Raw genomic sequence first — 56,574 nt, forward strand, 5'->3', positions numbered from 1 at the left:
AAAGTATAGTGGATTAACTTTAAACCAGTACGGCGTTGCCTCGCCTTAGCTCAAAGAGAACGATTCTCTAAGGTGCTGAAGCACCAAGTGAATCGGTTCCGTACTATCTGTACTGTCTGCGGCTTCGTCGCCTTGTCCTGATTTAAAGTTAATCCACTATAACGAATCCGACTTTTCATCAAAGCATAAAAAGGTCGTCTGAAAACGGACTTAGCGGGTTTTGCTAACGTTTTCAGACGACCTTTGTTCAAACGCTCTGGCGTTTATTCAGTCCTTTTAGTCGGAAACGGCCATCAGGCTGGCGTTGCCGCCGGCGGCTGTGGTGTTGACGCTGCAAGAGATTTCTTCAAACACTTGCAGGATGTCCAAGCCTTGTTCGGACGGGAGGATGCGGATGAGTGCGCCGTCGCGGTTTGCCAGCTCTTGCTTGCGGCTGCTGTCCAGCGGACTTAGGGCGGCGACGTGATGCACGCCTGTGCTTTCAGGTTTGCTGTTGACTTGCAGCAGGCCTTCGAGGTCGGCGGTGTAGGAGGCAAGCGGGCTGTCGGGTTCGACGACGGTTACGATGCCTGCGGCGGCAAGTTCGGTCAGGGCGCAGAAGGCTTGCAGGAGGCTGCCGCCGTGTACCCAGACGCGTTTGGGCGCGCGCCAGCTCATGGCGTTGCGTTCGCCGGTCGGGCCGACCAAGACGGATTCTGCTTGGCGCAGGGTGCGGATGCGGGCGTGTCCCAATGCTGATGCCGCTGCTTTTTTCTCTTCCGCATTAAACGGCAGCTTGTGAATCAAGGCTTCGAGGCGTTTGAGCGCGGCTTCGTCCGCTTGTCCGATGCGGCTCAGCGGCGGGGCAACCCATTCGGGGATACGGGTCAGTTTTTGCAGGTAGAACGAGCCGCCCGCTTTCGGACCAGTACCGGACATACCGTGTCCGCCGAACGGTTGTACGCCGACGACGGCGCCGACGATGTTGCGGTTGACGTAAACGTTACCCGCTTCGATGCGTTCGCGGATGCGTTTGACCGTGCCTTCGATACGGCTGTGTACGCCGCTGGTGAGCGCGTAGCCTTTGCTGTTGATTTGGTCGATGATTTGGTCAAGTTCGTCGGCACGGTAGCGGACAACGTGCAGGACGGGACCGAAGACTTCGCGGGTGAGTTCGTTCAAATTGTTGAGTTCGAACAAAATCGGCAGCACGAAAGTGGATTTCGCAGGATCAACGTCGGAGGCGGCTTTGACTTCGTGGTAAGACTTGGCAACGCCTTTCATTTTGTTGATGTGCGATTGCAGGTTTTGCTGCGCTTCAGAATCGATGACGGGGCCTACGTCGGTGGTAAGTTGAACGGGTTTGCCGACGACCAATTCGTCCATCGCGCCTTTGATGATGGCGAGCATCTTGTCGGCAACGTCCTCTTGGACGCAAAGGATACGCAAGGCGGAGCAGCGTTGTCCCGCGCTGTCAAAGGCGGAGTTGAGCACGTCCAAACAAACCTGCTCGGGCAGCGCGGTGGAATCGACAATCATGGCATTCTGACCGCCGGTTTCGGCAATCAATACGGGGCTGTCGTCGCGTTTGGCAAGGGCTTTGTTAATCAGTTGCGCCACTTCGGTCGAGCCGGTGAAAATCACGCCGCCGATACGCGGATCGCCCGTCAGCGCTGCGCCGACATCGCCTGCGCCGAGGACAAGTTGCAAGGCGGAAGTCGGGATGCCTGCTTCGTGCATCAGGGAAACGGCGTAGCTGGCAATCAGGCTGGTTTGTTCGGCAGGTTTGGCGATGACGGTGTTGCCCGCCGCTAATGCGGAAACGACTTCGCCGGTAAAGATGGCGAGCGGGAAGTTCCACGGGCTGATGGCGACGATGGCGCCGACGGCTTTGGCATCTTTGGGCAGGGTGTTTTCGGCTTCACCTGCGTAGTAGCGGCAGAAGTCGACGGCTTCGCGTACTTCGGCGACGGCGTTGTTCAGCGTTTTACCCGCTTCGCGCACGGCAAGCATCATCAGCGCGGGGGTGTGCTGCTCCAGCAAATCGGCGAAACGGCGCAGGCATTCGGCGCGCTCGGCGGCTGGCGTCGCGCTCCATTCAGGAAACGCGGCAACGGCTGCACCGACGGCTTCTTGGGCAAGCGCGGCATCGGCAAAGCTGACTGTGCCGACGATGTCGTCGTGGTCGGCGGGGTTTTTAATCGGTTGCGCTTCACCGACATCGCGGGCTTTGCCGTTGACAATGGACGCGGCGTGGAAGTCTTGCGCGGCGGCGCGGTTGAGTTTTTCTTGAAGCTGTTGCAACACGGTTTCGTTGCTGAAATCGACGCCTTGGGAATTCAGACGACCCCTGCCGTACAAATCGCGCGGCAGCGGCAAGGCGTTGTGCAGGTGGATGCCTTGTTCGGCGATGGTGTCGAACGGGCTTCGGATCAGCGTATCGATGCTGATGTTTTCATCGACGATTTGGTTGACGAACGACGAGTTCGCGCCGTTTTCCAACAGGCGGCGCACCAAGTAGGCGAGCAGGGTTTCGTGCGTACCGACCGGAGCGTACACGCGCACGCGGCGGCCTAAGTTTTGCGGGCCGACCACTTGGTCGTACAAGGTTTCGCCCATGCCGTGCAGGCATTGGTGTTCAAAGTCTTTGCCTTTGCCCATTTGGTAAATCGCGCCCAAGGTGTAGGCGTTGTGGGTGGCGAATTGCGGGAACACGGCGTCTTGCGCGTCCAGCAGTTTGCGCGCGCAGGCGAGGTAGGAGATGTCGGTATGGACTTTGCGGGTGTAGGTCGGATAGCCGTCCAGGCCGTCCACTTGCGCCCATTTGATTTCGCTGTCCCAGTACGCGCCTTTAACGAGGCGGATCATCAGTTTTTGATTGTTGCGGCGGGCAAGGTCAATCAGATAGTCGATGACGAAGGGGCAGCGTTTTTGATATGCCTGAACGACAAAGCCGATGCCTTTGTAACCGGCTAAATCGGGGTCGGAAACGAGTGCCTCCATCAAATCCAAAGACAGCTCCAAACGGTTGGCTTCTTCGGCGTCGATGTTGATACCGATATCGTATTTTTTACCCAAAAGGAACAGCTCTTTCAGACGAGGTAGGAGTTCGCTCATCACGCGTTCGTGTTGGGCGCGGGAATAGCGCGGATGGATGGCGGAAAGTTTGACGGAAATGCCGTTGCCTTCGTAAACGCCTTGTCCGGCGGCATCTTTGCCGATGGCGTGAATGGCTTGAACGTAGTCGTTGTAATAGCGGTCGGCATCTTCTTGGGTGTAGGCGGCTTCGCCCAACATATCGAAGGAGAAGCGGTAGCCCATTTTTTCGCGCTCTTTGCCGTTTTGCAGCGCTTCTTCAATGGTTTGTCCGGTAACAAACTGCTTGCCCAATAAACGCATGGCGTAGTTCACGCCTTGGCGGATCAGGGGTGCGCCGCCTTTGCTGACGAGGCGGTTCAGAGCCGAACCCATCTGCTTGTCGCTCGGCGCGGTCAGTTTGCCGGTAATCAGCAAGCCCCATGCGGCGGCGTTGACGAACAGGGACGGGCTGTTGTTCAAATGGCTTTTCCAGTTGCCTTCGGAAATTTTGTCGGCAATCAGGCGGTCGCGCGTCGCATTGTCGGGAATGCGCAGCAAAGCTTCCGCCAGACACATCAGCGCAATGCCTTCTTCGCTGGAGAGCGAAAACTCGTGCATCAGCGCATCCACTCCGCTGGCTTTGGTGCGGCTGGCACGAACCTGCGTAACCAAACGGCGCGCGAGTTCGGACGCCGCCCGACGCTCCTCATCGCTCATCTGGGCGCGTTGCAGCATATCCTGAACGGCTTCGATTTCGTCGCGGCGGTAAGCATCGGTAATCGCTTGGCGCAGTGGCGTTTGTGTCGGAAAAGCAAAGTCAAACATTTTAAGGTTCTCCAAAGTTTTTATGATGATTTTCAGACGACCCCATCCCTTTTCGAGGTCGTCTGAAAAGATTTAAAGCATATAGATAATATCTTAATAAATTTATAAGGGCCGGACAAGCAATTTATCTCAAAAACAGGATTTTTTGCTTTGATAAAAAGCAGATAAATCCCAAAGAGTGCATTATCCGCATGAGCATCAATATAAAAATAAAACCTGCCTTCCCGTATAAAAATTCAGACGACCTGCGGTCAACGGCAGGTCGTCTGAAAACACTTATTTCGCCTCGCGGTATTCTGTGTCCGCTTTTTCAAAACGTTCTTGGATTTCACGAGACGGCTCTTTGTCGGTCAGTGAAACCAGAACAGCGATAATCAAGCAGGCGATGAAGCCGGGGACGATTTCGTACATGGTCAAAAGACCGGTTTCATGTGCCGCCAAAGCCGGTTTTTTGACCCACTCCGCCCACGCCACCACAGTCAGCGCACCGGCAATCATGCCCGACAAAGCACCGTATGCCGTGATGCGTTTCCACAATACCGACAGAATCACAATCGGACCAAACGCCGCGCCGAAGCCTGCCCACGCATAAGACACCAAGCCCAAAACTTTGCTTTCGGGGTCGGACGCAATCAGGATGGAGATCACAGCAATCGCCAACACCATCAGACGACCCACCCACACCAGCTCTTTTTGCGGCGCATTTTTACGCAAAAAGCCTTTGTAGAAGTCTTCGGTAATCGCGCTGGAGCAAACCAAAAGCTGGCAAGACAAAGTGGACATGACCGCCGCCAAAATCGCGCTCAAAATAATGCCTGCAATCCAAGGGTTGAACAATAAAGTAGAAAGCGCGATGAAGATACGTTCGTGGTTGCCGTGCATGGAAGCGGTTTGGTCGGGGTTTGCACCAAAATACGCAATGCCGAAATAGCCGACCGCCACTGCGCCTGCCAGACACAACACCATCCAAGTCATACCGATGCGGCGTGCAGACACCAGTGATTTCGCGCTTTCAGCCGCCATAAAGCGCGCCAAAATGTGCGGCTGACCGAAATAGCCCAAGCCCCATGCGGCGGTGGAAATAATGCCGATGACGGTCGTACCGGCAAACAGACTGCCGTATTCCTTGCCTGTACTTGCGGCAACATTTTGAATTGCGGCAGACATTTGGTCTGCCCCCCCCAGACCCAAATAGACCATTACCGGCGTCAAAATCAGCGCAAAAATCATCAAAGAAGCTTGCAGCGTATCTGTCCAGCTTACCGCCAAAAAGCCGCCCAAGAAGGTATAGGCAATGGTTGCACCCGCACCCAGCCACATCGCCTGATTGTAAGTCATGCCTTCAAACAGGCTTTGGAACAAAGTTGCGCCCGCCACAATGCCTGAAGCACAATAAATCGTGAAGAAAAACAAGATAATCAGCGCGGAAACCACTTTCATCAAATGTCCGCCCGCGCCGAATCGGTGGAAGAAATAATCCGGCAGCGTCAGCGCGTTATTGGCATATTCGGTATGCACGCGCAGACGACCCGCCACTAAAAGCCAGTTGAAATACGCGCCGATCACCAAACCGATGGCAATCCAAGCCTCATTCAAACCGCTCAAATAAATCGCGCCGGGCAGGCCCATCAAAAGCCAGCCCGACATATCGGACGCACCCGCCGACATCGCCGTAACAAACGGGCCCAAGCTGCGGCCGCCCAAAATATAATCATCGAAATTGCGCGTGGAGAAATACGCGGCCAGACCAATCAAGAGAACGGCAATCAGATAGATTGCAAAAGTGATATACATGGGATTCATGTACTATTCCTCATCTAAAACTTCAAAATCACGGGCTGATGAAATTGCAGGCAATCCACGCCCAAACATTTTTCTAATTAAAATACAGCGGAAATTTCTATTTTTTGTAGCTTGTTAGAAATAAATCATTTATTAATTCAATTAGATATGTAATTAAAACATATTAAATTGTAAATAATCCGTTTGAGGATACCTGAAAACAGTAGGCTTGCAAAGCTCATGATGACCGTTGCTTGCCAGTTTTACTGAAATATTTTTCAAACCATATTAAAAACATTAGTTTACAAATTATCTTGAAAAATATTGCATTTAAATAGGCTTGAAACTATCTTTCTGAAGCATTTGGAAACGGATGCGGATTGAATGTAATCAGACAACAAGTTAATCCACTATAAATCGGATAGGGTTTAGGAAGTCGATGAGAAAAGGCAAGGGGTCGTCTGAAATTTTCAGACGACCCCTTACTGGTCTGTCGGGCGTGAATAAAGAGCGGAATCGGTTTTGTGCCTGTTGTCGAAAATATAGTGGATTAAATTTAAATCAGGACAAGGCGACGAAGCCGCAGACGGTACAGATAGTACGGAACCGATTCACTTGGTGCTTCAGCACCTTAGAGAATCGTTCTCTTTGAGCTAAGGCGAGGTAACGCCGCCCTGGTTTAAAGTTAATCCACTATATTACATTATCTTTATTGGATTTCTCTATATTATTCCGCGTTGTTTCACTATACTTACGCTTTATTTTGATAACAAAGGCTTTTTATGAACCATTTGGGTTTCCCCATTGAAACCGTCGCCGTTTTCGTGATTTTGTCTGTGGGCGCGATTGCCATCGATTTATTCGCCCATAGGGACAACAAACCGATGTCGCTGAAAAGTGCCGCGATATGGTCGTTGTTTTGGGTATTGATATCGATTTTGTTCGGCGCATTTTTATGGGTTCATCACGGCAGTGAAGCTGCCAGCCTGTTCTTTACCGGCTATGCTTTGGAAAAAGTATTGTCCGTAGATAATCTGTTTTTAATGATGGCGGTTTTTGCTTGGTTTAAAGTGCCTGAAGGCCTGCGCCACCGCGTTTTGTACTGGGGGATTATCGGCGCGATTATTTTCCGCATGATTTTTGTCGCCATCGGTGCCGGACTGTTGGCATTGGGGCCGATTGTGGAAGTGGTTTTTGCCGTCATTGTCGGCTATACCGCCGTTATGATGCTGCGTCGGGATGAAGAGGAGGGCGAAGAAGATGCCGATTATTCCGAACATTTGGCATATCGTGCGGTCCATCGCTTTTTCCCTGTGTTTCCCCGTCTTTACGGCAGCCATTTTTTCTTAAAAGGCGAGGAGTTGAAAAAAGCGCATGAGCAATATCCCGAGGTGCGGCTTGAGCCGGCGGGTGAAGACCTCAAGCATCCTGAAAATAACCATCCTCAGAAAATGCGTAAAGGGCAGTTGGTCGCGACGCCGCTGTTTTTATGTTTGGCAGTGATTGAGTTGTCGGATGTGATGTTCGCGTTTGACAGCGTACCTGCGGTGATTGCCGTATCTAAAGAACCGTTGATTGTTTACAGTGCCATGATGTTCGCCATTTTGGGCTTGCGTACGCTTTATTTCGTATTGGAAGCGTTGAAGGGCTATTTGGTTCATTTGGAAAAGGCAGTGGTCGTGTTGCTGTTTTTCATCGCTGCCAAGCTGGGATTGTCGGCGAGCAATCATATGTTCCATCACGGCTGGGACATTTCGCCCAATACGTCTTTGCTGGTTGTATTGGTTGTGCTGACCTGCGGGATTGCAGCTTCCTTCATTTTCCCGGACAAGAAAAATAAAGGTAAAGCCGATTCGTGACCCGCTTCGTTCAGTAAAACGGAACAGTAGGATTTGCGACCTCTGAAAAACACTTCAGGCAGCCGGAAAGTCATTTCTCCGGCTGCCTGAAGTGTTTTGATGCTTTTTAAGCTTCCATTCGTTCTGCGCACTTCATTTTCGCATCAATCCAAGCGTCACCGCCGGGCTGTACGATTTTTGAAACCAGTTTATCCAAATCATTCAGATAGTTGGTGGCATTCGGACTGTTAATCACCACCACCACGATCATGGGTTTGTCTCCCAGCCAATATCCGGCGAGGGCGCGTACATCTTTGAGCGTGCCTGTTTTCAGGCGCAGGGCAGGGCCTGCCTGTTTGAGGCGGTATTTCAGCGTGCCGTCTTTGCCGGCAATGGGTAAGGTATCGATGAAGTCTTGTTTGAACGGGCTGAAATAGGCTTTTTCCAGCATTTGCGCCAACATATTGGCGCTGACGCGTTCACGGCGGGATAGGCCCGAACCGTTTTCCAAGACCAAGTTTTCCGTATCCACGCCCGCGGTAGCCAATTCACGCTTTACGGCTGAAGAGGCTTGCTGCAAGGCGGAGTTGCCGGAATGCTCGCCTCCCAATTTCAGGAATACGGAGCGCGCAATCAGATTATTCGAATATTTGTTCATGTCCGTCAAAATGGCAGACATGGGTTTGGATTGGTGTACCGCCAGCGTTTTGGCATGAGGCGGCACGGATGCGGTCCTGATACCGTCGGTAATTTCTCCGCCTGAATAACGCCATTGGTTGATAAAGCTCTTTTGTACAAATTCACGCATGTTCAACATGTTGACGTACATTTCATTGCCCAAACACGATTCCGGAACTTTGCCGGAAACATGCAATACGCCGCCTTTGTAGTTTGCGCGCATATGGTTTTGCAAGGCTTTGCAGGATGCGTTTGATGGCGTGACGTTGATTTTGTTGTCGATTTTAATATCGGGAAGGGGCGGGTTGGTCACAAGATCCACTCCGCCCATGTCATTGCGTTCCGGTTTGACCGATACGACTTTGTAAGCCAGCATATGCGGGTCGGGCGGCGTCATAAATAGAGAGCCGACATCGGATTCGAAATCGCTCGGATTTTGAATATCTCCCCATAAATGGCGGTCGAGTACCAAGCCGCCGGTGATTTTGCGTATGCCTTTATCGCGCAATTGCTGCTGCATCCCGACCAAGCCTTCTTGGTCGAAAACAGGATCTCCGCTGCCGACCCAATAAATATCGCCTTGCAAGGTGTCGCCTTGAATCGTGCCGTCGCTTTTGAATTGGGTTGTCCAGCGGTAATCGCCGCCCAAAGCTTTAAATGCGGCAAACGCTGTAACCAGCTTCATGGTTGATGCGGGGTTGACCGGCACATTCGAACGGTGATCGACCAAGACGTTTCCGCTGTCCAATTCTTGAACATACACGGAAATTTCGTCTTGAGGGATGCGGCCGAAATCGATGGCAAATGCCGGCAAAGAGAGGATGGACAGCCATAAAAGAGCGGCTGTTTGTCTTAACTTCATGATAGTTCTGAAAAACACATAAAGCATAATTATAAAGCAAGGTCGTCTGAAAAACGAGGATGGCTGCCTGACGGATGAAAAAGTTGTTTCTTATGGATAAAATGTGTCGCTATTTCGTTCCGTGCAGACAATCGGCGCTTAGGGCGAACTATGATAAAATCTGTTTTTAAAACAATATAAAAGGAATACATTATGCGACTGCTCCATACGATGTTGCGCGTTGGCAACCTCGAAAAATCTTTGGACTTCTATCAAAATGTTTTAGGTATGTCTTTGCTGCGCCGCCACGATTATCCCGAAGGACGGTTTACTTTGGCGTTTGTCGGTTACGGTAATGAGACCGAAAATACCGTACTGGAATTGACGCACAACTGGGATACGGAAAGCTACGATATCGGCAACGCTTACGGTCATATCGCAGTGGAAGTGGATGATGCGTATGAGGCTTGCGAACGGGTCAGACAAAAAGGCGGCAAAGTCGTGCGCGAGGCAGGACCGATGATGCACGGTACGACCGTTATTGCTTTTGTGGAAGATCCTGACGGTTATAAAATTGAATTTATCCAAAAAAACAGCGGCAATGATTCGGTGAAATACTGATTTTCCAATCGTCTGATAAAAGGTCGTCTGAAAACCCTTCTCAATTGGGTTTTCAGACGACCTTTTTGTTTTAATAGCCTTGATTTACTCTGCAGGCGGCATTTGGGCAACGGTTTCCTGCGCCCATGCCATGGTTTCGGTAAAGGCGGGACGGGAGAGATGTTTGGCGGCGTAGCGTTGCAGTACATCAGATTCATCGGCAGGCAATACTTTAAAGTTTTGCGTTAAGAGCAGAATCAGCCCGGAATAGTACAGATCCAGCGCGGTAAAGCTGTTGCCGATAATGTAGTCGCGGTTTTTCAAGTGTTCGCGCAAGGTGTTCCATGCGGTATCAAAATCGCCATAACCGATTTGGCGGCGGCGCTCGGGCGTATCGACAGGCAGGTTGTGCAGTTTGTTGAAGGCTGCGTATTCTAGATGCAGCGACAGGCACATCCAGCGGTAGTATTCGCCGCGTTCCAATGTGTCTGCGTCAGGGATGAGGTGTTTGTCGGGGAACTGTTCCGCCAAAAAGGTAATGATGGCGAGCGATTCGGTCAATACGGTATCGCCGAATTTGAGCGCGGGAACCCGCCCTTGGGGATTGATGGCGAGATATTCGGCGGACTGAATCTGTGCGCCGAATTGGATGGGGACGACGGTGTATTCCGCGCCGCATTCTTTCAACATCCATACGACGTATGTGCCGCGTGAAAAGGGATGGGTGTAGAGCGTGATGTCTTGCATGTCTTTTCCTTTTGCGTTGTGAATGTTTTTGGCGAAACCCGTACAGTAGGTTTCAGACGCCTTTTGGTTCTAATAATCTTGATTTATGACACAGGCGGCATTTGGGCGGCGGTTTCCAGCATCCATGCCGTGGTTTCGGCGAAAGCGGGGCGGGCGAGATGTTTGGCGGCGTAGCGTTGCAATACGTCGGTTTCATCGGCGGGCAACACTTTCCAATTTTGCGTTAAGTGCAGAATCAGCGCGGAGCAGTACAAATCCATCGCGGTAAAGCTGTTGCCGACGATGTAGTCGCGGTTTTTCAAGTGTTCGCGCAAGGTGTTCCATGCGGTATCGAAATCGCCGTAACCGATTTGGCGGCGGCATTCAGGCGTGTCGACAGGCAGGTTGTGCAGTTTGTTGAAGGCTGCGTATTCGAGGTGCATCAATATACACATCCAGCGGTAGTATTCGCCGCGCTCCACCGTACCTGCGGCGGGGATGAGGTGTTTGTCGGGGAACTGTTCTGCCAAAAAGGTAATGATGGCGGTCGATTCGGTCAGTACGGCATCACCGAATTTGAGCGCGGGGACTTGACCTTGTGGATTGATGGCGAGATATTCGGCGGATTTCATTTGCGTGCCGAACTGGACGGGTACGACGGTGTATTCCGCACCGCATTCTTTGAGCATCCATACGACGTATCTGCCGCGTGAAAAGGGATGGGTATAGAGCGTGATGTTTTGCATGTTTCTTCCTTTTGCACGATGAATGGTTTTGGCGAAACCCACAACAGGGGTTTTCAGACGGCCTCATCAATAGGCGATGCTTTTTGCCGCTTCGTTCAAACCGTTTTCCAAAGATTCCAGCATGGCGGTATAGCCGTCGCCTTGTTGCGGGGTGGTAACGTCAAACGGTTTGTTGCGTCCGTCCGGCCACAGGGCGTAGCCGCTGACGGTAGTCTGACCCTGATAGCTGCCTTGGAAGGCTTCAACATAGATTTTCAGGGTTTGGCTGCTTTGGCTGCGTGAGGCGGGAACGAAAGTATGGCGAGGGTTGAGGCGGTTGAGTTTGTTGCTGAGGTTTGCCGCCAACGCGCCGTCAAGCGGCGCTGCCCAAAGGTGGTTTTTCGCCAGATTCACATGATACGCGTCGGTTTGGTAAACGAGGCCGCCGTTGGCAAGCGGTTCGGCAAGGTTGACTTTGACCGCGATTTCACTGCCTTGCGCCGCCGGCCGGATGTATTGGCTGTCGGGCAGGACGAAATATTGCGGGCTTTGCGCGGTGCCGCAGGCGGCAAGCGTCAGGGCGGCGGCAATCGGGAAGAGGCGCATTATCGGCTTCCTTTCGGGATGGGGTCTTTGCTGCTGCTGTTAAAAATCAGCGCGTTGGGTTTTTCTTTCAAAGTATTAATGACGGGCTGTACGTCTCTGAGGGTTTTGTCCAAACTTTGCAGGGTATTTTGCACGTCGCCGTAGATGGGCGATTGCGGCGATACGCCTTGCAGGGTTTGGCGCAATTCTTTCAGGGTTTGGTTCAGCTCGTTCGGAATGTTTTGCGTTTGCGGTTTGCCGACCAGTTTGTCAATGGAGCTTAGGGCGGCATTGGCGGATTTGAGGGTGGATTTGAGTTCGGCGAGCGAACCGTTCAACCCGGCAACGGTTTTATCCAACGGCAGATTGTTGAATTTCTCCAGTAAATCCGCCACTTTCGCCTGCAAATCGTCCAAACCGCCGCCTTGTGTGGCAATGACGGTATCGCCTGCGTAAACGGTGTGCGGTCGCAGCTTGGGCGAAGACGAAGGCTGGTCGGTCAGTTCGACCATTTTGCTGCCGGTAATCAAGTTGTTGCTGGAGATGGTGGCGGTCAGACCTTTACCCAAAGCGGCTTGGAATTGTTGTTTCCAATGTTCTTTGCTTTGTTCGTCGGCATTGATTTCCATACGCGACGGCTCGATGCGGATGCGCACGGGAATCCAGCCGTTTTCAAACAGATGCAGGCTGTCGTTGCGGTCGAAATAGGGAACGTCGGAAACCACGCCCACATTCAGTCCTTTATATTCCACGGGCGAGCCTGCGGTCAGACCGCGCACGGATTGTTTGAAAAACGCGGTGTAATACAACGAACGGTCATCGGGCAGGTTTGCCACTTCGCTGCGGCTGTCGTAAAGCGTAAAACTGTCTTCGCTTTTCACATTTTTGCTGTTTTTGGTTTTTGGCGAATCAAACGAAATCGCGCCGGAAAGCAACGCAGGCAGGGGAGCGGAATTGAGTTTCACGCCGCTGCCTGTGGTTTCGATATTGATGCCGCTCTCCAGCCAAAAGCGGCTTTCCGAATTAATCAGTTTGTCGTTCGGGCTTTGGATGAAGATGGTGTAATGCACGGTTTGGTCGGCAGGCTCGAAATGCGCGCTTTCTACCTGTCCGACCATAAAGTTTTCATAAAGCACGGGGCTGCTGACGTTGAGGATTTTGTCGTTTTGACCGACCAGCTTCAGGCGCAGACCGCTTTGCCCGATGGCGGCAATCGGCGGGATGTCCTGCACTTCAAATACATCCTTCGTTTCATTGCTTTTGCCCGGCGTAAACGCGATATACGAGCCGGACAGGAGCGTGCTCAAACCGGTTACGCCGCTTTGGTCGATACGCGGTTTCACCACCCAAAACTGCGTATCGCTGCGGATGAGGTCTTTCGCATCGGCGTTAAGCTGGGCGGTGACTTCCACGCCTTTTTGGTCGTCGCGCAGTTTGATGCGGGTAACGTGTCCGACATCGACGTTCAACACTTTAATTACCGTATTGTTGACTTCAATGCCTTCCGCGCTGTCCATCAAAAGCGTGACGACCGGACCTCGGTTGCGGATGTCCTTTACCAGCAGCCAGCCGCCCGCAATCAGCGCAATCAGCGGAATCAGCCACACGATAGACGTGAAGACATTGGTTTTTTTGACGCGCGCTGGTGCGCGATGCGTTTGAGAAGAATCGTGTTTTTTCATTGTTTCTGGTTATCGTCGGAATCGGGGTCGTCTGAAAGCTGCTGCTGCCTGTCCCAAATCAGACGGGGGTCGAAATAATAGGCAGACAGCATGGTCAATACCACCACCAGGCAGAAATAAACTGCCGCACCGCCGGGGACGACGCGCGCCATGTTGGTGTGGAACGAACTCATCAAAATAATAATCACAAAAATATCAATCATCGACCAGCGGCCGATGGATTCGGTAATCCGGTAAAGCACCGACATTTTCGGCGCGCTCATCGGCGGTTTGAAATAAGCAGACGCAATCAAAACCGCCATCGCAATAATCTTCAATACCGGCACCAAAATACTCGCGCTGAAAATAATCACCGCAATCAGCCTGTCGCCGTCGTTCCACATATACACAATGCCGTTGAAAATCGTATTGACCTCCAGCGCGGTAGGGTTCGACGAAATCATAATCGGCAGAATATTCGCGGGGAAATACAGGATAAACGCCGCAATCAAAAACGCCAGCGAAATGCTCAGGCTTTTCGGGCGGCGGCGGTATAAATCCGCACCGCAGACCTCGCAAGGCTGCTCGTCTTTATCGCGGAAATACAGGCAGCGGCTGCAACAGGTTTTGTCGTCGGATGCCGTTTGCACCGCATCCCCGCTCGTCAGCCTGTGGATTTTATAATAAACCCAATGCTGCGGAATCGAGACCGAAGTCCGAATCAGCATGACCGACAGCGCAAACATCAAATAAAACGCCGAGCCGAATTCAACCTCCGCCACAGACGAGAGCTTGATATACGCCACCAAAGTGGAAATAAAGAACACATCCACCATAATCGCATGACGCAGCCTGACCAAAACCCGCGTCGCAAACTGCAACGCAGGATACGCCCGCTCGCGCACCAACGCGGTATAAACGTACAAACAAAGCAACAAAAACAATACCGGTGCACCGAAAGTGAGGACGAACATCACTTCAGCCAGAAAACCGTAATCCTGATAAATCAAAAGCCGCATCATTTCAGGCAGCGACAGGACGGATGTTACGCCGAAGAGTTCCACGCGGATATAAACCATGCTGTACGCAAACGCCATCAAAATCAGCGAAGTCGTCGCGTAAGCCAGCGGCGCAACATAAGGATTGTTTTCCACCTCAACCACTTCATGATTGCACACCGGACAATGCGCTTCCTGCCCCTGCCGCAGACGCGGAATATCCATGCGGTTGCCGCAGTCCGGGCAATCCACCGTATGCGCCGGCAGCGATGCGTCGGGCAGGTAGGATTTATAACGCCACCAGCGCGTATAGCTAGGAATCGGTTTCATGGAGGAGGGAAGAGGTCAAAGAGGCAGGTATTATAAAGGAAAACATAGGGATAGCCCAAATTGCTTACATATGGGGGAGACAGTGTCTGGAAAATAAATTATGACTATGTGAATAGTATTGTTTGCAATCAATTCGGGGTCGTCTGAAACGCTTTCAGACGACCCCTTGCCATATTTGTTGCAAATATGTAGAAACAACAGATTTATGTAAATAATCGCAAGTTAAATTCTTGATGATGTAATAGAAATGATATATATTCCTAAATTGTTTTGTAATATGACAGATTTCATTTGTTCATTCGTAAACGACTCAGTACCTAAATATCTTAAAAATCATAAATTTCCATTCTCAAACACAGATTTTCCATCACTTATTTTTTATTGATTCGGGCAGCCTTCATTTGAGGTCGTCTGAAAAACCTGCTGTACGGGTTTTGTCAAAACCGTCAATTAAATTTCGTAGATCATCAAAGGATATTCACATGAGCGAAACACAAGAACTGACTTTTGCCAAACGGCTGAAAGAGCAAACCGCCACCATTCACGACAGCGTGGACAATTTGGTTATGTCTGTCGAGCCGTTTACCAACAAAGAGAACTACATCAAATTCTTGAAACTGCAATCCGTGTTCCACAAAGCGGTCGATCATATCTATAAAGACCCCGAGTTGAACAAAGCCATTCCCGAGCTGGAATACATGGCGCGTTACGACGCGGTAACGCAAGACTTGGCGGATTTGGGCGACAAGCCTTACGAATACGGCAAACCGCTGCCGCATGAAACCGGCAACAAAGCCATCGGCTGGCTGTATTGCGCCGAAGGTTCCAATTTGGGCGCGGCATTTTTGTTTAAACACGCGCAAAAGCTGGATTACAACGGCGAACACGGTGCGCGCCACCTCGCTCCCCATCCGAACGGACGCGGCAAACATTGGCGTGCCTTTGTCGAACATTTGAATGCTTTGGACTTAAGCCCCGAAGCCGAAGCCGAGGCAATTCAAGGTGCAAAAGATGCGTTTGCGTTCTACAAAGTCGTTCTGCGCGAAACCTTCGGCCTGCCTGAAGGCGCGGAAGCTCCGGAAGGCTTTGTTCCGCACCGCCACTAAATGCAGATTATTGATAGACTAGCGATATGTTTTCCGGCGCAATATTTTGCGCCGGAAAACAGTTGAAGTCTGAAATATCAACCCCTTACATATGGTATGGGCAAGGAAGGCCGCTTTTATCCGGTTTCCGTTTCCGTATTTAAAAATTTATTGGCCATCCGTTACAGGGATTTATATTCGTCATTGCTTTCAATAGAAATATAAATGATTATCAAAAATTTTCATTGTTGAATTAAGCTGAATATTGGTCAATTTTATTGTTTTTGAGGTTTTGAACCATGAAATCATCACACATACTCCCTATTGCCGCCCTTGTCGGCAGTATTTTCGGCAATCCCGTGTTTGCGGCGGATAATGCTGCGCAATCAACGGCTGCCGAGCCCATGCAAGCCGAACTGAAACAGGTAACGGTAAAAGGGCATCGCAACGCGCCCGCCGCCGTGGAACGGGTCAACCTCGGCCGTATCCAACAGGAAATGATACGCGACAACAAAGACTTGGTGCGCTATTCCACCGATGTCGGTCTGAGCGACAGCGGCCGCCATCAAAAAGGCTTTGCCATTCGTGGCGTGGAAGGCAACCGTGTCGGCGTCAGTATTGACGGCGTGAGCCTGCCTGATTCGGAAGAAAACTCACTGTATGCCCGTTACGGCAATTTCAACAGTTCGCGTTTGTCCATCGACCCTGAACTGGTGCGCAACATCGACATCGTGAAAGGGGCGGACTCTTTCAATACCGGCAGCGGCGCCTTGGGCGGCGGTGTGAATTACCAAACCCTGCAAGGACATGATTTGCTGCTGCCGGAGCGGCAGTTCGGCGTGATGATGAAAAACGGTTACAGCAGCCGCAACCGCGAATGGACGAACACAGTCGGCTTCGGCATGGATAACGGCAGCGTCGATGCAGCCTTGCTGTATTCACAACGGCGCGGCCATGAAACCGAAAGCGCGGGCAACCGCGGCTATGCGGTGGAAGGCAAGGGCAGCGGCACGAATATCCGCGGTTCGGCACGCGGCATTCCTGATCCGTCCAAACACAAATACCACAGCTTCTTGGCCAAAATCGGTTATCAGATTAATGAGAACCACCGTATCGGCGCATCGCTCAACGGCCAGCAGGGGCACAATTACACGGTTGAAGAGTCTTATAACCTGACCGATTCTTCCTGGCGCGAAGCCGACGATGTAAACAAACGGCGCAATGCCAACCTGTTTTACGAATGGACGCCTGATTCAAATTGGTTGTCGTTGTTGAAGGCAGACTTCGATTATCAGAAAACCAAAGTGGCGGCGGTTAACAACAAAGGCTCGTTCCCGATGGATTATTCCACCTGGACGCGCAACTACAATCAGAAGGATTTGGACGAAATATACAACCGCAGCATGGACACCCGCTTCAAACGCATCACCCTGCGTTTGGACAGCCAGCCGCTACAACTGGGCGGGCAGCACCGCCTGTCGTTCAAGGCCTTTGCCAGCCGCCGTGATTTTGAAAATTTAAACCGCGACGATTATTTCTTCAGCGGCCGCATCGTCCGAACCACCAGCACCATCCAGCATCCGGTGAAAACCACCAACTACGGTTTCTCGCTGTCCGACCAAATCCAATGGAACAATGTGTTTTCAAGCCGCGCGGGCATCCGTTACGACCACACCAAAATGACGCCGCAGCAACTGAATGCCGACTGTCATGCCTGCGACAAAACACCGCCCGCACCCAATACTTACAGCGGCTGGAGCGGTTTCGCCGGCTTGGCGGCGCAACTGAATCAGGCTTGGCGTGTCGGTTACGACATCACTTCCGGCTACCGTGTCCCCAATGCGTCCGAAGTGTATTTCACCTACAACCACGGTTCGGGTAATTGGCTGCCCAATCCTAACCTGAAAGCCGAGCGCAGCACCACCCACACCCTCTCCCTGCAAGGACGCGGCGAAAAAGGTACGCTGGATGCCAACCTGTATCAAAGCAACTACCGCAATTTCCTGTCTGAAGAGCAGAAACTGACCGCCAGCGGCGAACCCGGCTGCACCCAGATGGATTATTACTACGGTCTGTGCAGCGCCCCCTACACCGAAAAACTGGATTGGCAGATGCAGAATATCGACAAGGCAAGGGTTCGCGGTCTTGAGCTGACAGGTCGTCTGAATTTGGACAAAGTAGTCTCTTTTGTCCCTGAAGGCTGGAAGCTGTTTGGTTCCGTGGGTTACGCGAAAAGCAAGCTGTCGGGCGACAACAGCCTGCTGTCCACCCAGCCGCTGAAAGTGATTGCCGGTATCGACTATGAAAGTCCGAGCGAAAAATGGGGCGTGTTCTCCCGCCTGACCTATTTGGGCGCGAAAAAGGCGAAAGATGCGCAATACACCGTTTATGAAAACAACGGCTGGGGTACGCCTTTGCAGAAAAAAGTGCAGGATTACCCGTGGCTGAACAAATCGGCTTATGTGTTCGATATGTACGGCTTCTACAAACCGGTGAAAAACCTGACCCTGCGTGCGGGCGTGTACAACCTGTTCAACCGCAAAGACACCACTTGGGATTCCCTGCGCGGTTTGTACAGTTACAGCACCACCAACGGGGTCGACCGCGACGGCAAGGGCTTGGACCGCTACCGCGCGCCCGGCCGCAACTACGCCGTATCGCTGGAATGGAAGTTCTAAGCTAATTTTTGATTGAAGAAACGGAAACAAACCGCCCGAATGTCTTGTTTGGCAGAACATTCGGGCGGTTTTATTATCCGTCTGCTTTAAAGTTTGCCGTCTTGTCCCATTTTTATAGTGGATTAACTTTAAACCGGTACGGCGTTGCCTAGCCTTAGCTCAAAGAGAACGATTCTCTAAGGTGCTGAAGCACCAAGTGAATCGGTTCCGTACTATCTGTACTGTCTGCGGCTTCGTCGCCTTGTCCTGATTTAAAGTTAATCCACTATATTTTCCAACTGTTTAATTGGATTGGGTTTCGTTGCGGCTAACTGTTTCCTTCATATTAAACGCGCTAACGTAGTTTGAGGGATGTGTTTGATTACAGGGATCTTCGGAAATACCGGCCGATTTGGTGAGTACTGCAATTCACGCGCCATTTATCGCTGTTTTGCCAATAATAATCTACGATGATGCCTTGATCGTCAGTGTAGAAAATGCGGTCTTGGTCTTGTCCGTAGCAGACGTTGCTATAGTAGTTGGTAATGATGGGTCCGTATTGGCTGCTGCCTTCGTATTCACGTCCAGCGTAGGAATAGTAGGTATAGCGCCAGAGGTAGGCATAGCGGTCGTTTTCCGATTTGACTCCACCTTCTGTGGGTTTGACGCCATAGGATTTGATAACGGCATCGATAGGTTTGCCGACGAAACGTTTCATACGTTTGTCCAAGCTGGCACAGCCGACAGTGAGACAAACGAGACCGGCAAGGAGGGCTGCACGGCCTATGGAGATTTTGGAGGGCATAATGCGTTTTCCTGTCATTAAAATGAAGGGCGGAATAATAAGAAAGGAATAGGCAATTTGGCAAGAGGCTACCCGAAAAACATAAAACGTTTTTCAGGTAGCCTCTTGGTTGATACACACTTTGCCTTCCTTTAATCATGCGGTGGGATTTCAATGAAGGGTTTGTATGTATTGGGGAAAGGGGATGCAGGATGTTTTAAAAACAGGGGAGGGGTCGTCTGAAAACTGTTGTCCCCATTCTGTTGTAAAAAATTCTTTTTGCATAGTCATTTCATCCCTAATTTGCTTCACTTGTCCGAACTCAATATAAATTCCGCCCTATATCCGCTATAATCGCAAATCGATTATCCAATGTACAAGACAGGAAAATTCATGTCCCAAAGCCGTTTCAACCAAACCGGCCCCAAAATCGGTCTGAGCGTGCGCCTTGCGGAAACGCAGGCGGAAATTGAAGCAGCACAACGCTTGCGTTATCAAGTATTCGCCCAAGAACTGGGGGCGGAAATCGAAAGCGACGACGGTCGCGATGTCGATCCGTACGACGAACATTGCCACCACCTTTTGGCTTTTGACGACGCAACCGGAGAAGTCATCGGCTGCTACCGCCTGATTACCGAAGAAACCGCCAAAAAAGTCGGCGGCTGGTATAGCGAACACGAATTTGACCTATCCCCTTTGAAAGACATCTTGCCGCAAACCGTCGAACTCGGCCGCGCCTGCACCCATCCCGACTACCGCAACGGCGGTTTGGTCATGCTTTTGTGGTCGGGTTTGGTCAAATTCATGAAAGACGAAAACCTGCGCTTCATGATAGGCTGCGGCAGCATTGATATGCACGACGGCGGCAGCGATGCGGCGGGTCTGTATCATGCCCTGAAATCCAAATACCTCGCGCCTGAAAAATGGTGCGTCAAGCCGCTCAATCCGCTCAAGTGGGACGAAATTACCCCGTCGGACAAACCGGACGTCCCGCCGCTGATTAAAGGTTACCTCAATGCGGGCGCATGGTTCTGCGGCGAGCCTTGTGTCGATGAAGCATTCAACTGCGCCGACGTGCTCATCATGATGGACATCACCCGCCTGGCAGACCGTTACCTCCAACGTTTCGCCCCTAAACCATAAAGACCAAAAGGTCGTCTGAAAACCTTTTCAGACGACCTCAACTATTGTGAAATCAGCAAATAACTGATTTTTAGCGGTTTCACCCTATACCAAGATTGTACACACCACAACCTTATGATTGCCAAACTACGTTTTACCTTCCGCCTGCTCTGCATCGGCATCTGCCTGCTTTACGGTATGGCGGAAATGTTCTTCCTGTTTCCCTTTTACAGCAAACGGCGCAAACTGCGTGCCATCCAAATCTGGTCGCTGCGCGTCCTCGCTTCATGCGGCATGAAGCTGGAAACCTTCGGCGCACTGCCTCAGGAAGGGCAGGCGCAGTTGTTAATCAGCAACCATATCTCTTGGTTGGACATCATGGCGGTCAACGGTGCATTTCCGGGTCGGTTTGTGGCGAAAGACGATGTCGCCAAATGGCCGGTAGTCGGCTATCTCGCCACGCAGGCGCAGACCGTTTACGTTTCACGCAATAAAGGCACCAAAGGCAATACCGCTAAAATCGCCACGGTAACCGAAGCCCTCAAAAACGGCGATACCGTGACCATTTTCCCGGAAGGGACGAGTACGGAAGGTTATGAAATCCTCCCGTTCAAGCCCAGCTTTTTCCAAACCGCCTACGACGCAGGCGTTCCCATTATCCCCATGCTCTGCCGCTACCCCAATCCCGACGGCACCAGTCCGAACCTTCAGGCGGCTTATGTGGGCGATACCAGCCTGTGGCAATCCATCTGTATGATCATCAGCCAGCCTTCCAGCAAGGTGGAGCTGCATTTTCTGGAGCCGGTTCCCGCCAAAGAAGACCGCTATGAAACGGCGCTGGAAATACACGGCATTTTGAGCCGAGAATTAAAAAAATTGGGCTGACAGGTCCAAACAAACGCAAAAAACTTCAAACCGCTATCCGAACCGTTTCATCAAACCAAACAATAGGAGAAGCCAAATGGAAGAAACATTCGTCCAAACGCTGACCATCGCCGGCTCGGATTCCGGCGGCGGGGCGGGGATACAGGCGGATTTGAAGACGTTTCAGATGCGCGGCGTGTTCGGCACCAGCGTGCTGACCGCCGTGACCGCGCAAAATACGCTCGGCGTATCGGCGGTGCATCTAGTTCCGACCGACATCATTGCTGCGCAAATCGAAGCCGTCCGCGCCGATTTTGAAATCCGCGCCTATAAAATCGGGATGCTGGGTACGGCTCAAGTGATTGAATGCGTTGCTGAAAATCTGAAAAAATGCCGTTTCGGCAAGCGCGTCCTCGATCCGGTGATGATTGCCAAAGGCGGCGCGCCGCTGTTGCAGGATTCCGCCGTCGAAGCGATGAAACGCCTGCTTCTGCCTGATACCGACATTCTGACGCCGAACCTGCCCGAAGCGGAAGCCTTGACGGGCGTGCGTATTGAAAGCCGCCAAGATGCGGAACGCGCCGCCAAAATCCTGCAGGATTGCGGCGTGAAAAACGTGGTGATTAAAGGCGGGCATTTGGGCGACAGCCGCAGCGAATACTGCACCGACTGGCTGTTTACGCCGGATGACGTGTTTGAATTTGCCGACCGCCGCTTTCCGACGGCGCATACGCACGGTACGGGCTGTACATTCTCTGCCTGTATCGCCGCCGAGCTGGCAAAAGGTTTCGAAACACTGGAAGCCGTGCAAACCGCCAAAAAATACATTACCGAGGCGATTCGCAACCCTTTGAACATCGGTGCGGGACACGGTCCGGTCAATCATTGGGCTTATCGGGATTGAATAAGGTCGTCTGAAACGGAAATTTCAGACGACCTCTTGCTATATTTATCAGTCAAATTTGTTTACAATATTGGGCAAACCAACTTCAACTTCGCGGAAGAGACATCATGCAAGTTACATCAAAATGGATAGACGGAATGTGCTTTGTCGGCACGACCGAAAACGGACACAGCGTCGTCATGGAAGGCGCGGCGGCGGAAGGGCAGGCGAAACGCGGTCCCAGCCCGATGGAAATGCTGCTTTTGGGTGTGGCGGGCTGTTCCAGCATCGATGTCGTGATGATTGCCGAGAAGCAGCGTCAAAAGGTGGTGGACTGCCAGGCGACGGTTACCGCGAAGCGCGCCGACGATGCCCCGCGCGTGTTCACCGAAATCCACATTCATTTCAAAGTCATCGGACACAACCTGACCGAATCCGCCATCGAGCGCGCCGTGCAGATGTCTGCCGAAAAATATTGTTCCGCCTCGATTATGCTGGGCAAGGCGGCGAAAATCACCCACAGTTTTGAAACCGTCGAAGCGGAGTAATTTTTCAGACGACCCCCGTATCCTTCAGGGGTCGTCTGAAAAGCGTTTAGAGGCGGAATATTGTTAAAGCGTGAATAAAGCCCGCCCGACAAAAAAGCAGATATATTCACGCTACACTATGAATATATCTGCTTGCTTATTGTGGATTCTCTCTCTATCAGCCTTCATAACTTGGCCTTGTGAGGATATTGTGCAAGCTTCACTAGAGATTGTCAACAATTTTTAATTATATCTTAATCAGATTTTGTGCTATATCGAAATGGAATCAAGCAAAAAGCGACACGGGGCGGTTTGCCGCTGCTGAAAAATTTCTGTTATTTCAAACGATATGACACGCCAGACTATGAGGAGAGCTTAAATAATGAATACCGATAACGATACCCTCCATGCGCCTACCCCTTCTTCCATGATGCCGGCAGGCAGGCACGATTCGGAGCTGTTCCGCGTTTACGCCCTTATACTTGACGGCATTACCGACCATGTTTTACTGCCCGGCAAAAAATTGACCGAATCCGAGCTGTGCCGCCAAATGGTTTGCTCGCGCAATACCGTGCGTGGCGCGCTGTCCCTGTTGGCGCACGACAAAATCGTCGATTTGCAGCCCAATCGCGGCGCGTTCGTCCATGTTCCCGATTTGAAGGAAATGCAGGACGTGTTCAACGCGCGTATCGAAATGGAAAGCATGATTTTGAACCTCCTGTCCGATATGCCCGATTTGGAAACCCGCCTCCAGCCGCTCTACGCCATGATCGAGCGTGAAGAACAGGCATCTGACAGCGGCGACCGCGTGGGTTGGAACCGCCTGTCCAACGCCTTCCACGTCGAACTGGCGCGCCTGATCGACAACAATGTCTTGTTCGACATCATGAACACCCTGTGCGCCCGCTCTTCACTCATTGTCGCCGTCTTCGATGCGCAGCGTCATGAAAAGCGCACCATCAACACCCACACCCATTCCGAACACCGCGAAATCCTCGACCTGCTGGTCAACGGCAAACGCAACCGCGTGGTCAAAGTCATGCGCAAACACTTAAGCGCGTGCGTGGAGCGTTTGGAACGCAAATACGAAGCGGAATAACACGGACACAGCAAAAAGGTCGTCTGAAAACCGGGATTCAGGTTTTCAGACGACCTTTGGTTTTGGGTAAAGCCGAATCGGCGGCAGCCTTTTCCGATTTTGGGCAAAAGGCGTACAATCCGAATTCAAACGAACCGGAACGAATGGAAACGAATCCAGATGAAACCAAAAATACAAAGACACGAACACATCCTCGCTCTGGTGCGCGAGCAGCATTTCATGACGGTCGAGCAGCTTGCGGAAGCCTTGGACGTTACCCCGCAGACCATACGCCGCGACATACAGGAATTGAGTGAAACGCGGCAGTTGAAGCGTTATCACGGCGGAGCGTCGGTCGGCGATATTTCCGGCGGCGTGGCTCAAGGCAAGCGAAAACACTGCCAAAATGAAAAAAACGCCATCGCCCGCCTGATTGCCGCCCACATTCCTGACAATTCGTCGCTGTTTATCAGCATAGGCACGACGATGGAAGCCGTTGCCGCCGAGTTGGTCAAGCAGCGTAAAAACCTGCGGATTATCACCAACAATATTTACGTCGCCTCCATCACGTCCGCGCGCACCGACTACACCGTCATCATCACTTCCGGCGTCGTGCGCCCCTTGGACGGCGGGATTACGGGCGTGGCGACGGTCGATTTTATCAATCAGTTTAAAGTCGATTATGCCGTCATGAGTACGCACGGCGTGGAAAGCGACGGCTCGCTTTTGGACTACGACTATAAAGAAGTCAGCGTCATGCAGGCGATGATGACCAATGCGCGGGTCAGGTATTTAGGCGTGGACCACAGCAAATTCAACAGCAATGCTTTGGTCAGACTGGGCGATATCGGCTCGTTTGACAAAGTATTTACCGACCGCGTACCTGAAGCCGTCATGCAGAAGGTTTTGGGCGATGCGGGCGTAGAATGGCTGGTTGCCGAACCTGTGCCGCTTTGAGTGCGCCACTATAACGATAGAGTCAAGTCGGGTACAATAAAGCCCTTTTCAGACGACCTTTTATAGATACGTCGTCTGAAACCCAATCCCTTCCCAATAAAGAACCATTATGCTCAATAAAGACCAATTCGCGGACAACCATTTCATCCGCACCATCATCGAAGAAGACCTCAAAAGCGGCAAACACGAAGCCATCCAAACCCGCTTCCCGCCCGAACCCAACGGCTACCTGCACATCGGCCACGCCAAATCCATCTGCCTGAACTTCGGTTTGGCGTATATTTACGACGGCTTGTGCAACCTGCGTTTCGACGATACCAACCCCGAAAAAGAAAACGACGAATACGTCAACGCCATCAAAGAAGACGTCGAGTGGCTCGGTTTCCATTGGGCGGGCGAGCCGCGTTTCGCTTCCAATTATTTCGACCAGCTTTACGACTACGCCGTCGGTTTAATCAAAGACGGCAAAGCGTATGTCGATGATTTGACGCCCGAAGAAATGCGTGAATACCGAGGCACGCTGACCGAAGCGGGCAAAAACAGCCCTTACCGCGACCGCAGTATCGAAGAAAACCTCGACCTGTTCACGCGCATGAAAAACGGCGAGTTTCCCGACGGCAGCAAAACCCTGCGCCTGAAAATCGACATGGCATCAGGCAACATCAATATGCGCGATCCGGTCATCTACCGCATCCGCCGCGCCCATCACCACAACACCGGCGACAAATGGTGCATCTACCCGATGTACGACTACACGCATTGCATTTCCGATGCCATCGAAGGCATCACACATTCCTTGTGTACGCTCGAATTTGAAGCCCACCGCCCGCTGTACGACTGGGTGTTGGACAACATCCCCGCGCCGCACGCCACCCGCCCGCGCCAATACGAGTTTTCCCGTTTGGAGCTTTTGTATTCCATCACCTCCAAACGCAAGCTGAACCAACTGGTTTCAGAAGGTCATGTTTCCGGCTGGGACGATCCGCGTATGCCGACCATTTCCGGTATGCGCCGCCGCGGCTACACGCCCGAGGGCCTGCGTCTGTTTGCCAAACGTGCCGGTATTTCCAAATCTGAAAACATCGTCGATATGAGCGTATTGGAAGGCGCGATTCGCGAAGAGCTGGAAAACTCCGCCCCGCGCCTGATGGCGGTTTTGAACCCGCTCAAAGTGACTCTGACCAACTTTGAAGCCGGCAAAACCCAAAGCCGCCGCGCCGCGTTCCACCCCAATCACGAAGAAATGGGCGAGCGCGAAGTACCTATTTCACAAACTATCTATATCGAAGCGGACGACTTTGCGGAAAATCCGCCCAAAGGCTTCAAACGCCTGACACTCGGCGGAGAAGTGCGCCTGCGTCACGGCTATGTGATCAAGTGCGACGAAGTCGTGAAAGACGCAGTGGGCAACGTTGTCGAACTCAAATGCAGCATCGACCACGACACCTTGGGCAAAAATCCAGAAGGCAGAAAAGTCAAAGGCGTGATTCACTGGGTTTCCGCCGAACACGCCGCCGAAATCAAAGTCCGCCTGTATGACCGGCTCTTTACCGTCGAGCGTCCCGATGCCGTACGCGGCGAAGACGGCAACTATCTGCCGTTTACCGATTTCCTCAACCCCGAGTCCGTCAAAGAAATCACCGCCTACGCCGAACCCGCAGCCAAAAACCTACCTGCTGAGAGCCGTTGGCAGTTTGAGCGTATCGGCTATTTCGTGACCGACCGCAAAGACCACAGCAAAGACACACCGGTGTTTAACCGCACTGTGACACTGAAAGATTCTTGGCAGGCAAAATAATTGGTAAGAAGGCAGTCAGTATGCACTGGCTGCCTTTATTGTGTTTAAATTTTTGATTTTATAATAGGAATTTTATGGAAAACCAAATACCCACTTCACAGGAAGTTCGATATCACGAACCCAAACGCCTTCCTGCTTCTGCAGGCATCAAGTGGATTACCGACGCTTTCGGTATTTTCAAACTTCATCCGTGGAAATGGATAGGCGTATTATTGGCTTATATGGTCGTAGGCTTTGTGGTTTCTATTATTGACTTACTAGGAATTAATGCGCTTTCTAGTTTAAAAGGTATTGTATTCAGCTGGGTGGGTTCATGCTTAGTAGGCGGAGCTATGTATGTTGCTAACAATATCAATAATGGAAAAGCATTTGATGTGAAAGATTTTTTTATTGTTTTTTTAGATAAAAAAATGAGTTTTTTCATTTTATTGTTACTTCAGGTGCTGTTCAGTATAGCTGTTAGTTTGCTTATCATTCCGCTATATTTTGCAGGTCATTGGGCAATGATGATAGGTGTTGTATTGATTGTTATTGTCCTTTTGTCTATATTTTTATTAACCCCCGCTTTGATTGTTTTAGATGGTCTGAAGCCATGGGAGGCTATTAAAGCTAATGTTAAAGCGGCTATGTGTAATATTCCTGCAATATTAGTTTATGTTGTAGGTGTGGCTCTCTATTCTTTTATGTGGGGCGTATTAGGCAGCATGTTAGGCCAGTGGATTATCATGATCATACTTTTACTATTCCTACCTGTCAGCGCAGTTTTACTGCTGTCCCCTTATATTGCTTACCGCAGTATTTACCCTAATGGTCGTATTGTAAAATCCTAAGTGGATAAAGGCCGTCTGAAACATTTTCAGACGGCCTTTGTCGATAAAAGGAATGAGATGGAACGTTATTCTGTACATTTGAAACTGCTGGGGATGGCAGTATTGTGGGGTGCGTCTTGGCCGATGGGGCGGATGCTGGGTCAGTCGCTGCCGCCGCTGACGGGCGGGGCGGTTCGGTTTGTGCTGGCTTCGATTTTGCTGTTGGGTTGGTTGTTTGCGCGCAGCAGGTTCGCGACTTTTGCGGCTTTGTCGGCACGGCAATGGCTGGGCTTGACAGCAGCCGCTTCCGTCGGGGTGTGCGGCTATGCGGTGTTTTTTATGTTGGGTTTGCAGGCGATGCCGGCGGGTAAGGCGGCGGTGGTTGTGGCGGTGAATCCCGTGCTGACGCTTCTGCTGGCAGCTTGGCTTTTCGGCGAGCGTTTAAACGCGAAGATTTTGGCGGGTATGCTGCTGGCGGTCAGCGGTGCCATTGTGGCGGTCACGCAAGGACAGCCGTTGGCGGTATTGTCGGGCGGCATCAAGGCGGGGGAATGGCTGATTTTCGGCTGCGTGGTTTGCTGGGCGGCTTATACTTTAATCGGGCGTGCGGTTTTGCGCGGGATAGACGCGTTGACGGTAACGGCAGCAACGTCGTTCATCGGCGCGCTGATGTTGTCGGTGGTGGCGTTGTGGACGGACGGATTGCCGTTTGAGGCAATGGCGGCGATGGATGCACGCGGTTGGACGGCATTGGCGTGGCTGGTCATCGGTGCGACGGTATTGGCCTACGCGTGGTATTTCGAAGGCGTGAAGACTTTGGGCGCAGGCAGCGCGGCGGCGTATATTACGCTCGTACCGATTTTCGGTATGCTGTCTTCGGCGTGGGTTTTGGGCGAACCGCTGCACATTTCGCTGGTTGCGGGCTGCGCGGCGGCAGTCGGCGGCATGACGCTGATGCGGTATGGGCAGAAGGTCGTCTGAAAGATTCAAGAGAGGATAAGTTCCTTATCAAACGATGGATGCTCTGTCAGTGTTATAGAAACTCAATCCAGTAGTCTCGGTGTGGTTCGATAATGACCGGTTTGCACCAGAAATATTTGAGGTATCCCAAATTGGCGGGCGTTACGGGGCGGTTGTTCATATTGAATTTTTCAGCACTTTCCCTAGTCAGGAAACATTTGACGGATACATAATGTTTACCGTCTGATTCTCTTTGAATGCCTTCGAAACCGATTCTGTCTCCCACCTTAAACTCTTTGGTAAGGAGTTGTCCGAGAAAATAAACGGTTTTGTTTTTCATCAACTCGTAGGCTTTCGCATTTTCTATTTCGGCATTTGTTGCTGCAAACATAATGCAAAAGCTGTCGATAAGGTCTTTCAGGGGCTGCAAATCGTCTTTGGAAAAGATAATGTCCGATGTATCAAGTCCAGATATAACAAGGTTTACATAATAGGGTTGCCAGATAACCGCATCAAGAGACATGCCTAAAGGGATGGTTTGCGCTTTGTAGCCGGTGATTTCAAACTTTCTCCTTTCTTTTTCATATGCCTCTGTTGAAGCAAAGACATGAAGGTTCTCCACTTTCCTGAACGGCCTTTTTTTTACGAAAGCAATGACAGGCCTGTCCAGTTGTTCGAATAAATTGAGGTTGTAGTATTCAATAGGAATTTTTTGCATTGAGACCTTTCTTTTCTATGTTTCGTGGTTTTATTCTAACATATCGCTAAAGCGGCTGTTCCGTTTGCGATAACGTTGTCTGTCGGCTTGTAAACTTGTTTCAGGACAAGGCAGGGGGCGTCTGAAATTTTTGTTCGGGTATTTTTACTTTATTGAAATTGGGTTTCAGACGACCTTTTATTTATAATAGGTAAGTTGAAGCAATATGGTTTTGATAACGAGAGAAATTTCAATATAACGAACAAAGAAAGAATCAATGCTGCCGTTTTATAACTTTATTTGGCTGACGGTGGTCGCCATACTGGGCTTGATGCTTGTCGAGATGATGTTGAAGGCTGAAAGACCGTTGTTTAAAGCAATGGCTGTCAGGTTCAACGTGTTTTTGCTGTGCTGTTTGGGCGTGCAGGCGTGGAGCGTGTGGATGGGGCAGCAAAAACCGGAAGGGTATGTGCTTCGGGAAGATACGGTGGTAGATGGTTTTCCATTGCCCGCCGGAACGAAGTTGCATTTTCGGTGGAAAAAGGATATTGAATCTTACGAGTATGCAGTCTTCCCCAAGCCCGTCGAATGGAAAGGCGTGATGATTAAGGCGGTGGAACGGAAGTTTTATGACCAAAATATGGGCGAAGGCGTCTTTCTGAAGCCGACGGAAGTAGCCGATCGGAAACCGGTTTGGTCGGAAGGTTGGTTGTGCCGTGTGGACGCTGAAGATTTTGGGTGGAAGTATGTCGGTACGAAGGATAAGCGAACGCCTTCGCCTGACGATTACCGGCTGATGGGGTGTAAGCTGGATGAGTCTTTCGCGCTGCCGGTGCCGCAATTGGGCGAAAATGTGAAGCTCGGTTTGCATGAAGTGAGATACATTGAATCCGGCAAAGTTTGGCTGGCATGGTTGGCTTCTGAAAATATGCCTTTTACAGGCTTGATAACGCTGGACGATAAAAAGAATATTGTGGAAATAGAGATTGAACCCAAACAAACCGATATTTTGGGCTGTGTATTCAACAATGTTTCCCTGCTGACTTGGAAGCTTGGCCAGCCCGATATTTGGACGGTATCGGCCCGCCCGAAAGCGGAAAATGAATTGTTGGAAGAGAATAATGTGAAACAGCCGGAAACTTGTTGGGGGAGAAAACTTGTCTATCAGTATTAATCGGCAGGTCGTCTGAAAAGGCGGCAACCGGCTGCTTTGTGTTCAATATTTTTTATCAAGGAAATCATGATGTCCGCCCCGCTTGAAATCGAAACCCACCCTTTTCCCGCATTATTACCGCCGCAGGCGACGGTAATGATGATGGGGACGTTTCCGCCCAAGGAAGACAAACGCGCGATGCAGTTTCATTATCCGAATTTTCAAAACGATATGTGGCGCGTCTACGGGCTGGTGTTTTTTAATGATGCGGCGCATTTCCAGATGCCGGCTGAAAAAGCGTTTGATGCGGAGAAAATTAAGGCGTTTTTGCGCGAACGGGGGATTGCGTCCTGTCCGACTGTGTTGAAGGCGGTGCGGGAACACGGCAATGCGTCGGACAAGTTTTTGCAAGTGGTCGAAACCGTCGATTTGGCGGCGGTGTTGGCGCAGATGCCCGACTGCCGCCATATCTGCACCACCGGCGGTAAGGCGACGGAAGTCCTGCTCGATATTCAGGGCGGCGGCATCAAAATGCCGAAAACGGGCGAAACCGTGCCGTTTCCGTTTGCCGGACGGGATTTGACCCTGACCCGCCTGCCGTCCACTTCGCGCGCCTATCCTTTGAGTTTGGCGAAAAAGGCGGCGGCGTATCGGGCGTTTTTCGAAATGGCGGGTTTGTGTGAAAAACAGTTATAATTGCTGACAATTTCCCCTTTCAGACGGCCTTTAGCAGACCGAGGCCGTCTGAAAAAACAGACAAGGAAGAAATCCGATGAAAAACTACCACGCGCCCGACGAGAAGGGCTTTTTCGGCGAACACGGCGGACTTTATGTCTCCGAAACACTGATTCCCGCCTTGCAAGAGCTGGCGGATGCCTATAAAGCAGCGAAAAACGACCCGTCGTTTTGGGAAGAGTTCCACCACGATTTGAAACACTACGTCGGCCGCCCCAGCCCCGTTTACCATGCCGCGCGATTGTCCGAGCATTTGGGCGGCGCGCAAATCTGGTTGAAACGCGAAGACTTGAACCACACCGGCGCGCACAAGGTAAACAACACCATCGGTCAGGCATTGCTTGCCCGCCGCATGGGTAAAAAACGCGTCATCGCCGAAACCGGCGCGGGTCAGCACGGTGTGGCCTCCGCCACCGTCGCCGCCCGCTTCGGCATGACTTGCGACGTGTACATGGGCGCGGACGACATCCAGCGTCAAATGCCCAACGTGTTCCGCATGAAATTATTGGGCGCAAACGTGGTCAGCGTCGACAGCGGCAGCCGCACGCTGAAAGACGCGATGAACGAAGCCATGCGCGAATGGGTTGCCCGCGTGGACGACACGTTCTACATCATCGGCACCGCCGCCGGCCCCGCGCCGTATCCCGAAATGGTGCGCGATTTCCAATGCGTCATCGGCAACGAAGCCAAAGCGCAGATGCAGGAAGCCATCGGCAGACAGCCCGATGTCGCCGTTGCCTGCGTCGGCGGCGGCTCGAACGCCATCGGCCTGTTCCACCCGTATATCGGCGAAGAAAACGTGCGCCTCGTTGGCGTGGAAGCCGGCGGCTTGGGCGTGGATACCCCCGACCACGCCGCACCGATTACCAGCAAAGCCCCTATCGGCGTACTGCACGGCTTCCGCAGCTACCTGATGCAGGACGAAAACGGCCAAGTCTTGGGTACGCACTCCGTTTCCGCAGGCTTGGATTACCCCGGCATCGGCCCGGAACACAGCCACCTGAACGACATCAAGCGCGTCGAATACACCGTCGCCAAAGACGACGAAGCACTCGAAGCCTTTGATTTGTTGTGCCGCTTCGAAGGCATCATCCCCGCGCTCGAATCCAGCCACGCCCTCGCATGGGCAGTCGCCAACGCGCCGAAAATGGGCAAAGACCAAGTGATTCTGGTCAACCTGTCCGGCCGCGGCGATAAAGACATCAATACCGTGGCGAAGTTGAAAGGGATTGAGTTGTAAGGTTTCAGGTAGCCTTGGGCTACCTGAAATTTTACCTGCATCATCATGCTAGATATTCACCGCCTCCCCGCCCTTCTACTCAAAGCTTGGGACAAAGTGCAAGCCGAACACAAGCGCGAAAAATTCCGCGATAGCGTGAAACGTCAATGGCTGGAACAATTACTTAAAGCCGAACTCAAAACGCGCGGCTTTCAGACGGTCTCCGGTGGTTTTATTTATTGGGTTAAAGACGGCTACATTTTCAGCGTTGTCCAGGCTTATTTGGTGGCTGTGTTTAACGGTCAACCCATCAATGAGCGTGTATCCATCCGCATAGAAGCCAAACCGGATTGTCTGGATTCGTTGTTTTTCAAACTTTTCGGCGAAGAAGAGATGATGAAAAGCTTCAGCAGCCGACTCAATGGAGAACCATCACTGGGTTTGACAGGGATACAAGACGAGTGGCGCATACAAGAACCCGACTTCGCCCACTTTACGCTTGAGCAAATGCTGGATTGGGTGCGGCAGACTGCCGGGCAAATAGAAGCCGACATTGCCAGCTTTACACAGCAAGTGCCTGACTTAGAGGGTTTCTGCCGCTTCATGCAAAGTCGCCCGTTACAAGGTGGCATGGAAAATGAACTCTATGCGCTGGTATTGTTCCGTCTGCAGCAATACGGCGAACTGCGCCGTTTCCTAGCCGGCCGCCCCGATTTCTATCAATTTGCCAACGGCACCAACCTGTTTGCCGCTTTGCGACAAATACTGGATGAGCAACCGTAGTCCAGCACGGCTAATCCGGCATTTTCCTACTCAAATCGCTCGGTTCAGCCCATTTTCTTCCAGCCATACAAAAGGCTGCCTGATATTTTTCTGCATACTATGTCGGATATGAACCACATCACCGAAAACAGGTTTTCAGACGACCTTTTCCTTATTCAATAAAGACTTTTCAGGTTTTCATCTAATCAGAGTGGGTTAAAATAGCGGAATTTGATATAAACCCTTCTCAGAAAATATGTTGCCCGAACACACTTCCTCCCTGCTCGATTTCGACCGCGCCCATCTGCTCCATCCCTATACGTCCATGACCGATCCGTTGCCTGTTTATCCGGTGCGCCGTGCGGAGGGTGTGCATATCGAATTGGCGGACGGTACGCGGCTGATTGACGGGATGTCGTCTTGGTGGTGTGCGATACACGGCTACAATCACCCCGTTTTGAATCAGGCAGTTGAGGCGCAGATTAAGCAAATGTCGCATGTGATGTTCGGCGGTTTGACGCACGAGCCGGCGGTGGAGCTGGGCAAATTATTGGTCGGAATTTTGCCGCAGGGGCTGGACCGTATTTTTTATGCGGATTCAGGTTCGGTTTCGGTAGAAGTTGCGCTGAAGATGGCGGTGCAATACCAGCAGGCGCGGGGTTTGACGGCGAAGCAGAATATTGCGACGGTGCGGTGCGGGTATCACGGCGATACTTGGAACGCGATGTCCGTCTGCGATCCGGAAACGGGGATGCACCATATTTTCGGCAGCGCTCTGCCGCAGCGTTATTTTGTCGATAATCCGAAAAACCGTTTCGACGATGAATGGGACGGAACGGATTTGCAGCCTGTCCGCGCCTTGTTTGAAGCGCATCATGCGGATATTGCCGCCTTTATTTTGGAACCGGTCGTGCAGGGTGCGGGCGGCATGTATTTTTATCATCCGCAGTATCTTCGCGGGTTGCGCGATTTGTGCGACGAATTTGATATCGTGTTGATTTTTGACGAAATTGCCACTGGATTCGGGCGCACGGGCAAGATGTTTGCCTGCGAATACGCGCAGGTCGTGCCGGATATTATGTGTATCGGCAAGGGCTTGAGCGGCGGCTATATGACGCTGGCGGCGGCAATCACTTCGCAAAAAGTCACCGAAACGATTTCGCGAGGCGAAGCGGGTGTGTTTATGCACGGTCCGACGTTTATGGCAAATCCGCTGGCGTGTGCCGTTGCCTGCGCTTCGGTCAAGCTGCTTTTGTCCCAAGATTGGCAGGCAAATATCTGCCGCATCGAAAGCATCCTGAAAGGTCGTCTGAAAACCGCATGGGACATCCGCGGCGTGAAAGACGTGCGCGTTTTGGGTGCCATCGGCGTGATCGAGCTGGAAAAAGGCGTGGATATGGCGCGTTTTCAAGCGGACTGCGTGGCGCAGGGCATTTGGGTGCGCCCATTCGGCAGGCTGGTGTACCTCATGCCGCCTTACATCATTTCAGACGACCTCTTGACCGAACTTGCCGACAAAACCGTACAAATCTTGAAGGAACACAGCAAATGAAAGGCGTTTACTTCGTCAGCGGCATAGACACGGACATCGGCAAAACTGTCGCCACCGGCGTGTTGGCAAAACAATTGTTGCAGCAGGGCAAAAGCGTGATCACGCAAAAGCCCGTGCAAACCGGTTGCCAAAACATCGCCGACGACATCGCCGTCCACCGCAAAATTATGGGCATACCCATGCAGGAAGCCGACAAACAGCGGCTGACCATGCCCGAAATCTTCAGCTATCCCGCTTCGCCCCACCTCGCCGCCCGTCTGGACGGCAGGGCTTTGGACTTGAACAAAATCCGCGCCGCTACGCAGCAGCTGGCGGCACAATACGAAATCGTATTGGTCGAAGGCGCGGGCGGATTGATGGTTCCGCTGACGGAAAACCTGTTAACCATTGATTATGTTCAGCAACAGGCTTATCCCGTCATTCTCGTTACCAGCGGACGGCTCGGCAGCATCAACCACACCCTGCTCAGTTTCGCCGCGCTCAAACAATACGGCATCAGCTTGCACAGCCTGATTTTCAACCACATCCACGACAGCCGCGACAAACACATCGCCCAAGACAGCTTGGCATATCTAAAGGGTCGTCTGAAAACAGATTTTCCCGATGCGGAGTGGATGGAGTTGGATAAGGTGGAGACGGACGAAAGGTCGTCTGAAAACGATTAAAAGTGGCGGAGCATTGCTGCTAAACGAAACTGCGCTGTCGCTGGAGATACTGACGGAACTGGGGTTCAGCTTGTGCTTGCTGTATGATTCGTCCAAGCAGTATTTCCAAGGGACTGAAGTTTTTTGGGTTCGTTGTTAATGTGCCTTGGGATTAAGGATAAAGGGAGTAACACAATGTCTTTGGTAGTAAGAAATGGAGGATGAAATGGTAAAAAGAATATTTTTAGTATTTTCTATGGTATTAAGTGGATTTATCTCTGCCGAAGGGCTGAATGCCATCAATGATCCGGTGATGAATCCCTGTATTCAACGTCCTGATTTGGCAGGGTGCGGGGCAAATGGTTCTTCTGCGTCACGACGGGTAATTAATATTCCCAATCGTTGGGGTGTCATTTATTATAATCCTGCCAACGATGCGGTGGGCTATGCAGAAAACAATACTGAAGGTTATAAATCTGCTCGACGTGAGGCACTAGAAATGTGCATTAGATCGGGAGGTGGTAAAAATCCATCTCATAGAGATGGGCAAGGGTGTCGTTCAGTAACCGAATATCGTAATCAATGTGGTGCTATAGCAGTTAGTAATGAAAGTTATGCTGCAAAAAATGATGTTTATCTAGAGAAGGCGGAGCAGAAAGCTCTTGAAGGCTGCGGAAAATATTCAAATGGCTGCAAAATATTTTATTCAGGCTGTTCGCGCCATCCTCAGTACCGTTATTAATTGATTTGATTTTTCAGACGGTCTTTTTAAGATTTGAGGTCGTCTGAAAATTTTATGCAGTAAACAAGCAATATTCCATCGTGACTGGGTATTGTGCAGATTACGATCATGCAGGGCGGTTTGGGGCTGATGATGGGTACGCTGATGATCACCGCGCCGTTGCTGGTGGGGAATCTGATCGGGTCGTCGTTGGGGTTCAATACTTATAACATTCTGCAAGGTGGAAACAGCCCGACCAATTCGGATGGGTCGCCTAGAGTGAATAAGGATAGAAGTAAAAAAAGATGACGGTAGCACTGGAATAAAATAAAGGATTAATAATGAAAAAGTTATTTTTAACGTTCATAATGGTAACCTTAAGTCAACTGATTCTAGCTAATGAGATGAGTAATCCTTGCGTTTACCATCCTGACCTACCTGGTTGTAGTGGCAATAACCGACCTATAGGGCAAACAAACCGAGTCGTCAAGATTCCGAACCGCTGGGGTGTCATTTATTATAATCCTGCCAATGATGCCGTTGGCTATGCAGAAAATAATACTGAAGGCTATCGTTCCGCCAATAAAGAGGCATTGGCAAACTGCATTAAAGCAGGAGGCGGTCAAAATCCATTGCATAGAGATGGAAAGGGTTGTCGTAAGATGACGGAAGTTCGCAATGCTTGCAGTGCGATTGCTGTGGGCAGTAAAAGCGCTAGTGCAAAAAGTGATGATTATCTAGAGAAAGCAGAACAAAAAGCTTTTGACGGGTGTAGTCAGTATTCAAATGATTGTAAAATTCTTTACTCTGGCTGTTCTCGCCACCCCGATTATTAAATAAGTTTTCAGACGACCTTTTAAAATTTAGAGGTCGTCTGAAAATTTATTCATTTTGCCATGAAACACATCAATCTAAACCCCATGAATCCCCCCTTGAATTGGCAAGACAAACTTCCCGACGAACTGCCGCAGGGCTGGGGCAAACGCGCCGCCGTTTTGTGTCAAGCACAATCGCTGACAGCCGCTTTACGCGCCTTGGGCGGCAGTTTTACGGTAAAAGTGCTGTATATGGGCGAACTGGACGGGCAGGGCAATTCGTTTGGCGAAAACCATGCCGAAACCGCCGCCCCGCAATTCGTCCGCGACGTTTTGCTGCATCTGGACGGCGTTCCCGTCGTACAGGCGCGCAGCGCGTGCAGCCCGCAATCGCAAGCCTGGCGCGGCGTGTTGGATTGCGGCACGCAGCCTTTGGGCGAGCGGCTGTTTGACGGTACGCTGCCCTTGAAGCGTTCGGCATTCGAGTTTTGCCTGATGGAAAACGTTGGCGGTCAGGATGATTTCAGACGACCTGTCGCTGCCCGCAGGTCTTATTTTGATTGGGATGGCGAGGTGTTGGAACTGACGGAATATTTTTTGGCGGGGTTGGCGCAGTTTGTGTAGGGCTCGGATATGCCGTTTTTGTATCTTTCTGTAAAAGTTGGGGATAAGGGTCTAAATAAAATAGTAAAATCTAAAAATTGATTTATAATGAACATAATACGCTAAGCAATAATTACAAATTGATTTATTATACCAATAACATATTTTTCACATTCGCATGAAGATAAGACGTGTTCTCCTACATTTTTTCCCGCGCTATGCCGTCGGACGGATGGTCATATACGGTAAATTGATGCGCATCGACAAGCCTATCGGCACGTTGCTGCTGCTTTGGCCGACCTATTGGGCGTTATGGGTCGCTTCGGAAGGCATTCCGGAAGCGGATATTTTTTGGGCGTTTACCGCCGGTACGTTCTTTATGCGCAGCGCAGGCTGCGTGATCAACGACTTTGCTGACCGCAATTTTGACGGCTCGGTCGAGCGCACGAAAAACCGCCCCTTTGCCCGCGGGTTGGTTTCTAAAACGGAAGCGATTCTGCTGACCGTCATCCTCTGCCTGCTTGCCGCCCTCTGCATGACGCCGCTGAACCTGTTGACTTGGGTGATGAGCGTTCCCGCGCTGTTTCTGGCGATGACTTACCCCTTTACCAAACGGTTTTTCCCGCTGCCGCAGTTTTATTTGGGGCTGGCGTTTTCTTTCGGGATTCCGATGGCGTTTGCCGCCGTCCGCAGCGGCGTGCCTTCTACGGCGTGGCTGATGTTTACCGCCAATGCTCTATGGACGCTTGCCTACGACACGATTTATGCGATGTCGGACAAGGAAGACGATTTGAAAATCGGGATTAAAACTTCGGCCATCACGTTCGGCGATCACGATATTTCCGCTTCCATGCTCTGCCATTTTTGGTTTACCGCGCTGATGGCGGTGTTGGGCGTGAAAATCGGCGCGACATGGCCGTATTGGATCATGTTGCCTGCGGTGGTGTGGCTGCAAATCGGTCAATACCATGCCATCAAAACGCGCGACCGTCAGACTTGTTTTAAAGTGTTTTTGGATAACAACTATATCGGCCTGCTGTGGTTCTTGGGTTTGGCGGGGCATTATTTGTGGGCTTTGGCTGCCACACGGTTATAAGGCAACAGGATGGTTAACACGTCGTCTGAAAAGGGTTTCAGACGACGTTTTGCTTTTCGGGAAGGACGGATTGATAATAGCGGCGGAGTTTTGTCTGGTAGCCAAACCTGCTGTAAAACACTTGCCGCCGTTTTCAGACGACCTTGTGTGTGAGTTAAGAAATATCAAAGAAGCAGCGTTTCTTGTTAGCAATCTGAGTATAAATTGCGTGTTCAGGATTGAGGTTTGTACAGACAGTCGGTACAATTCCATTTCATTTTGCCACATCAAAAGAGATTTCTATGAGCCTTATCGGCGAAATTTTGCCTTTGTCCCATATCGTTTTAGACTTGGAAGTCGGCAGCAAAAAACGCTTGTTTGAAGAAGCGGGCCTGCTGCTTGAACATGAAGCAGAATTACCTCACGGCGATGTCTTCGACTGCCTGTTTGCCCGCGAAAAGCTGGGTTCGACCGGCTTGGGGCAGGGCGTCGCCATCCCGCATGGCCGTCATGCCTGCGTGAAAAAAGCCACCGGCGCGTTTATCCGCACGAAAGAGCCGGTTGCTTTCGATGCGCCCGACGGCAAACCCGTATCCCTGATTTTCACTTTGTTGGTGCCGGAAAATGCGACCGGCGAACATTTGGAAGTCTTGTCCAAACTGGCGGGCAGGTTCTCGCAAAAAGCCGTCCGTGAAGCCTTGATGTCCGCAACCTCTGCCGAGGAGGTGCGCAAACTTCTGGCAGAAGAGTAAAGAATGCCCAGTATATCCGTCCGCCGCCTGTTTTCCGATAATCAACACAAGCTCCAACTTGCTTGGGCGGCAGGCAATTCGGGTGCGGACAACCGCATCGGAGTAGAGGCCGACAAACCCGTTTTGGCGTTGGTCGGCCATTTGAATTTTATCCATCCCAATCAAATCCAAGTCGTCGGTGTTGCCGAAGCCGAATATCTCAAGCGCCTCGAATCGGGCGAATTGAATTACGATTTCGGCGAACTCTTCGATATCCCCATGTCGCTGGTCATCGTTGCCAACGGTCTGGCGGTTTCGCCCAAATTGCGCGATTACTGCCATAAAAACGACATCCCGCTGCTGACTTCCAAGCTCGAAAGCCCGTATTTGATGGACGTGTTGCGGATTTATCTGCAACGCACGCTGGCGACTTCCATCGTCAAACACGGCGTATTCCTCGATGTATTTGAAGTCGGCGTGTTGATTACCGGTCATTCCGGTTTGGGTAAAAGCGAGTTGGCGTTGGAATTGATTTCGCGCGGACACAGCCTGATTGCCGATGATGCGGTCGAGCTTTTCCGTACCGGCCCTGAAACGCTCGAAGGCCGCTGTCCGCCGATGTTGCGTGATTTCCTTGAAGTGCGCGGTTTGGGCATACTCAACATCCGCCACATTTTCGGCGAAACCTCCATCCGTCCGAAAAAAATCCTCCAGTTGATTATCAACCTGGTCGCTGCCGACGACGATTACATGAAGCAGCTCGACCGCTTGAGCATACGCACGGAAACCGAGTCCATCCTCAACGTTAACGTCCGTTCCGTCACCCTGCCTGTCGCCGTGGGCCGCAACCTTGCCGTATTGGTTGAAGCGGCAGTGCGCAACTACATCCTCCAGTTGCGTGGCAAAGACAGTACCAAAGAATTCCTCGAACGCCATCAAACACAACTCAAAGAAAACGAACAAAACCATGAAAATCGTCCTGATTAGCGGATTGTCCGGCTCGGGCAAGTCCGTTGCCCTCAAACAGCTTGAAGACCTCGGCTATTTCTGTGTGGACAACCTGCCGCTGGAAATGCTGCCTTCGCTGGTGCTGCACCATATCGAGCGTGCCGATGAAACCAAACTCGGCGTGAGCGTCGATGTCCGCTCCGGCATCAACATTCAGGAAGCGCAGGAGCAAATCCAATACCTGCGCGATGAAGGCCATCAGGTCGAAGTATTGTTTGTGGAGGCAGAAGAAAGCGTGCTGGTGCGCCGTTTTTCCGAAACGCGGCGCGGCCATCCGCTGTCTGGACTGAACCTTACCCTGCTGGAAAGCCTGCAAAAAGAGCGCGAATGGCTGTTCCCGCTCAAAGACATCGCCTACTGCATCGATACATCCAAAATGAACGCGCAGCAATTGCGTTACGCCGTTCAACAATGGCTCAACATTGAGCGCAGAGGGCTTTTGGTTATCCTCGAGTCTTTCGGCTTCAAATACGGCGTGCCGAACAACGCCGATTTCATGTTCGATATGCGCAGCCTGCCCAATCCCTATTACGATCCCGAGCTGCGCCCCTACACCGGCATGGATGCCCCCATTCAAGCGTATCTCGACCAGCAGCCCCTGGCGCAGGAAATGGTGGACGACATCGACCACTTTATGAACCACTGGCTCCCGCGCCTGCAAAAAGAAAGCCGCAGCTACGTTACCATCGCCATCGGCTGTACCGGCGGGCAGCACCGTTCCGTCTATGTCGTCGAAAAACTCGCCCAACGCCTGCAAGGACATTACGAACTGCTGGTCCGCCACAGACAGGCGCAAAACCTGTCCGGACGCTGATTCCCCTTTTCAGACGACCTTTTCGATATAAAAGGAGAAAACCATGAAACCCATCATCACCCTCGCACTCGCCTGCACACTCGCCGCCTGCGCCGCCGAAGTCCCCGCCTACCGCTGGCACCGCACCGGCGCAAGCGAATCTGACGTTTCCCGCCAAATCAACGTTTGCAAATCACAAGCGCAACACGACGCCAAACACGGACGCGAATCCAAATCCCTTGAACAATGTATGGACGAAGCCGGCTACTACCGCTACGAACACGGCAACCTCTAAACCTTGAGCGCCCCAAACCAAAAGGTCGTCTGAAAAACCGCGAAGGCTTTCAGACGACCTTTGTACAGAAAACGGACAAACCTCAGATCGTCTGAAAACACCGCCGAACCACTTTTCAGACGACCCCACCGCAAATCAGACAGAAAGAACAAAACATGGCAATCCAATGGTTTCCCGGCCACATGAACAAAGCAAAAAAAGCCATCGCCGAGCGCGCCAAAAGCGTCGACATGGTGATTGAAATGCTGGACGCACGAATGCCCGCCTCCAGCGAAAACCCCCTGCTAGCCCAGCTTTCCAAAGGCAAGCCCAAACTCAAAATCCTCAACAAACAAGACCTTGCCGACCCCGAACGCACCAAAATCTGGCTCGAACACTACAACAGCTGCCCCGACACCCGTGCCATCGCCCTTGATTCCTCCGAAACCGGCGCACATGGCAAAATCACTCAAGCCTGCCGCGCCATGATTCCCCACCGCCAAGGCATAGACAAACCCCTGCGCGTCCTCATCTGCGGCATCCCCAACGTCGGCAAATCCACCCTCATCAACGGCATGATAGGCAAAAAATCCGCTAAAACCGGCAACGAACCCGGCATCACCAAAGCCGAACAACGCCTCTTCCTCGCCGACGACTTTTGGCTCTACGATACTCCCGGAATGCTGTGGCCGAAAATCATCATCGAAGAAGGCGGCTACAACCTTGCCGCCGGCGGCGCAGTCGGACGCAACGCGCTGGACGAAGAAGAAGTCGCCCTCGAGCTTTTAGACTACCTCCGCCGCCACTACCTCCCCATGCTGCAAGAACGCTACCAAGCCGACAAAGACCCCAGCAGCCACTGGGACGACAACTCATGGCTCGAGTGGATAGCCAAAAAACGCGGCGCAGTCCTCAGCGGCGGACGGATCAACTACCAAAAAGCCGCCGAAAATATCCTCACCGACTTCCGCGAAGGCAAAATCGGCAGAATCACCCTTGAAACGCCGAACCAATGGGAAACATGGCTCAAAAAAGCCCGCCAAAAAGAAGCCGAACTCAAAGCCATTCGCGAAGCCAGAAAAGCGGAGCGCAAAGGGCAGAAGCCGGCGGACGAGTAGGGCGGTATAGTGGAATGCCAAAAGAGGTTTCACTGCCCTCAAAAAGGTCGTCTGAAACCTTAGAATAAAATTTTCAGACGGCCTGCTTGTAAAATTTAAAACCAACATATATAGTGGCTTAACTTTAAACCAGTACGGCGTTGCCTCGCCTTGCCGTACTATCTGTACTGTCTGCGGCTTCGTCGCCTTGTCCTGATTTAAATTTAATCCACTATAAAACTGAAAAGAGTCCTTGTCTAAGGTCGTCTGAAAACATCAAAACAATTAAATTTTAACGTTATGACTGAAAAACTCCCTCCCGACGCGCTCATTGAAGCCGCGCTTTTGACCCAAACCGAACCCCTAAACGAAAAATCCATGCGCGAATTGTGTGTGCCGCCGCTGTCGCAGGACAAATTAATCGACGTGCTGGCGCAGTTGAAAACGCGTTGGCAGGGCAGGGCGTTGCAACTGGTGCATACGCACGAAGGCTGGCGGTTTCAGATTGCGCAGGCGGCTTTCGAGCGGCTGGGCAGCCTTCAGGAGCAGCGTGCGCCGCGCTATTCCCGCGCTGTGATGGAAACGCTGGCGATTATTGCCTACCAGCAGCCGGTGACGCGCGGCGACATTGAGGGTATACGCGGCGTGGCGGTGTCGCAGAACGTGATGCAGACCTTGCAGGACAGGGGCTGGATTGAAGTGATCGGGCATCGTGATTCCGTCGGCAGGCCTGCGCTGTGGGCGACGACGCCGACGTTTTTGAGCGATTTGCGCTTGGACAGTTTGGAAGATTTGCCGCCGCTGACGGAATTGGGCGAATTGGTTTTGCCTGATTTGATCGAAACGCCGCCGACAGGCGAAGAAGAGGAGCAGGAAGAAACGCCGGAGCGGCTGATTAATTAAATCAGCAGGATTGGCAAAGGTCGTCTGAAAACTGGAAATAGGTTTTCAGACGACCTTTTTTTAAAAAATAATATCATTGTATTCAGTTTGTTAGATATAAAATAAGGAAAACCTTATTTAAACTATAAAAAATCTTAGTTATAATCAGCATATCTAAAGTTAACCGCCGATGTGCGGTCGATTTACTAAGGAATACTACCATGCTGTTGGCACTTTCTCTGCGTGATTTTGTCATTGTTGAAAACCTCAATCTGGATTTCCAAAGCGGTTTTACCGTCTTGACCGGCGAGACAGGTGCGGGCAAATCGATTACGCTGGACGCAATCGGGCTTTTGTTGGGCGATAAGGCCGATTACAGCCAAGTCCGCAGCGGTGCGAAGGAAGCGCAGTTGTCGGCATTGTTCGACATCAGCCTTCTGCCCGATCTCAAAGCCCAATTGCAGGAGCAGGGTTTTTTGGACGAAGATGCGGAAGAACTCAGCATCCGCCGCATCATCGACGCCAAAGGAAAAAGCCGCAGCTTCATCAATAATCAGGCAGCCACGCTGGCGCAGCTTAAAGCCATCGGCGGGCAGCTTATCGACATCCACGGGCAAAACGCCCACCATTCCCTCAATCAAGAATCTGCCCAGCGCGAATTGTTGGACGCATTTGCGGGCAGCAAAGCACAGGCGGAAACCGTCAGACAGCTTTATCAAAACTGGGTCAATGCGAAAAAAGCCCTCCAAGAGGCGCAGGAACACGCCGAGACCATCATTATCGAGCGTGAGCGTTTGGAATGGCAGTTCAACGAATTGAACCAGTTGGACGTCAAACAAGGCGAATGGGAAGCCCTCAGCCAAAGCCACGACAGCCTTGCCCATTCTGCCGAGCTGTTGCAGGCTGCCGAAGAAGTCGGCGACTACATTGATGGCGACAACGGCATCCAACGTCAAATTTATCAATGCCAAAAGCTATTGACCAATCTGCAAAACATCGAGCCGCGCTTTGCCGAAAGCCTGAATATGCTGGCGAGCATTGAAGCCGAATTGGGCGAAATCAGTGCCAATATGCGCGACGTCGCAGGCCGCAGCGACATCGATCCCAACGAATTGGCGGCGCAGGAGCAGCGCATGGGCGAGCTGATGGGGATGGCGCGGAAATACCGCATCGAGCCTGAAGCCCTGCCGCAAAAGCTGGCTGAAATCGACGAGCGCCTGCAAAGCCTGCAAGCCGCTGCCGATTTGGAAGCGTTGACGCAAACCGTTGCCCGCAACCTTGCCGAATATCAGGAAGCCGCCCATGTTCTTTCCGCCATGCGCCACCAGGCGGCGGGCAGGTTGGGCGAGGAAACGACCGGACATATGCAGCATCTCGCCATGAAAGGCGCGCGTTTCGACATCGTCCTGCTGCCGTCTTCGCCCACAGCGCACGGTTTGGAGCAGGTACAGTTCCAAGTTGCCGCCAACAAAGGCAATCCGTCCCGTCCGCTGAACAAAGTCGCGTCCGGTGGCGAACTTGCCCGCATCAGCCTTGCCTTGCAGGTGGTTACCAGCCAATACACGCAAGTCCCTACGCTGATTTTTGATGAAGTCGATACCGGTATCGGCGGCGGCGTGGCAGAAATGGTCGGCAAAGCCCTGCGTGCTTTGGGTAAAAAACATCAGGTGCTCGCCGTGACCCACCTGCCGCAAGTCGCTTCCTGCGGTGAAAACCATTGGCAGGTGCGCAAACACAGCGAAGGCGAACAAACTGTCAGCGAAATCAGCGTGTTGGACCATCAGCAGCGTATCGAAGAAATCGCCCGTATGCTTGGCGGCGAAATCATTACCGACACGACCCGCAGCCATGCGGCAGAGTTAATCAGCCTTGCCGCCGCTTAAACGCAGAATCGAAGAGGTCGTCTGAAAAGGCAGTTTGTGTGTAACACAATCCACAAACCGCTTTTCAGACGACCTCTTTGCCAAACCGCCCGCGCCCTTTCAGACGACCTCAATACAAGGTATGATTACGTCGTTCGTTTATAAGGAAGTTCCCATGAAAGTCCTGTTTATTGCCGATCCGATGGCAAGTTTCAAAACCTACAAAGACACCACCTACGCCATGATGCGCGAAATGGCAAAACGCGGCTGGCAGCTTTTCCATACCTTGAGCGGCGAATTGTCCGTACAGCAAGGATTGGTGACGGCTCAGGCTGCGCCGTTTGAGTTTCTCGGTGCAAAAAGCGACGATGACCATGAGTGGTTTAAAGCGGCAGACAAAGTTCAGACGACCTTGAAAGACTTCGATGCCGTCATTATGCGCACCGACCCGCCGTTCGATATGCAATACCTCTACGCCACCCAATTCCTGACGCTGGCGGAACAGCAGGGCGCGAAGGTCTTTAACAGCGGGCAGGCGATGCGCGACTTCAATGAAAAACTGGCGATTTTGAATTTCAGCCAGTTCACCGCGCCTACGCTGGTTACGACCCGTTCCGCCGATGTCCGCGCATTTTTGAAAGAACACGGCGACATCATCATCAAACCGCTGGACGGCATGGGCGGCATGGGCATTTTCCGCCTGACCGAAAAAGACCCCAACATCGGCAGCATCCTCGAAACCCTGATGCAGCTTGATTCCCGCACCATCATGGCACAACGCTACATCCCCGAAATCGTCCACGGCGACAAACGCATCCTGATTATCGGCGGCGAAGTCGTGCCCTATGCTTTGGCGCGTATTCCGCAAAACGGCGAAACACGCGGCAATCTGGCGGCAGGCGGACGCGGCGTGGCGCAGGAATTGAGCGAACGCGACCGAGAAATCGCCGAAACCCTCGCCCCCGAACTCAAACGCCGCGGTATCTTGTTGGCAGGTTTGGACGTTATCGGCCGCAACCTGACCGAAGTCAACGTTACCAGCCCGACCGGTTTCCAAGAAATCATGAAACAAAAAAACTTCGACGTCGCCGCGATGTTTGCCGACGCTGTCGAAGCTTGGTCCAAACAATAATCCCGAAAGGTCGTCTGAAATCCGAATCCGTTTTAGCAAAACCCGCTTCGCTCGTTTTGGCGAAACTCGCTTCGTTCGTTTTCAGACGACCCCTTTTTACAAATATAAATATTGATACAAACATTACTTATGAAACCATCTTCTTACGCTGCCGATAAAAAAGGTAAAAGCGGTATCAAACGCATCATCAACGCATTCGGCTATTCCAAAGACGGGCTTGCCGCCGCCTACCGCTATGAAAGCGCGTTCCGCCAAGTATTGTGGCTGAACCTGATTTTGATTGTCTTGACCTTCATCCTCAATTTCGACTCCGCGACCAAAATGCTGCTGATTATTGCGTCGTTTGTTTCGCTGATCACCGAATTGTTCAACACCGCCGTCGAAGCCGCCGTTGACCACACTTCCACCGAAAAACACGAATTGGCAAAACGCGCCAAAGATGCCGGCTCCGCCGCGCAATTGCTCGCTTTGACGATGCTGGGTATCGTGTGGGCGATCGCATTGTGGCGCGGGTATGTTTAAATTTACTTTGAGATGATTTATACTTACTAAGTATTAATTCTCATGAATTAATTTGAATCATTTTGTTTAATCTGAGTCAAAGCATTCAGACGACCATTGCATGTAGGATGAGAACAGTATTACCGACATGCAATGTCGCGCGGAAAGCTTTTGCCGCAACAAAACCACCCATTTCATCATAAAGGAGCAATACATGAAAAAATTATTGGCAACCCTGATCGCAGCAGGTTTGGTATCCACCGCTTCCGCAGCCGGTGTTCACGTTGAAGACGGTTGGGCGCGTGCCACCGTTGAAGGCATGAAAATGGGCGGCGCGTTCATGAAGATCCACAACGATGAAGCCAAACAAGACTTCTTGGTCGGCGGCAGCAGCCCGGTAGCCGACCGTGTTGAAGTGCATACCCATGTCAACGACAACGGCGTGATGCGCATGCGCGAAGTCAAAGGTGGTGTTCCGCTGGCGGCAAAAGGCGTAACCGAGCTGAAACCGGGCAGCTACCACGTTATGTTCATGGGTCTGAAAAAACCGCTGAAAGAAGGCGAAAAAGTACCGGTTACCCTGAAATTCAAAAATGCCAAACCTCAAACCGTACAACTGGAAGTGAAAACCGCGCCGCAATCCGGCATGGATCACGGTCATGGCCATGACCACGGTGGCGCGCATCAACACTAATCGTTCATCGTTTGAACTCAAAAGGTCGTCTGAACATTTTCAGACGACCTTTTTGTTTGGGATCAGTTTCGAGTTAATCCACTATATCTGAGTTTACGATAGTCCTGTTTCTTGCCTTCCATCAAAATCAAAAGGTCGTCTGAAACTTGCCACGCTCGTTTTCAGACGACCTTCTTCATCCAAGCTGACGATTAATCAAATAATTCCCGCTGCTCCTGCTCTTTGGTTACGCGCACGTCGGTTTCGCCGTCGGCAAAAGTGATGTGCAGTTTCTGCCCTTGCTTTAAAACATCAGCGTTACGGATGACTTGTCCGCGTGTGTTTTTGACGACGGAGAAGCCGCGCTCCAAAATCTGCTGTGGCGATACGGCTTCGAGCAGGGCGGTTTGGGCGGTCAGGCTTTGGCGGCGTTGGGCAAGCAGTTGGCGGAAGGCGTGCGACAAGGTCGTCTGAAAACGGCTGATGTCTTGCCGGTAAACGGAAATATCGGGGCGGCAATGTTTCAGTGCTTGGGTTTGGCGTTCGAAACGGGCGGTGTGGGCGCGGACGTTTTGCGTCATCGAGTAGGACAGGGTTTGCGCCAGTTTGTGGATGTGGGTGCGCTGTTCATCGAGTTTTTGGCGCGGGTGGCGGATTTGCCGCGCGAGCCAGTCGAGCTTTTGGCTGGCATCGAAATAACGTTGTTCCAAAACGGTTTTCAGACGACCTTGGGCTTGGGCGAGGCGGTGTAACGATTCTTGGCGGTTGGGGCTGACCAGTTCCGCCGCGCCGGTCGGCGTGGGCGCACGCACATCGGCGACGAAATCGGCAAGCGTGAAATCGGTTTCGTGTCCCACGCCGCTGACGACCGGAATCGCGCAGGCTTCGATGGCGCGCACGACCGGTTCTTCGTTAAACGCCCACAAATCTTCAATGCTGCCGCCGCCGCGACAGACAATCAACACATCGCATTCGGCGCATTGCGATGCGGTTTTAATCGCTTGGGCAATCTGAAACTCGCTGCCCGCGCCTTGAACGGCGGTCGGATAAACGATGACGGGAATTTCGGGCGCACGGCGTTTCAAGGTGGTAACGACATCGCGCAATGCCGCCGCTGCCAGACTGGTTACGATGCCGATACATTGCGGTCTGGCGGGCAAAGGTTTCTTGCGTTCCGCCGCAAACGCGCCTTCCGCCTGCAACTGCGTCTTCAGCCGCTCGTAGGCTTCGTAAAGTTGTCCCAAGCCTTTTAGCCGCACCTCGTTCACGGTAATCTGAAATTCGCCCCGCGCCTCGTAAATACTGATTTTGCCCGCCACTTCGATATGGTCGCCTTCTTTCAAAGGCTTTGCCAAACGCGCCGCCGCACCTTTAAACATCGCGCAACGCACCTGCGCGCGGCTGTCTTTGAGCGAGAAATAATAATGCCCGCTGGCGGCACGGGTCAGATTGGACACTTCGCCCGCAATCCACAAACCGGCAAGATGGTCTTCCAGCAAGGCTTTGGCGAGGGCGTTGAGTTCGGATACGGAAATGGAGGAGGGTGCGAAGAGTTCGGACATCGGGAGCGGGAATAAATGGGGAAAGGTTGGATTATAAGGGGTTTCAGACGAGGTTTGTATGGGAAAGGTCGTCTGAAAACCTCAAATCTGAGTTTTCAGACGACCTTTTCATACGCATTTCAAATTAAGCCAAATTTTCCAGCATCCATTTGACGTAGCGCTCGACGCCTGCTTTGACATCCAAAAATTCTTCCTTGTATCCGGCTTCGCGCAGTTTGGTAATGTCGGCTTGGGTGAAGCTTTGGTATTTGCCTTTGAGCGCGTCGGGGAAGGAGATGTAGCGGATAAGTTCTTCTTCTATCAGCTCTTTTAAGCTCAGTTCAGGTTTGCCTTCGGCGGCTCGGCAGGCGTTGACGGTGGCGGCGGCGAGTTCGTTGAACTGTTGGCTGCGGCCGGTGCCGAGGTTGTAGATGCCGGAGAGATTGGGATGATCGAAGAAGTAGAGGTTGACTTTGGCGACGTCTTCGACGCTGACGAAGTCGCGGGTTTGTTCGCCGTTGCCGTAGCCGTCGTTGGCACCAAACAGGTTGACGTAACCGTGTTCGCGGTATTGGTTGAAATGGTGGAAGGCGACGGATGCCATGCGGCCTTTGTGTTGTTCGTGTTGTCCGTAAACGTTGAAGTAGCGGAAGCCGACGACTTGGGCGGTCAGACCTTCTTTCATGCGGCGGCGCAATACTTGGTCAAACAGGAATTTGGAGTAGCCGTACACATTGAGCGGTTTTTCAAGTTCGCGCTCTTCGCGGAAGATTTCGCCTTTGCCGTACACGGCGGCGCTGGAGGCGTAGAGGAAGGGGATGCGTTCGTCCTGACACCAGTCTAGAAGGTCGAGCGTGTACTGGTAGTTGTTGTCCATCATGTAGAGGCCGTCGTGGTTCATGGTGTCGGAACACGCGCCTTGGTGGAAGACGGCTTCGATGTTTTCGTAGGGCAGAAGATGGCCGCGCACTTGGCGGATGAATTCGTGTTTGTCGAGGTAGTGGGCGATTTCGCACTCGGCAAGGTTTTTGAATTTTTCGCCACGGGTCAGGTTGTCGACGGCGACGATGTCGGTAATGCCGCGTTGGTTGAGGGCTTTGACGATGTTGCTGCCGATAAAGCCGGCCGCGCCTGTTACGATGATGGTCATATTGGGTTTCCTTTGATTTTTGGTTTTAGCGAAACTCGTTGCACTCGTTTCAGACGACCTTGGAAAGATGGGGTCGTCTGAAAAAGAAATTACTGCTCTTCCAATGCTTTGTTCAACTCTGCAAACGAGCAGACCGCCGTACCGAGTTTGGCGACGACGACACCGGCGGCGGTATTGGCGAGATGCATGGCTTCGGGCATGGTGTAGCCTGCCGCCAGCCCTAAGCCCACTCCGGCAATGACGGTGTCGCCTGCGCCGGATACGTCGTAAACTTCTTGAGCGCGGGTGGGCTGGTAAATGGGTTCGCCTTCGCTGAACAGGGTCATGCCCTCTTCGCTTCGGGTCAGTAAAACGGCGGTCAGGTCGAGGTGGCGGCGCAGGTTTTGCGCTTTTTCGGTCAGCTCGCTTTCGTTTTTCCAACTGCCGACCACTTCTTTTAATTCGGCTCTATTGGGCGTAATCAGCGTGGCGCCGGCGTATTTTTCGTAATCGTCGCCTTTGGGGTCGATTAATACGGTTTTACCTGCGTGTTTTGCCCAATCTATCATATCGGAGATATGCGACAGGCCGCCTTTGCCGTAGTCCGAAAAAATGATTGCATCGTATTCGGGCAATATTTCACGGTATTTCTGCTTGATTTGCTCCAACACTTCGCGGTTGGGATGTTCTTCAAAATCAAGGCGGATAAGCTGCTGGTTGCGGGCGACGACGCGCAGTTTGACGGTGGTGGCGATTTGTTTGTCGCGCATCAGATAGGAGGCGACACCGTCTTGCGCCATCAGCGCGTCGAGCGCGTCGGCGGCTTCGTCGTCGCCGGTTACCGACAACAGCCCAGCTTTGCCGCCCAACGAAGCGATGTTACGCGCAACGTTCGCCGCTCCGCCCGCGCGTTGGTCGATTCGTCCGATTTTCGCCACCGGCACGGGGGCTTCGGGTGAAATACGGGACACGTCGCCAAACCAATAACGGTCGAGCATCACGTCGCCGACAACAAGGACTTTGGCTTGTGCGAAACGGGATTTGAGGGTTTCTTGTTGGAACTTGGTAACCATACTGGCTCCGTTGTTAAAATTTTCTGCAAAACTGCGTATTCGGATTATCCGTCCGAAAGTCTGAAAATGTCCTGAGGTTCATACACCTGCACTGAATGTTCAGACGACCTCAAAGCTGCCTTCAACATGGCTTGCGCCAATGCTTCAACGGCAAGCGGGCGTTGGTTTTTCAGCAGGCCGATGCGGTTGAGTCCGTACAAAATCCGTTTGGCGATTTTTTCGCCCAAGCGGTCGCTATTCGGACGAATCAGCAATGGCGGACGGAAAATGATAAGGCGCGGAAAGTTCAAAGCAATTAATGCCTGCTCCAATTCGCCTTTCATCCTTTGATAAAACAGGCGTGAAGCGGCATTAGCGCCGGAAGCAGAAACCAAAACCAAGGTATTCACGCCGTTTTCTCGTGCGGCTTTGGCAAACTCAAGATTCGCTTTGTAATCGACAGCCCATTGCGCCTCTTTGCTGCCTGCCGCTTTCAAAGTCGTGCCCAAGCAGGCAAACAACACATCTCCCTGCACTTCATCACGCCATGTTTCAATCCGGGCAAAATCAATCTGATGAGCGTACAGCTTGGGATGGGAAAAATCGGGATTTCTGCGTCCGAAGCAATCTATATGCTCGATTTCCGAATGTGCTGTCAGCAAGGGCAACAGGGATTTGCCTGTTGCGCCGGTTGCCCCGATGACGATGGCTCTCATATTTCAGACGACCTTAAGCGTTCGCCACGCGGTTCACTTCGCGCAATACGGCTACCGGATCGGCGGCTTGGGTAATGGGGCGGCCCATCACCAGATAAGTCGAACCTGCCGCCAATGCTTCGGCGGGCGTCATGATGCGGCGTTGATCGTCGTTGTTGCCGGCAACGTCCAAACGGATGCCGGGCGTGACCAAGACAAAATCCTGCCCTAATTCGCGGCGCAGCGGCGCGGCTTCTTGGGCAGAGCAGACCACGCCGTCCAAGCCCGAACTTTGCGCCAGTTTCGCCAAGCGGATGACTTGTTCTTCAGGGGCGATGTTCAAACCGATTTCCGCCAAATCGCTTTGTTCCATGCTGGTCAATACGGTTACGCCGATTAAGAGCGGTTTCGTGCCGTATCCGGCAACGGCTTCGGAGGCGGCTTCCATCATGCGGCGGCCGCCCGATGCGTGCATATCGACCATCCACACGCCCATGTTGGCGGCGACTTTGCAGGCTTGCGCGACGGTGTGGGGAATGTCGTGATATTTCAAATCGAGAAAGAGTTTGAAACCCTGATGAATCAGGCTTTCCGCCAAACTGCGTCCCGTAGCGGTAAACAGCTCTTTGCCGATTTTGATTTGGCACAAGGTCGGATCAAGGTTGCGGACGAATCCGAGCGTGTCTTTTTCGTTGGCAAAATCAAGGGCAACGATGACGGGGGTGCGTTGTTGCGGAGTTTGGAAGTCGGTGATTAAAGGATTCATGGTGTTTTCGTTTCGGGTTTTCAGACGACCTTTATCGTCTTTTTCGCAGTACAACGTAAATTCAAACCGTAGGTCGGGCATTGATGTCCGACCTACGCGGACTCAAGCCCCCGACAAACTGTTTCGGATAAATTTGAACCGGTACATCAGCCGTCATTCCCGCGCAGGCGGGAATCCATTGATAAAACTCAGTTCATCAGATTTAAACAGCGATTGCCCAAATTCAGAAATGGATTCCCGCCTGCGCGGGAATGACGCCGAATGATTATTTTTCGGTTGCAACACGCTGTTTATCAAAAACAGGTCGTCTGAAACCTGATTTACTGTTTTCAGACGACCTTTTCGATTTATTTGCCCAATGCGCCCAATATTTCGGCTTTCACGGCTTCCACCGGCTGAGTGCCGTCAACTTTGATGTATTTCGGCGCGTGTTCACCTTCAAGCTTGCTGTAAAAATCGACCAGCACTTCAGTTTGATCGTGGTACACGGCAAGGCGTTTTTTGACGGTTTCTTCTTTGTCGTCGTCGCGCTGAATCAAATCTTCGCCGGTTACGTCGTCTTTGCCTTCGACTTTGGGCGGATTGTAGGTAACGTGGTAGGTACGGCCGGAAGCCAAGTGGACGCGGCGGCCGCTCATGCGGTCGACAATCACGCTGTCGGGTACATCGATTTCAACGACCGCGTCCAAATCCACGCCCGCTTCAACCATCGCTTCGGCTTGTGCCAGCGTGCGCGGGAAACCGTCAAACAGGAAACCGTTTTTGCAGTCGTCTTGCGCGATGCGCTCTTTGACCATGCCGATGATGATGTCGTCGCGCACCAAGCCGCCTTCGTCAATGATTTTTTTCGCTTCCAAACCCAGCGGCGTGCCTGCTTTAATCGCAGCGCGGAGCATGTCGCCGGTGGAAATTTGCGGAATGCCGAACGCAGCGGTGATGAATTGTGCCTGAGTGCCTTTGCCCGCGCCCGGCGCGCCTAACAATAATACTTTCATGGGTGTTCCTTCTTGTTAAGTAGTATGGATTTGAAACGTGATTCAAATGATTTTACACGGCTTGCGTTTATCGTTCAAAACTTCAGACGGCCTGTTCCGCGCCGAAATGTTTCCATGCGTCATCGCGCATTTCGGCAAACCATGTGTCTTCGGGAAACCGCTCCAATGCGTCTTTCAAAGTGGAAAGCAGGTTTTGCGATAAAGTCTTCGCCAAATACTCTTCCTCGTTGGCCTCCGCCGCTTTGTCCGCCTGCTGCGCCAAACCGCGCGCGCGGGTCTGATGCCCGTGTGCCAAGTAGTTGAGCGCAATCACCTTTTGCGCCCAAAGCTGCGGAATCTCGGGGCTGTCTTGCAGCAATACCGACAAAATCGACACGGCAACCGTCAGCCTGCCGCCGTTCAGGCGCAAATCCAGCGAACGGTTGGGCGGCAGCGTACTGAGCGTTTCCGCCATACGGAACCAAAACTCGCCGCTGGCTTCGTCCGGCGCGGCGGCTTTCAACATTTCATAGTTAAACTCTTGGTCGTCGTTTTGAACCAGCAGGGTAACATCGGCAAGCAGTTTTTGCTCTTCGCGGCTCAAATGGCGTAAATCGGTCATAAAAGGGCTTTCTGTTGGTGTTTGGGTAAAACGGATGATCGGATTTGGTGTTTACTGAAAACAGCTTTTTACGGCTCATCATTTTCAGACGACCTATCTCTCTACTCTAGGATGGCGATAAGGCTCGTCCAAATAATAAGGTTTCTTTTTAAATCTTTCCCATTTGACTTTCGGACGGTCTTTTGAAGAATCGAACACATTGCCGCCAGTCGTTCTTTTCCGCTTTCCAGTCAGATAATTGTCACTGTACTCCTCAATTTCGCCTGAAGCTCTGTTATGTTGGGAATTGGTATACCCAATCAGAAGAAAGCGGTCGTTTTGGTAACGGAATAGGTAGTCACTGTCACCCATCCACCAGCTTCCGCAACTGTAAAACCACTGCAAACTCACTTTCAGACGACCTTTATCGATGGATACATCAGAAAACGGGTCATCAAGACAGCCATTATCTTTATCGCTTTCAGGCGGAATCAACGTTGTGTTTTCGACAGCCGTCTTGTAACCGTCTGCCTGCTTAAACAATACTTTCAACATCCTCGGGTTGGTATCCAAATCAGGTAGTCCCATAGAGTCGTTTGGGATGATGTTTGCCTTGTCTTGCTTTTGCAGCACCAAAACGGCATTGGCTTGATTATCGCCGTTTAAATCCCCCTCCACGTTTTTGATGATTTTCCAACCTTTTGGAACGTGCGCGGAAAAACCGGCGGCGTAAGCAGGCAGGGCGATGCAGGATAAAAATATCAATATGCTGCGTTTCATAGCAATTCCTGATGATGGCAAATTCAATAGCCCGTAGCACGGGCTTCACTTGCGAAACCTAATGCCGAAACCGACTGATTTCGGATTTTGGCGAAATCTGCTTCGCTTGTTTTAGCGAAACTCGCTTCGCTCGTTTTCAGACGACCTCAAACGCAGCCCTGACCCTGTCCAAATCCTCTTGCGTATCTACGCCGGCGGCGGGGGCTTGTTTGGCGGTTTCGACGGCAATCGGGTAGCAGTGCCACAGGACGCGTAGTTGTTCCAACGATTCGATGGTTTCCAGCGGCGAGACGCTCATTTCGGCGTAGCGTTGCAGGAAACCGGCGCGGTAGGCGTAAATGCCGATATGGCGCAGGACGGCAGTTTCGGCGGGCAATTCGCGTTTTTCGGCGCGCATGGCATCACGCGGATAGGGAATCGGGGCGCGGCTGAAGTAGATGGCGTTGCGGTTTTTGTCAAGGACGACTTTGACGACGTTGGGATTCATAAATTCGTCGAAATCGTGCAATTCGTGCGCCGCAGTCGCCATCTGCACGTTGTTTTCCACCAAGACTTCGGCGGTGCGGTCGATGAGTTCGGGGGCAATCAGCGGTTCGTCGCCCTGTACGTTGACGACCACCAGATGTTGCGGCAGTTTCAGCGCGGCGGCGGCTTCGGCAAGGCGCGTCGTGCCGCTTTCGTGCCGTTTTGAAGTCATGACGACTTCGACGCCGTGCGCCTGACAGGCCGTCTGAATGTCGGGATGGTCGGTGGCAACGACGACGCGCGCGGCTTTGCTTTTTGCCGCCTGTTCGGCAACGCGCACGACCATCGGTTTGCCGTGAATATCCGCCAAGGCTTTTCCGGGCAGGCGCGATGAATCCAGCCGCGCCGGAATTAATACGACGAATTCGGTCATGCTTTGAGTTCCTCTTCGCTCAACGCTCGCGCTTCGTTTTCCAGCATGTAGGGAATGCCGTCTTTAATCGGATACGCCAGCTTCGCCTGACGGCTCCACAATTCCTGTTTGTCCTGATGATATTCCAGCCTGCCTTTGGTAACGGGGCAGACGAGGATGTCTAAGAATTTTTTTTCCATGGGGTTTCTTTCGGGTTTGATGGTTTGAGCGAAACTCGCTTCGCTTGTTTTGGCGAAACTTGCTTCGCTCGTTTTCAGACGACCTTAAGCGGCATTATTTTTTCCGTGCCGGTTTGTTCGGCTGTTTGGCGCAGGCTTGGGCAGGATTTTTGCCGTTGCACATGATTTGGCGGATTTCGCGCCTCAAGTTTGCGCTTTCGTTGGATTGGGTGTATTTGCCGGCAAGGATGTTCATCATCGGTTTCATCGTCGCCTCAAGATAGCGCGGCGTTTTATCCATTATCGATTGACCTACCGCCGTGCTGTAAAAGCCAATCAATGCGTTGACTTCTTCTTGCGTATAAACCGTCTTCATGCCGTCTAAAGCCGCTTTACGCAACTGGGCGCGCACTTGCGGCGTATTGATTTCGGCAATCGACCGGGTTGCATACTTTTTCAATACCGCCTCCAATTGCGGACGTTTGTCTTCCGGCGCATCTTTCAAAAATTTCTGTACATTCGGATCGGAAAGCACAATGCCTTCCATGCTTTGGAAAGACTGTTCCAACAAGGCATCCATCTTCTGCACTTCAAACAGACGCTCCAGCGATGCGTCGCTGGGTGTAGCGGCAAATGCGTTGGCACACAATGCCAGCGCGGCGAAGGGCAATAACAAGGTTTTCAGTTTCATCTTTTTCTCCTGTTTAAGGTTTAGGGGGTACATTCTTCAGACAATATTTTTTTAATTTCGTTTTCAAATTCAATTAGGTAGTGTTCGCTAATTGTTTCTATTTCTTTCATATCCGCTTCGCTTGCCCCTATATTGGCGAGTTTTTTTATGAATGCCGAATTTTTCTCCACGATAGATTGTCCTACGGGAG

General features: G+C 51.8%; 56 protein-coding genes (1 of these 56 only partly in view). 33 read left to right on the top strand and 23 right to left on the bottom strand.

What is annotated here, in order from left to right; genetic code table 11:
• Positions 1 to 276: 276 nt before the first annotated feature.
• Together putA and putP are read right to left on the bottom strand one after the other, a co-directional pair.
• Complete coding sequence (putA, locus tag HMPREF1051_RS11675) at positions 277 to 3,882, bottom strand: bifunctional proline dehydrogenase/L-glutamate gamma-semialdehyde dehydrogenase PutA (RefSeq protein WP_003769089.1); 3,606 nt, start codon at positions 3,880 to 3,882, stop codon at positions 277 to 279.
• Positions 3,883 to 4,158: 276 nt separating this feature from the next.
• Positions 4,159 to 5,685 carry a sodium/proline symporter PutP gene (putP, locus tag HMPREF1051_RS11680; RefSeq protein ID WP_003769027.1) on the bottom strand — a complete coding sequence of 509 codons (1,527 nt, stop codon included), beginning with the start codon at positions 5,683 to 5,685 and terminating at the stop codon, positions 4,159 to 4,161.
• A gap of 761 nt (positions 5,686 to 6,446) precedes the next feature.
• On the opposite strand from putP, the gene HMPREF1051_RS11685 reads away from it, so the two are divergent.
• Positions 6,447 to 7,523: a TerC/Alx family metal homeostasis membrane protein gene (locus HMPREF1051_RS11685; protein ID WP_003756000.1), complete on the top strand. Its 1,077-nt coding sequence runs from the start codon at positions 6,447 to 6,449 to the stop codon at positions 7,521 to 7,523.
• A gap of 106 nt (positions 7,524 to 7,629) precedes the next feature.
• Here the strand turns inward: HMPREF1051_RS11685 and dacB are convergent, their stop codons facing one another.
• Entirely contained in the window at positions 7,630 to 9,069 is a 1,440-nt protein-coding gene (dacB, locus tag HMPREF1051_RS11690) for a D-alanyl-D-alanine carboxypeptidase/D-alanyl-D-alanine-endopeptidase (RefSeq protein WP_003769088.1), read from the bottom strand.
• Positions 9,070 to 9,234: 165 nt separating this feature from the next.
• Here dacB and gloA point away from each other — a divergent pair, with 165 nt between their 5' ends.
• A complete protein-coding gene (gloA, locus tag HMPREF1051_RS11695) occupies positions 9,235 to 9,642 on the top strand; it encodes a lactoylglutathione lyase (RefSeq protein ID WP_003769040.1) in 408 nt (135 codons plus the stop codon).
• 84 nt (positions 9,643 to 9,726) lie between these two features.
• On the opposite strand, the gene HMPREF1051_RS11700 is transcribed toward gloA, so the two are convergent.
• The 5 genes from HMPREF1051_RS11700 to HMPREF1051_RS11720 form a co-directional block, all read right to left on the bottom strand.
• Complete coding sequence (locus tag HMPREF1051_RS11700) at positions 9,727 to 10,368, bottom strand: glutathione S-transferase family protein (protein WP_003768963.1); 642 nt, start codon at positions 10,366 to 10,368, stop codon at positions 9,727 to 9,729.
• An 83-nt stretch (positions 10,369 to 10,451) separates the two neighbouring features.
• Positions 10,452 to 11,093: a glutathione S-transferase family protein gene (locus HMPREF1051_RS11705; protein ID WP_003769009.1), complete on the bottom strand. Its 642-nt coding sequence runs from the start codon at positions 11,091 to 11,093 to the stop codon at positions 10,452 to 10,454.
• A 66-nt stretch (positions 11,094 to 11,159) separates the two neighbouring features.
• A complete protein-coding gene (locus HMPREF1051_RS11710; RefSeq protein ID WP_003768992.1) occupies positions 11,160 to 11,678 on the bottom strand; it encodes a PqiC family protein in 519 nt (172 codons plus the stop codon).
• Positions 11,678 to 13,339 carry an intermembrane transport protein PqiB gene (pqiB, locus tag HMPREF1051_RS11715; protein ID WP_003769024.1) on the bottom strand — a complete coding sequence of 554 codons (1,662 nt, stop codon included), beginning with the start codon at positions 13,337 to 13,339 and terminating at the stop codon, positions 11,678 to 11,680. Before pqiB ends, HMPREF1051_RS11710 begins: the two co-directional genes overlap by 1 nt.
• Complete coding sequence (locus HMPREF1051_RS11720) at positions 13,336 to 14,646, bottom strand: paraquat-inducible protein A (RefSeq protein WP_003769072.1); 1,311 nt, start codon at positions 14,644 to 14,646, stop codon at positions 13,336 to 13,338. Before HMPREF1051_RS11720 ends, pqiB begins: the two co-directional genes overlap by 4 nt.
• A gap of 482 nt (positions 14,647 to 15,128) precedes the next feature.
• On the opposite strand from HMPREF1051_RS11720, the gene HMPREF1051_RS11725 reads away from it, so the two are divergent.
• Positions 15,129 to 15,752 (top strand): biliverdin-producing heme oxygenase, encoded by a 624-nt coding sequence (locus tag HMPREF1051_RS11725; protein WP_003756024.1) that lies wholly within the window; start codon positions 15,129 to 15,131, stop codon positions 15,750 to 15,752.
• 278 nt (positions 15,753 to 16,030) lie between these two features.
• Complete coding sequence (locus HMPREF1051_RS11730; protein WP_036493196.1) at positions 16,031 to 18,409, top strand: TonB-dependent hemoglobin/transferrin/lactoferrin family receptor; 2,379 nt, start codon at positions 16,031 to 16,033, stop codon at positions 18,407 to 18,409.
• Positions 18,410 to 18,770: 361 nt separating this feature from the next.
• On the opposite strand, the gene HMPREF1051_RS11735 is transcribed toward HMPREF1051_RS11730, so the two are convergent.
• Positions 18,771 to 19,193, bottom strand: a complete 423-nt coding sequence (locus tag HMPREF1051_RS11735; protein ID WP_003769066.1) for a hypothetical protein — start codon at positions 19,191 to 19,193, stop codon at positions 18,771 to 18,773.
• A 372-nt stretch (positions 19,194 to 19,565) separates the two neighbouring features.
• Between HMPREF1051_RS11735 and HMPREF1051_RS11740 the strand changes: the two genes are divergently transcribed.
• The 9 genes from HMPREF1051_RS11740 to HMPREF1051_RS11780 all read left to right on the top strand — a co-directional run bounded on the left by HMPREF1051_RS11740 (position 19,566) and on the right by HMPREF1051_RS11780 (position 28,191).
• Positions 19,566 to 20,315, top strand: coding sequence for a GNAT family N-acetyltransferase (locus HMPREF1051_RS11740; RefSeq protein ID WP_003769049.1), 750 nt, complete (start codon positions 19,566 to 19,568; stop codon positions 20,313 to 20,315).
• A gap of 114 nt (positions 20,316 to 20,429) precedes the next feature.
• A complete protein-coding gene (locus tag HMPREF1051_RS11745) occupies positions 20,430 to 21,179 on the top strand; it encodes a lysophospholipid acyltransferase family protein (RefSeq protein ID WP_003769054.1) in 750 nt (249 codons plus the stop codon).
• A gap of 76 nt (positions 21,180 to 21,255) precedes the next feature.
• Positions 21,256 to 22,062, top strand: a complete 807-nt coding sequence (thiD, locus tag HMPREF1051_RS11750) for a bifunctional hydroxymethylpyrimidine kinase/phosphomethylpyrimidine kinase (RefSeq protein ID WP_003769063.1) — start codon at positions 21,256 to 21,258, stop codon at positions 22,060 to 22,062.
• Positions 22,063 to 22,169: 107 nt separating this feature from the next.
• On the top strand, positions 22,170 to 22,589 hold the full coding sequence (locus tag HMPREF1051_RS11755) for an OsmC family protein (protein ID WP_003741038.1): 420 nt from the start codon (positions 22,170 to 22,172) through the stop codon (positions 22,587 to 22,589).
• 361 nt (positions 22,590 to 22,950) lie between these two features.
• Positions 22,951 to 23,667 (top strand): GntR family transcriptional regulator, encoded by a 717-nt coding sequence (locus HMPREF1051_RS11760; protein ID WP_003769051.1) that lies wholly within the window; start codon positions 22,951 to 22,953, stop codon positions 23,665 to 23,667.
• Between the two features lie 159 nt (positions 23,668 to 23,826).
• The gene (locus tag HMPREF1051_RS11765; RefSeq protein ID WP_003769084.1) at positions 23,827 to 24,603 is read left to right on the top strand and encodes a DeoR/GlpR family DNA-binding transcription regulator; all 777 of its coding nucleotides are present in this window, start codon (positions 23,827 to 23,829) and stop codon (positions 24,601 to 24,603) included.
• A 109-nt stretch (positions 24,604 to 24,712) separates the two neighbouring features.
• The gene (locus HMPREF1051_RS11770) at positions 24,713 to 26,401 is read left to right on the top strand and encodes a glutamine--tRNA ligase/YqeY domain fusion protein (protein WP_003769000.1); all 1,689 of its coding nucleotides are present in this window, start codon (positions 24,713 to 24,715) and stop codon (positions 26,399 to 26,401) included.
• Between the two features lie 74 nt (positions 26,402 to 26,475).
• On the top strand, positions 26,476 to 27,231 hold the full coding sequence (locus HMPREF1051_RS11775; protein ID WP_003769081.1) for a hypothetical protein: 756 nt from the start codon (positions 26,476 to 26,478) through the stop codon (positions 27,229 to 27,231).
• A 57-nt stretch (positions 27,232 to 27,288) separates the two neighbouring features.
• Positions 27,289 to 28,191 carry a DMT family transporter gene (locus HMPREF1051_RS11780; RefSeq protein WP_036493199.1) on the top strand — a complete coding sequence of 301 codons (903 nt, stop codon included), beginning with the start codon at positions 27,289 to 27,291 and terminating at the stop codon, positions 28,189 to 28,191.
• A gap of 52 nt (positions 28,192 to 28,243) precedes the next feature.
• On the opposite strand, the gene HMPREF1051_RS11785 is transcribed toward HMPREF1051_RS11780, so the two are convergent.
• Complete coding sequence (locus tag HMPREF1051_RS11785) at positions 28,244 to 28,888, bottom strand: hypothetical protein (protein ID WP_003768981.1); 645 nt, start codon at positions 28,886 to 28,888, stop codon at positions 28,244 to 28,246.
• 256 nt (positions 28,889 to 29,144) lie between these two features.
• On the opposite strand from HMPREF1051_RS11785, the gene HMPREF1051_RS11790 reads away from it, so the two are divergent.
• The 14 genes from HMPREF1051_RS11790 to HMPREF1051_RS11850 all read left to right on the top strand — a co-directional run bounded on the left by HMPREF1051_RS11790 (position 29,145) and on the right by HMPREF1051_RS11850 (position 40,973).
• A complete protein-coding gene (locus HMPREF1051_RS11790; protein WP_003769057.1) occupies positions 29,145 to 30,041 on the top strand; it encodes a hypothetical protein in 897 nt (298 codons plus the stop codon).
• Between the two features lie 69 nt (positions 30,042 to 30,110).
• Complete coding sequence (locus tag HMPREF1051_RS11795) at positions 30,111 to 30,716, top strand: DNA glycosylase (protein ID WP_003768961.1); 606 nt, start codon at positions 30,111 to 30,113, stop codon at positions 30,714 to 30,716.
• A gap of 76 nt (positions 30,717 to 30,792) precedes the next feature.
• Entirely contained in the window at positions 30,793 to 31,995 is a 1,203-nt protein-coding gene (gene trpB / locus HMPREF1051_RS11800) for a tryptophan synthase subunit beta (RefSeq protein ID WP_003769019.1), read from the top strand.
• Between the two features lie 45 nt (positions 31,996 to 32,040).
• Positions 32,041 to 32,757, top strand: coding sequence for a hypothetical protein (locus HMPREF1051_RS11805; RefSeq protein ID WP_003769068.1), 717 nt, complete (start codon positions 32,041 to 32,043; stop codon positions 32,755 to 32,757).
• A 235-nt stretch (positions 32,758 to 32,992) separates the two neighbouring features.
• Entirely contained in the window at positions 32,993 to 34,288 is a 1,296-nt protein-coding gene (gene bioA / locus HMPREF1051_RS11810; RefSeq protein WP_003768984.1) for an adenosylmethionine--8-amino-7-oxononanoate transaminase, read from the top strand.
• Entirely contained in the window at positions 34,285 to 34,953 is a 669-nt protein-coding gene (gene bioD, locus HMPREF1051_RS11815; protein WP_003769100.1) for a dethiobiotin synthase, read from the top strand. Before bioA ends, bioD begins: the two co-directional genes overlap by 4 nt.
• 193 nt (positions 34,954 to 35,146) lie before the next feature.
• Positions 35,147 to 35,674: a DUF4189 domain-containing protein gene (locus HMPREF1051_RS13835; protein WP_231286321.1), complete on the top strand. Its 528-nt coding sequence runs from the start codon at positions 35,147 to 35,149 to the stop codon at positions 35,672 to 35,674.
• A gap of 320 nt (positions 35,675 to 35,994) precedes the next feature.
• The gene (locus HMPREF1051_RS11820) at positions 35,995 to 36,489 is read left to right on the top strand and encodes a DUF4189 domain-containing protein (RefSeq protein WP_003769079.1); all 495 of its coding nucleotides are present in this window, start codon (positions 35,995 to 35,997) and stop codon (positions 36,487 to 36,489) included.
• 60 nt (positions 36,490 to 36,549) lie between these two features.
• On the top strand, positions 36,550 to 37,092 hold the full coding sequence (locus tag HMPREF1051_RS11825) for a chorismate--pyruvate lyase family protein (protein WP_036493203.1): 543 nt from the start codon (positions 36,550 to 36,552) through the stop codon (positions 37,090 to 37,092).
• A gap of 157 nt (positions 37,093 to 37,249) precedes the next feature.
• Positions 37,250 to 38,167 (top strand): 4-hydroxybenzoate octaprenyltransferase, encoded by a 918-nt coding sequence (ubiA, locus tag HMPREF1051_RS11830; protein WP_036493206.1) that lies wholly within the window; start codon positions 37,250 to 37,252, stop codon positions 38,165 to 38,167.
• Positions 38,168 to 38,448: 281 nt separating this feature from the next.
• Positions 38,449 to 38,898, top strand: coding sequence for a PTS IIA-like nitrogen regulatory protein PtsN (gene ptsN / locus HMPREF1051_RS11835; RefSeq protein ID WP_003743926.1), 450 nt, complete (start codon positions 38,449 to 38,451; stop codon positions 38,896 to 38,898).
• Between the two features lie 3 nt (positions 38,899 to 38,901).
• Positions 38,902 to 39,864 carry an HPr(Ser) kinase/phosphatase gene (gene hprK, locus HMPREF1051_RS11840; protein ID WP_003756089.1) on the top strand — a complete coding sequence of 321 codons (963 nt, stop codon included), beginning with the start codon at positions 38,902 to 38,904 and terminating at the stop codon, positions 39,862 to 39,864.
• Positions 39,845 to 40,699 carry an RNase adapter RapZ gene (gene rapZ, locus HMPREF1051_RS11845; RefSeq protein ID WP_003756091.1) on the top strand — a complete coding sequence of 285 codons (855 nt, stop codon included), beginning with the start codon at positions 39,845 to 39,847 and terminating at the stop codon, positions 40,697 to 40,699. The genes hprK and rapZ overlap by 20 nt, the downstream gene beginning before the upstream one ends.
• A 43-nt stretch (positions 40,700 to 40,742) precedes the next feature.
• Positions 40,743 to 40,973 carry a hypothetical protein gene (locus HMPREF1051_RS11850; protein ID WP_003769061.1) on the top strand — a complete coding sequence of 77 codons (231 nt, stop codon included), beginning with the start codon at positions 40,743 to 40,745 and terminating at the stop codon, positions 40,971 to 40,973.
• Here HMPREF1051_RS11850 and HMPREF1051_RS14940 read toward each other — a convergent pair.
• Positions 40,970 to 41,125, bottom strand: coding sequence for a hypothetical protein (locus HMPREF1051_RS14940; RefSeq protein WP_003769094.1), 156 nt, complete (start codon positions 41,123 to 41,125; stop codon positions 40,970 to 40,972). The two genes, HMPREF1051_RS11850 and HMPREF1051_RS14940, sit on opposite strands and share 4 nt — an antisense overlap.
• Before the next feature lie 3 nt (positions 41,126 to 41,128).
• Between HMPREF1051_RS14940 and ylqF the strand changes: the two genes are divergently transcribed.
• The 6 genes from ylqF (at position 41,129) to HMPREF1051_RS11880 (ending at position 47,120) form a co-directional block, all read left to right on the top strand.
• The gene (gene ylqF / locus HMPREF1051_RS11855; RefSeq protein ID WP_003768968.1) at positions 41,129 to 42,070 is read left to right on the top strand and encodes a ribosome biogenesis GTPase YlqF; all 942 of its coding nucleotides are present in this window, start codon (positions 41,129 to 41,131) and stop codon (positions 42,068 to 42,070) included.
• A 279-nt stretch (positions 42,071 to 42,349) separates the two neighbouring features.
• Entirely contained in the window at positions 42,350 to 42,952 is a 603-nt protein-coding gene (gene scpB / locus HMPREF1051_RS11860; RefSeq protein ID WP_003769031.1) for an SMC-Scp complex subunit ScpB, read from the top strand.
• Positions 42,953 to 43,152: 200 nt separating this feature from the next.
• The gene (recN, locus tag HMPREF1051_RS11865; RefSeq protein WP_003769017.1) at positions 43,153 to 44,814 is read left to right on the top strand and encodes a DNA repair protein RecN; all 1,662 of its coding nucleotides are present in this window, start codon (positions 43,153 to 43,155) and stop codon (positions 44,812 to 44,814) included.
• 154 nt (positions 44,815 to 44,968) lie between these two features.
• On the top strand, positions 44,969 to 45,925 hold the full coding sequence (gshB, locus tag HMPREF1051_RS11870) for a glutathione synthase (RefSeq protein WP_036493210.1): 957 nt from the start codon (positions 44,969 to 44,971) through the stop codon (positions 45,923 to 45,925).
• 129 nt (positions 45,926 to 46,054) lie between these two features.
• Positions 46,055 to 46,447 carry a diacylglycerol kinase gene (locus HMPREF1051_RS11875; RefSeq protein ID WP_003756111.1) on the top strand — a complete coding sequence of 131 codons (393 nt, stop codon included), beginning with the start codon at positions 46,055 to 46,057 and terminating at the stop codon, positions 46,445 to 46,447.
• Positions 46,448 to 46,640: 193 nt separating this feature from the next.
• Entirely contained in the window at positions 46,641 to 47,120 is a 480-nt protein-coding gene (locus HMPREF1051_RS11880; RefSeq protein ID WP_009311228.1) for a copper chaperone PCu(A)C, read from the top strand.
• A 191-nt stretch (positions 47,121 to 47,311) separates the two neighbouring features.
• Here the strand turns inward: HMPREF1051_RS11880 and xseA are convergent, their stop codons facing one another.
• The 12 genes from xseA to HMPREF1051_RS11940 form a co-directional block, all read right to left on the bottom strand.
• Positions 47,312 to 48,661 carry an exodeoxyribonuclease VII large subunit gene (gene xseA, locus HMPREF1051_RS11885; RefSeq protein ID WP_003769033.1) on the bottom strand — a complete coding sequence of 450 codons (1,350 nt, stop codon included), beginning with the start codon at positions 48,659 to 48,661 and terminating at the stop codon, positions 47,312 to 47,314.
• Between the two features lie 124 nt (positions 48,662 to 48,785).
• Positions 48,786 to 49,790 (bottom strand): ADP-glyceromanno-heptose 6-epimerase, encoded by a 1,005-nt coding sequence (gene rfaD / locus HMPREF1051_RS11890; protein ID WP_003769096.1) that lies wholly within the window; start codon positions 49,788 to 49,790, stop codon positions 48,786 to 48,788.
• 89 nt (positions 49,791 to 49,879) lie between these two features.
• Positions 49,880 to 50,842 carry an ADP-heptose synthase gene (gene hldA, locus HMPREF1051_RS11895; protein WP_003768995.1) on the bottom strand — a complete coding sequence of 321 codons (963 nt, stop codon included), beginning with the start codon at positions 50,840 to 50,842 and terminating at the stop codon, positions 49,880 to 49,882.
• Between the two features lie 44 nt (positions 50,843 to 50,886).
• On the bottom strand, positions 50,887 to 51,537 hold the full coding sequence (locus HMPREF1051_RS11900; protein WP_003768970.1) for an NAD(P)H-binding protein: 651 nt from the start codon (positions 51,535 to 51,537) through the stop codon (positions 50,887 to 50,889).
• A 13-nt stretch (positions 51,538 to 51,550) separates the two neighbouring features.
• A complete protein-coding gene (pyrF, locus tag HMPREF1051_RS11905) occupies positions 51,551 to 52,282 on the bottom strand; it encodes an orotidine-5'-phosphate decarboxylase (protein ID WP_036493232.1) in 732 nt (243 codons plus the stop codon).
• 347 nt (positions 52,283 to 52,629) lie between these two features.
• Positions 52,630 to 53,277, bottom strand: a complete 648-nt coding sequence (gene adk, locus HMPREF1051_RS11910) for an adenylate kinase (RefSeq protein WP_003769075.1) — start codon at positions 53,275 to 53,277, stop codon at positions 52,630 to 52,632.
• A gap of 82 nt (positions 53,278 to 53,359) precedes the next feature.
• Positions 53,360 to 53,878, bottom strand: coding sequence for a hypothetical protein (locus HMPREF1051_RS11915; protein WP_003769102.1), 519 nt, complete (start codon positions 53,876 to 53,878; stop codon positions 53,360 to 53,362).
• Positions 53,879 to 53,971: 93 nt separating this feature from the next.
• The gene (locus HMPREF1051_RS11920) at positions 53,972 to 54,664 is read right to left on the bottom strand and encodes a hypothetical protein (protein ID WP_231286322.1); all 693 of its coding nucleotides are present in this window, start codon (positions 54,662 to 54,664) and stop codon (positions 53,972 to 53,974) included.
• Positions 54,665 to 54,773: 109 nt separating this feature from the next.
• On the bottom strand, positions 54,774 to 55,535 hold the full coding sequence (kdsB, locus tag HMPREF1051_RS11925; RefSeq protein ID WP_003768962.1) for a 3-deoxy-manno-octulosonate cytidylyltransferase: 762 nt from the start codon (positions 55,533 to 55,535) through the stop codon (positions 54,774 to 54,776).
• Positions 55,532 to 55,714: a Trm112 family protein gene (locus tag HMPREF1051_RS11930; RefSeq protein WP_002221286.1), complete on the bottom strand. Its 183-nt coding sequence runs from the start codon at positions 55,712 to 55,714 to the stop codon at positions 55,532 to 55,534. Before HMPREF1051_RS11930 ends, kdsB begins: the two co-directional genes overlap by 4 nt.
• A 94-nt stretch (positions 55,715 to 55,808) precedes the next feature.
• Complete coding sequence (locus HMPREF1051_RS11935; RefSeq protein ID WP_003768977.1) at positions 55,809 to 56,384, bottom strand: DUF2059 domain-containing protein; 576 nt, start codon at positions 56,382 to 56,384, stop codon at positions 55,809 to 55,811.
• Between the two features lie 20 nt (positions 56,385 to 56,404).
• On the bottom strand, positions 56,405 to 56,574 hold the 3' end of the coding sequence (locus HMPREF1051_RS11940) for a DUF2059 domain-containing protein (protein ID WP_003756150.1). The gene runs 367 nt beyond the window's last position; the window shows 170 of its 537 coding nt (coding positions 368–537); its start codon lies off the right edge, out of view — the gene reads right to left on this strand; the stop codon is at positions 56,405 to 56,407.

It is taken from the genome of Neisseria sicca VK64, from assembly GCF_000260655.1.
Classification (GTDB): Bacteria; Pseudomonadota; Gammaproteobacteria; order Burkholderiales; family Neisseriaceae; genus Neisseria; species Neisseria sicca_B.

Bases quoted from the DNA above. Each gene is read 5' to 3' on its own strand.
- adk (WP_003769075.1), bottom strand. From the start codon at position 53,277: ATGAAAGTATTATTGTTAGGCGCGCCGGGCGCGGGCAAAGGCACTCAG.
- putP (WP_003769027.1), bottom strand. From the start codon at position 5,685: ATGAATCCCATGTATATCACTTTTGCAATCTATCTGATTGCCGTTCTC.
- gshB (WP_036493210.1), top strand. From the start codon at position 44,969: ATGAAAGTCCTGTTTATTGCCGATCCGATGGCAAGTTTCAAAACCTAC.
- dacB (WP_003769088.1), bottom strand. From the start codon at position 9,069: ATGCTTTATGTGTTTTTCAGAACTATCATGAAGTTAAGACAAACAGCC.
- HMPREF1051_RS11685 (WP_003756000.1), top strand. From the start codon at position 6,447: ATGAACCATTTGGGTTTCCCCATTGAAACCGTCGCCGTTTTCGTGATT.
- gloA (WP_003769040.1), top strand. From the start codon at position 9,235: ATGCGACTGCTCCATACGATGTTGCGCGTTGGCAACCTCGAAAAATCT.
- HMPREF1051_RS11790 (WP_003769057.1), top strand. From the start codon at position 29,145: ATGCTGCCGTTTTATAACTTTATTTGGCTGACGGTGGTCGCCATACTG.
- xseA (WP_003769033.1), bottom strand. From the start codon at position 48,661: ATGTCCGAACTCTTCGCACCCTCCTCCATTTCCGTATCCGAACTCAAC.
- HMPREF1051_RS11875 (WP_003756111.1), top strand. From the start codon at position 46,055: ATGAAACCATCTTCTTACGCTGCCGATAAAAAAGGTAAAAGCGGTATC.
- HMPREF1051_RS11820 (WP_003769079.1), top strand. From the start codon at position 35,995: ATGAAAAAGTTATTTTTAACGTTCATAATGGTAACCTTAAGTCAACTG.
- pqiB (WP_003769024.1), bottom strand. From the start codon at position 13,339: ATGAAAAAACACGATTCTTCTCAAACGCATCGCGCACCAGCGCGCGTC.
- HMPREF1051_RS11745 (WP_003769054.1), top strand. From the start codon at position 20,430: ATGATTGCCAAACTACGTTTTACCTTCCGCCTGCTCTGCATCGGCATC.
- HMPREF1051_RS11850 (WP_003769061.1), top strand. From the start codon at position 40,743: ATGAAACCCATCATCACCCTCGCACTCGCCTGCACACTCGCCGCCTGC.
- hprK (WP_003756089.1), top strand. From the start codon at position 38,902: ATGCCCAGTATATCCGTCCGCCGCCTGTTTTCCGATAATCAACACAAG.
- HMPREF1051_RS11775 (WP_003769081.1), top strand. From the start codon at position 26,476: ATGGAAAACCAAATACCCACTTCACAGGAAGTTCGATATCACGAACCC.
- HMPREF1051_RS11915 (WP_003769102.1), bottom strand. From the start codon at position 53,878: ATGACCGATTTACGCCATTTGAGCCGCGAAGAGCAAAAACTGCTTGCC.
- scpB (WP_003769031.1), top strand. From the start codon at position 42,350: ATGACTGAAAAACTCCCTCCCGACGCGCTCATTGAAGCCGCGCTTTTG.
- recN (WP_003769017.1), top strand. From the start codon at position 43,153: ATGCTGTTGGCACTTTCTCTGCGTGATTTTGTCATTGTTGAAAACCTC.
- HMPREF1051_RS11935 (WP_003768977.1), bottom strand. From the start codon at position 56,384: ATGAAACTGAAAACCTTGTTATTGCCCTTCGCCGCGCTGGCATTGTGT.
- HMPREF1051_RS11765 (WP_003769084.1), top strand. From the start codon at position 23,827: ATGAAACCAAAAATACAAAGACACGAACACATCCTCGCTCTGGTGCGC.
- rfaD (WP_003769096.1), bottom strand. From the start codon at position 49,790: ATGACCATCATCGTAACAGGCGCGGCCGGCTTTATCGGCAGCAACATC.
- HMPREF1051_RS11720 (WP_003769072.1), bottom strand. From the start codon at position 14,646: ATGAAACCGATTCCTAGCTATACGCGCTGGTGGCGTTATAAATCCTAC.
- HMPREF1051_RS11740 (WP_003769049.1), top strand. From the start codon at position 19,566: ATGTCCCAAAGCCGTTTCAACCAAACCGGCCCCAAAATCGGTCTGAGC.
- HMPREF1051_RS11900 (WP_003768970.1), bottom strand. From the start codon at position 51,537: ATGAGAGCCATCGTCATCGGGGCAACCGGCGCAACAGGCAAATCCCTG.
- bioA (WP_003768984.1), top strand. From the start codon at position 32,993: ATGTTGCCCGAACACACTTCCTCCCTGCTCGATTTCGACCGCGCCCAT.
- HMPREF1051_RS11825 (WP_036493203.1), top strand. From the start codon at position 36,550: ATGAAACACATCAATCTAAACCCCATGAATCCCCCCTTGAATTGGCAA.
- rapZ (WP_003756091.1), top strand. From the start codon at position 39,845: ATGAAAATCGTCCTGATTAGCGGATTGTCCGGCTCGGGCAAGTCCGTT.
- trpB (WP_003769019.1), top strand. From the start codon at position 30,793: ATGAAAAACTACCACGCGCCCGACGAGAAGGGCTTTTTCGGCGAACAC.
- HMPREF1051_RS11735 (WP_003769066.1), bottom strand. From the start codon at position 19,193: ATGCCCTCCAAAATCTCCATAGGCCGTGCAGCCCTCCTTGCCGGTCTC.
- thiD (WP_003769063.1), top strand. From the start codon at position 21,256: ATGGAAGAAACATTCGTCCAAACGCTGACCATCGCCGGCTCGGATTCC.
- pyrF (WP_036493232.1), bottom strand. From the start codon at position 52,282: ATGAATCCTTTAATCACCGACTTCCAAACTCCGCAACAACGCACCCCC.
- hldA (WP_003768995.1), bottom strand. From the start codon at position 50,842: ATGGTTACCAAGTTCCAACAAGAAACCCTCAAATCCCGTTTCGCACAA.
- HMPREF1051_RS11730 (WP_036493196.1), top strand. From the start codon at position 16,031: ATGAAATCATCACACATACTCCCTATTGCCGCCCTTGTCGGCAGTATT.
- HMPREF1051_RS11785 (WP_003768981.1), bottom strand. From the start codon at position 28,888: ATGCAAAAAATTCCTATTGAATACTACAACCTCAATTTATTCGAACAA.
- HMPREF1051_RS11710 (WP_003768992.1), bottom strand. From the start codon at position 11,678: ATGCGCCTCTTCCCGATTGCCGCCGCCCTGACGCTTGCCGCCTGCGGC.
- HMPREF1051_RS11760 (WP_003769051.1), top strand. From the start codon at position 22,951: ATGAATACCGATAACGATACCCTCCATGCGCCTACCCCTTCTTCCATG.
- HMPREF1051_RS11755 (WP_003741038.1), top strand. From the start codon at position 22,170: ATGCAAGTTACATCAAAATGGATAGACGGAATGTGCTTTGTCGGCACG.
- HMPREF1051_RS11705 (WP_003769009.1), bottom strand. From the start codon at position 11,093: ATGCAAAACATCACGCTCTATACCCATCCCTTTTCACGCGGCAGATAC.
- HMPREF1051_RS11700 (WP_003768963.1), bottom strand. From the start codon at position 10,368: ATGCAAGACATCACGCTCTACACCCATCCCTTTTCACGCGGCACATAC.
- bioD (WP_003769100.1), top strand. From the start codon at position 34,285: ATGAAAGGCGTTTACTTCGTCAGCGGCATAGACACGGACATCGGCAAA.
- HMPREF1051_RS11780 (WP_036493199.1), top strand. From the start codon at position 27,289: ATGGAACGTTATTCTGTACATTTGAAACTGCTGGGGATGGCAGTATTG.
- HMPREF1051_RS11770 (WP_003769000.1), top strand. From the start codon at position 24,713: ATGCTCAATAAAGACCAATTCGCGGACAACCATTTCATCCGCACCATC.
- HMPREF1051_RS11725 (WP_003756024.1), top strand. From the start codon at position 15,129: ATGAGCGAAACACAAGAACTGACTTTTGCCAAACGGCTGAAAGAGCAA.
- HMPREF1051_RS11805 (WP_003769068.1), top strand. From the start codon at position 32,041: ATGCTAGATATTCACCGCCTCCCCGCCCTTCTACTCAAAGCTTGGGAC.
- ubiA (WP_036493206.1), top strand. From the start codon at position 37,250: ATGAAGATAAGACGTGTTCTCCTACATTTTTTCCCGCGCTATGCCGTC.
- kdsB (WP_003768962.1), bottom strand. From the start codon at position 55,535: ATGACCGAATTCGTCGTATTAATTCCGGCGCGGCTGGATTCATCGCGC.
- ptsN (WP_003743926.1), top strand. From the start codon at position 38,449: ATGAGCCTTATCGGCGAAATTTTGCCTTTGTCCCATATCGTTTTAGAC.
- putA (WP_003769089.1), bottom strand. From the start codon at position 3,882: ATGTTTGACTTTGCTTTTCCGACACAAACGCCACTGCGCCAAGCGATT.
- HMPREF1051_RS11795 (WP_003768961.1), top strand. From the start codon at position 30,111: ATGTCCGCCCCGCTTGAAATCGAAACCCACCCTTTTCCCGCATTATTA.
- ylqF (WP_003768968.1), top strand. From the start codon at position 41,129: ATGGCAATCCAATGGTTTCCCGGCCACATGAACAAAGCAAAAAAAGCC.
- HMPREF1051_RS13835 (WP_231286321.1), top strand. From the start codon at position 35,147: ATGGAGGATGAAATGGTAAAAAGAATATTTTTAGTATTTTCTATGGTA.
- HMPREF1051_RS11930 (WP_002221286.1), bottom strand. From the start codon at position 55,714: ATGGAAAAAAAATTCTTAGACATCCTCGTCTGCCCCGTTACCAAAGGC.
- HMPREF1051_RS11880 (WP_009311228.1), top strand. From the start codon at position 46,641: ATGAAAAAATTATTGGCAACCCTGATCGCAGCAGGTTTGGTATCCACC.